Annotated in this window: 50 protein-coding genes (1 of these 50 running past the window's edge); 10 read left to right on the top strand and 40 right to left on the bottom strand. The window is 52.6% G+C overall.

What is annotated here, in order from left to right; all coding sequences use genetic code 11:
• The 4 genes from AC3RCL_RS03885 to AC3RCL_RS03870 all read right to left on the bottom strand — a co-directional run.
• Positions 1–1,292 carry the 5' portion of an ABC transporter substrate-binding protein gene (locus AC3RCL_RS03885; protein WP_096777053.1) on the bottom strand. The gene continues 22 nt to the left of window position 1, outside the view, so the window shows 1,292 of its 1,314 coding nt (coding positions 1–1,292); it begins with the start codon at positions 1,290–1,292; its stop codon lies off the left edge, out of view.
• Positions 1,293–1,353: 61 nt separating this feature from the next.
• Positions 1,354–2,187: a carbohydrate ABC transporter permease gene (locus AC3RCL_RS03880; RefSeq protein WP_096777054.1), complete on the bottom strand. Its 834-nt coding sequence runs from the start codon at positions 2,185–2,187 to the stop codon at positions 1,354–1,356.
• 38 nt (positions 2,188–2,225) lie between these two features.
• Positions 2,226–3,104, bottom strand: coding sequence for a carbohydrate ABC transporter permease (locus tag AC3RCL_RS03875; protein ID WP_096777055.1), 879 nt, complete (start codon positions 3,102–3,104; stop codon positions 2,226–2,228).
• The gene (locus AC3RCL_RS03870) at positions 3,097–4,152 is read right to left on the bottom strand and encodes an ABC transporter ATP-binding protein (RefSeq protein WP_375121850.1); all 1,056 of its coding nucleotides are present in this window, start codon (positions 4,150–4,152) and stop codon (positions 3,097–3,099) included. The genes AC3RCL_RS03875 and AC3RCL_RS03870 overlap by 8 nt, the downstream gene beginning before the upstream one ends.
• A 361-nt stretch (positions 4,153–4,513) precedes the next feature.
• On the opposite strand from AC3RCL_RS03870, the gene AC3RCL_RS03865 reads away from it, so the two are divergent.
• Positions 4,514–5,275, top strand: coding sequence for a DeoR/GlpR family DNA-binding transcription regulator (locus AC3RCL_RS03865; RefSeq protein WP_090912648.1), 762 nt, complete (start codon positions 4,514–4,516; stop codon positions 5,273–5,275).
• Positions 5,276–6,276: 1,001 nt separating this feature from the next.
• Here AC3RCL_RS03865 and AC3RCL_RS03860 read toward each other — a convergent pair.
• Both AC3RCL_RS03860 and AC3RCL_RS03855 read right to left on the bottom strand, forming a co-directional pair.
• Positions 6,277–7,311, bottom strand: coding sequence for a lytic polysaccharide monooxygenase (locus AC3RCL_RS03860; RefSeq protein WP_096777058.1), 1,035 nt, complete (start codon positions 7,309–7,311; stop codon positions 6,277–6,279).
• 379 nt (positions 7,312–7,690) lie between these two features.
• Positions 7,691–7,990 (bottom strand): hypothetical protein, encoded by a 300-nt coding sequence (locus AC3RCL_RS03855; RefSeq protein WP_096777059.1) that lies wholly within the window; start codon positions 7,988–7,990, stop codon positions 7,691–7,693.
• Positions 7,991–8,195: 205 nt separating this feature from the next.
• Between AC3RCL_RS03855 and AC3RCL_RS03850 the strand changes: the two genes are divergently transcribed.
• The 3 genes from AC3RCL_RS03850 to AC3RCL_RS03840 all read left to right on the top strand — a co-directional run bounded on the left by AC3RCL_RS03850 (position 8,196) and on the right by AC3RCL_RS03840 (position 10,805).
• Complete coding sequence (locus AC3RCL_RS03850; RefSeq protein WP_090912644.1) at positions 8,196–9,611, top strand: NAD-dependent malic enzyme; 1,416 nt, start codon at positions 8,196–8,198, stop codon at positions 9,609–9,611.
• On the top strand, positions 9,604–10,209 hold the full coding sequence (locus AC3RCL_RS03845; RefSeq protein WP_492534603.1) for a class I SAM-dependent methyltransferase: 606 nt from the start codon (positions 9,604–9,606) through the stop codon (positions 10,207–10,209). Before AC3RCL_RS03850 ends, AC3RCL_RS03845 begins: the two co-directional genes overlap by 8 nt.
• Before the next feature lie 80 nt (positions 10,210–10,289).
• A complete protein-coding gene (locus tag AC3RCL_RS03840; protein WP_096777061.1) occupies positions 10,290–10,805 on the top strand; it encodes a DinB family protein in 516 nt (171 codons plus the stop codon).
• A gap of 220 nt (positions 10,806–11,025) precedes the next feature.
• Here AC3RCL_RS03840 and AC3RCL_RS03835 read toward each other — a convergent pair whose 3' ends face one another.
• From AC3RCL_RS03835 to AC3RCL_RS03800, 8 genes are all read right to left on the bottom strand, one after another.
• Entirely contained in the window at positions 11,026–12,000 is a 975-nt protein-coding gene (locus AC3RCL_RS03835; RefSeq protein ID WP_492534602.1) for an anti sigma factor C-terminal domain-containing protein, read from the bottom strand.
• A gap of 115 nt (positions 12,001–12,115) precedes the next feature.
• Positions 12,116–13,549, bottom strand: coding sequence for an alanine/glycine:cation symporter family protein (locus AC3RCL_RS03830; RefSeq protein ID WP_492534601.1), 1,434 nt, complete (start codon positions 13,547–13,549; stop codon positions 12,116–12,118).
• A gap of 230 nt (positions 13,550–13,779) precedes the next feature.
• The gene (locus AC3RCL_RS03825; RefSeq protein WP_213580178.1) at positions 13,780–14,553 is read right to left on the bottom strand and encodes a MerR family transcriptional regulator; all 774 of its coding nucleotides are present in this window, start codon (positions 14,551–14,553) and stop codon (positions 13,780–13,782) included.
• 163 nt (positions 14,554–14,716) lie between these two features.
• Positions 14,717–15,490: a hypothetical protein gene (locus AC3RCL_RS03820; RefSeq protein ID WP_492534600.1), complete on the bottom strand. Its 774-nt coding sequence runs from the start codon at positions 15,488–15,490 to the stop codon at positions 14,717–14,719.
• 274 nt (positions 15,491–15,764) lie between these two features.
• Positions 15,765–16,433 carry a hypothetical protein gene (locus tag AC3RCL_RS03815; protein WP_096777065.1) on the bottom strand — a complete coding sequence of 223 codons (669 nt, stop codon included), beginning with the start codon at positions 16,431–16,433 and terminating at the stop codon, positions 15,765–15,767.
• A 270-nt stretch (positions 16,434–16,703) separates the two neighbouring features.
• A complete protein-coding gene (locus AC3RCL_RS03810; RefSeq protein WP_492534599.1) occupies positions 16,704–17,906 on the bottom strand; it encodes an acyl-CoA dehydrogenase family protein in 1,203 nt (400 codons plus the stop codon).
• A gap of 97 nt (positions 17,907–18,003) precedes the next feature.
• Positions 18,004–18,783, bottom strand: a complete 780-nt coding sequence (locus AC3RCL_RS03805; protein WP_492534598.1) for an alpha/beta fold hydrolase — start codon at positions 18,781–18,783, stop codon at positions 18,004–18,006.
• A gap of 31 nt (positions 18,784–18,814) precedes the next feature.
• Positions 18,815–19,408, bottom strand: coding sequence for a TetR/AcrR family transcriptional regulator (locus AC3RCL_RS03800; RefSeq protein ID WP_096777068.1), 594 nt, complete (start codon positions 19,406–19,408; stop codon positions 18,815–18,817).
• A 279-nt stretch (positions 19,409–19,687) separates the two neighbouring features.
• Here AC3RCL_RS03800 and lacZ point away from each other — a divergent pair, with 279 nt between their 5' ends.
• Positions 19,688–22,804, top strand: a complete 3,117-nt coding sequence (gene lacZ / locus AC3RCL_RS03795) for a beta-galactosidase, LacZ type (protein ID WP_492534597.1) — start codon at positions 19,688–19,690, stop codon at positions 22,802–22,804.
• Positions 22,805–22,966: 162 nt separating this feature from the next.
• Here the strand turns inward: lacZ and AC3RCL_RS03790 are convergent, their stop codons facing one another.
• From AC3RCL_RS03790 to AC3RCL_RS03745, 10 genes are all read right to left on the bottom strand, one after another.
• Positions 22,967–24,034 carry a hemolysin family protein gene (locus AC3RCL_RS03790; RefSeq protein WP_009590516.1) on the bottom strand — a complete coding sequence of 356 codons (1,068 nt, stop codon included), beginning with the start codon at positions 24,032–24,034 and terminating at the stop codon, positions 22,967–22,969.
• 76 nt (positions 24,035–24,110) lie between these two features.
• Positions 24,111–25,409 (bottom strand): hemolysin family protein, encoded by a 1,299-nt coding sequence (locus tag AC3RCL_RS03785; RefSeq protein ID WP_096777070.1) that lies wholly within the window; start codon positions 25,407–25,409, stop codon positions 24,111–24,113.
• Positions 25,410–25,917: 508 nt separating this feature from the next.
• Positions 25,918–26,412 (bottom strand): pyridoxamine 5'-phosphate oxidase family protein, encoded by a 495-nt coding sequence (locus AC3RCL_RS03780; protein ID WP_213580173.1) that lies wholly within the window; start codon positions 26,410–26,412, stop codon positions 25,918–25,920.
• Positions 26,413–26,629: 217 nt separating this feature from the next.
• The gene (locus AC3RCL_RS03775) at positions 26,630–28,645 is read right to left on the bottom strand and encodes an alpha-L-arabinofuranosidase family protein (protein ID WP_375121841.1); all 2,016 of its coding nucleotides are present in this window, start codon (positions 28,643–28,645) and stop codon (positions 26,630–26,632) included.
• A gap of 51 nt (positions 28,646–28,696) precedes the next feature.
• On the bottom strand, positions 28,697–29,590 hold the full coding sequence (locus AC3RCL_RS03770) for a carbohydrate ABC transporter permease (RefSeq protein ID WP_096777073.1): 894 nt from the start codon (positions 29,588–29,590) through the stop codon (positions 28,697–28,699).
• A gap of 14 nt (positions 29,591–29,604) precedes the next feature.
• Positions 29,605–30,567 carry an ABC transporter permease gene (locus AC3RCL_RS03765; protein WP_192569786.1) on the bottom strand — a complete coding sequence of 321 codons (963 nt, stop codon included), beginning with the start codon at positions 30,565–30,567 and terminating at the stop codon, positions 29,605–29,607.
• A gap of 33 nt (positions 30,568–30,600) precedes the next feature.
• Entirely contained in the window at positions 30,601–32,172 is a 1,572-nt protein-coding gene (locus AC3RCL_RS03760; protein WP_096777075.1) for an extracellular solute-binding protein, read from the bottom strand.
• 197 nt (positions 32,173–32,369) lie between these two features.
• A complete protein-coding gene (locus AC3RCL_RS03755) occupies positions 32,370–34,013 on the bottom strand; it encodes a response regulator (protein ID WP_096777076.1) in 1,644 nt (547 codons plus the stop codon).
• Positions 34,014–34,017: 4 nt separating this feature from the next.
• Complete coding sequence (locus AC3RCL_RS03750) at positions 34,018–35,817, bottom strand: sensor histidine kinase (protein WP_213580169.1); 1,800 nt, start codon at positions 35,815–35,817, stop codon at positions 34,018–34,020.
• Positions 35,818–35,892: 75 nt separating this feature from the next.
• Complete coding sequence (locus AC3RCL_RS03745; protein ID WP_277747798.1) at positions 35,893–36,747, bottom strand: AraC family transcriptional regulator; 855 nt, start codon at positions 36,745–36,747, stop codon at positions 35,893–35,895.
• 123 nt (positions 36,748–36,870) lie between these two features.
• On the opposite strand from AC3RCL_RS03745, the gene AC3RCL_RS03740 reads away from it, so the two are divergent.
• From AC3RCL_RS03740 to AC3RCL_RS03730, 3 genes are read left to right on the top strand one after another with little or no spacing between them, the layout of a single operon-like run.
• Positions 36,871–38,409 (top strand): sulfatase family protein, encoded by a 1,539-nt coding sequence (locus AC3RCL_RS03740; protein ID WP_096777079.1) that lies wholly within the window; start codon positions 36,871–36,873, stop codon positions 38,407–38,409.
• Positions 38,409–39,056: a chromate transporter gene (locus AC3RCL_RS03735; RefSeq protein WP_375121840.1), complete on the top strand. Its 648-nt coding sequence runs from the start codon at positions 38,409–38,411 to the stop codon at positions 39,054–39,056. The genes AC3RCL_RS03740 and AC3RCL_RS03735 overlap by 1 nt, the downstream gene beginning before the upstream one ends.
• A gap of 24 nt (positions 39,057–39,080) precedes the next feature.
• A complete protein-coding gene (locus tag AC3RCL_RS03730) occupies positions 39,081–39,611 on the top strand; it encodes a chromate transporter (RefSeq protein WP_096777081.1) in 531 nt (176 codons plus the stop codon).
• A gap of 228 nt (positions 39,612–39,839) precedes the next feature.
• On the opposite strand, the gene AC3RCL_RS03725 is transcribed toward AC3RCL_RS03730, so the two are convergent.
• The 4 genes from AC3RCL_RS03725 to AC3RCL_RS03710 form a co-directional block, all read right to left on the bottom strand.
• A complete protein-coding gene (locus AC3RCL_RS03725; protein ID WP_375121839.1) occupies positions 39,840–40,643 on the bottom strand; it encodes a sugar phosphate isomerase/epimerase family protein in 804 nt (267 codons plus the stop codon).
• Between the two features lie 20 nt (positions 40,644–40,663).
• A complete protein-coding gene (locus tag AC3RCL_RS03720) occupies positions 40,664–41,410 on the bottom strand; it encodes a phytanoyl-CoA dioxygenase family protein (RefSeq protein ID WP_012818926.1) in 747 nt (248 codons plus the stop codon).
• 77 nt (positions 41,411–41,487) lie between these two features.
• The gene (locus tag AC3RCL_RS03715) at positions 41,488–42,366 is read right to left on the bottom strand and encodes a helix-turn-helix transcriptional regulator (RefSeq protein ID WP_375121838.1); all 879 of its coding nucleotides are present in this window, start codon (positions 42,364–42,366) and stop codon (positions 41,488–41,490) included.
• Between the two features lie 69 nt (positions 42,367–42,435).
• Entirely contained in the window at positions 42,436–43,344 is a 909-nt protein-coding gene (locus AC3RCL_RS03710; protein WP_375121837.1) for a LysR family transcriptional regulator, read from the bottom strand.
• Positions 43,345–43,474: 130 nt separating this feature from the next.
• Here AC3RCL_RS03710 and AC3RCL_RS03705 point away from each other — a divergent pair, with 130 nt between their 5' ends.
• A complete protein-coding gene (locus tag AC3RCL_RS03705) occupies positions 43,475–44,947 on the top strand; it encodes a carboxylesterase/lipase family protein (RefSeq protein ID WP_375121898.1) in 1,473 nt (490 codons plus the stop codon).
• The gene (locus tag AC3RCL_RS03700; protein ID WP_492534596.1) at positions 44,947–45,714 is read left to right on the top strand and encodes a sulfite exporter TauE/SafE family protein; all 768 of its coding nucleotides are present in this window, start codon (positions 44,947–44,949) and stop codon (positions 45,712–45,714) included. Before AC3RCL_RS03705 ends, AC3RCL_RS03700 begins: the two co-directional genes overlap by 1 nt.
• Before the next feature lie 144 nt (positions 45,715–45,858).
• On the opposite strand, the gene AC3RCL_RS03695 is transcribed toward AC3RCL_RS03700, so the two are convergent.
• The 12 genes from AC3RCL_RS03695 to coxB all read right to left on the bottom strand — a co-directional run bounded on the left by AC3RCL_RS03695 (position 45,859) and on the right by coxB (position 57,498).
• Entirely contained in the window at positions 45,859–47,073 is a 1,215-nt protein-coding gene (locus AC3RCL_RS03695; RefSeq protein WP_096777085.1) for a TraB/GumN family protein, read from the bottom strand.
• Between the two features lie 162 nt (positions 47,074–47,235).
• Positions 47,236–48,540, bottom strand: coding sequence for an ABC transporter permease (locus tag AC3RCL_RS03690; protein WP_492534595.1), 1,305 nt, complete (start codon positions 48,538–48,540; stop codon positions 47,236–47,238).
• Positions 48,533–49,435, bottom strand: a complete 903-nt coding sequence (locus AC3RCL_RS03685) for an ABC transporter ATP-binding protein (protein ID WP_041621923.1) — start codon at positions 49,433–49,435, stop codon at positions 48,533–48,535. The genes AC3RCL_RS03690 and AC3RCL_RS03685 overlap by 8 nt, the downstream gene beginning before the upstream one ends.
• 22 nt (positions 49,436–49,457) lie before the next feature.
• Positions 49,458–50,360: an ABC transporter ATP-binding protein gene (locus AC3RCL_RS03680; RefSeq protein WP_012818918.1), complete on the bottom strand. Its 903-nt coding sequence runs from the start codon at positions 50,358–50,360 to the stop codon at positions 49,458–49,460.
• A 6-nt stretch (positions 50,361–50,366) separates the two neighbouring features.
• On the bottom strand, positions 50,367–50,768 hold the full coding sequence (locus AC3RCL_RS03675) for a GntR family transcriptional regulator (RefSeq protein ID WP_036664513.1): 402 nt from the start codon (positions 50,766–50,768) through the stop codon (positions 50,367–50,369).
• Between the two features lie 74 nt (positions 50,769–50,842).
• A complete protein-coding gene (locus AC3RCL_RS03670; RefSeq protein WP_096777087.1) occupies positions 50,843–51,568 on the bottom strand; it encodes a hypothetical protein in 726 nt (241 codons plus the stop codon).
• 507 nt (positions 51,569–52,075) lie between these two features.
• A complete protein-coding gene (locus AC3RCL_RS03665; RefSeq protein ID WP_096777089.1) occupies positions 52,076–52,540 on the bottom strand; it encodes a DUF420 domain-containing protein in 465 nt (154 codons plus the stop codon).
• Between the two features lie 24 nt (positions 52,541–52,564).
• Positions 52,565–53,473, bottom strand: a complete 909-nt coding sequence (ctaG, locus tag AC3RCL_RS03660; protein WP_012818914.1) for a cytochrome c oxidase assembly factor CtaG — start codon at positions 53,471–53,473, stop codon at positions 52,565–52,567.
• Between the two features lie 100 nt (positions 53,474–53,573).
• Positions 53,574–53,897, bottom strand: a complete 324-nt coding sequence (locus tag AC3RCL_RS03655) for a cytochrome C oxidase subunit IV family protein (RefSeq protein WP_012818913.1) — start codon at positions 53,895–53,897, stop codon at positions 53,574–53,576.
• Between the two features lie 3 nt (positions 53,898–53,900).
• Complete coding sequence (locus tag AC3RCL_RS03650) at positions 53,901–54,521, bottom strand: cytochrome (ubi)quinol oxidase subunit III (RefSeq protein WP_009590523.1); 621 nt, start codon at positions 54,519–54,521, stop codon at positions 53,901–53,903.
• Positions 54,518–56,365 carry a cytochrome c oxidase subunit I gene (ctaD, locus tag AC3RCL_RS03645; protein ID WP_374705894.1) on the bottom strand — a complete coding sequence of 616 codons (1,848 nt, stop codon included), beginning with the start codon at positions 56,363–56,365 and terminating at the stop codon, positions 54,518–54,520. Before ctaD ends, AC3RCL_RS03650 begins: the two co-directional genes overlap by 4 nt.
• A gap of 83 nt (positions 56,366–56,448) precedes the next feature.
• Positions 56,449–57,498: a cytochrome c oxidase subunit II gene (gene coxB, locus AC3RCL_RS03640; RefSeq protein ID WP_009590534.1), complete on the bottom strand. Its 1,050-nt coding sequence runs from the start codon at positions 57,496–57,498 to the stop codon at positions 56,449–56,451.
• Between the last annotated feature and the right edge of the window lie 173 nt (positions 57,499–57,671).

Below are 57,671 nucleotides of genomic sequence, written 5' to 3'. Positions count from 1 at the left end.
GTCTCTTTCTTGAAGGTATCCAGCGTCGCCGGGATATCCTTGCTGTCATACATGATCGCTTCCATGGCCGAGAAGAACTCATGCATAATCTCAGGCCATGCCACATCCTTATTGGTATCCGTAGCGAATTCCAGCTGATCATAGGCGACTTTGCGGTTCGGTTCTTTGGCCCACAGTTCTTGGATCTTCTCCGACTCCACCATCTTCTTCGTGAAAGGCAGGTAACCGGATTGCAAAATAAATTCAAGAGCGCCTTCCTCTTCCATCTCCATCCACCGAATGAACTCCCATGCCGCTTCCTTGTTCTTGGAAGAAGACAGCATCGTGACGTTCGCGCCTCCGGTCGGATTCGCATATACTTCGTCCTTAGGCAGGAATGCCGTCACGTAATCGAAATCCACCGCGCTGGACAATCCGCCGATCGATCCCGTGGATTGGTACATCATCCCGACTTTGCCTTCCACAAACATGCTGTTTACGATGTTGCCGGAATCCTGAGCAGGCGGATAATACAAAGCGCCCGTGCTTTGCAGGTCTTTCAGGTAAGTGAACATTTTGGCTCCGGCACCGTTATCCGAAAAGCCGATCGACGTATTGTCGTCATTGAAGAACGTGCCGCCGGCTTGCGAAATCATGGCAATCGGATACCATGTGTCGTAGGGCATCGTGACGCCGTATCGCTTATACTCGCTGCCTTCCTTGACGACCAGCGCGTTCGCGACCTCCTTCATTTCCTCCCATGTCGTCGGGATTTGAAGCCCGAGCTCATCCAGCAAGGTCTTGTTCACGTGCAGGATCGGGGTGGAACGGTTCAGCGGCAGCGACACCAATTGATCATTGAAGGTGGAGTGTCCCATTAAACCGGCAGTGAAGTCGTCTGGGCTGATGCCGGAGCCTTCAAGAAAAGGCGTCAGATCCTCAAGGACCTCCGAATCGGCGAACATCTGGATGTAGGCTCGCTCGAGCATGCTGACATCCGGGCCGGTGCCGGATGCAATCGCCTGCTGCAGCTTGGTTACCGTTTCGTCGTAGCTGCCCTGGAAGGTGCCTACGACTTCGATATCCTCATGGGATGCATTAAAGCGCTGAATGAGCGCATCCATGTATTCCCCGTTCTTGCCTCCCAGCGAGTGCCAGAACTGCACCGTGGTTTTCCCCTTGTCTCCGGACGGGGCTTCGGTTCCCCCGCTTCCCGGTGCTTCGCCGGGCTCGGCCGAACCTCCTCCACCGCATGCGGCAAGCAAACTGAACAGCAGGATGACGGATAGGCGTGTATACCATTTGGATTTCATGTGATTCATTCCTCCATTAATTATTCGATTATGAATGGCTGAAACCTGTCATTTCCTGTAATTATTTAATGCCTGAATAAACAAAAGCCTTCACGATGTGCTTCGAACAGAACAAATATACGAGCAGGATGGGCACCACCAGAATCACGTTGCCGGCCATGATGATATGCCAGTTGCTGATGCCCTCGGTCTCCCGCAGCATGGCGATCCCCAAGGTCAGCGGCCGGACGGCTGCCGAATCGGTCATGACAAGCGGCCAGAAATAGTCGTTCCAATGACTGACGAAGCTGAACAGCGCAATGGTGGCGAGTGCCGGCTTCGACATGGGGATCATGATCTTCCGGATGATTTTGAACTCGCTGGCGTTATCCAGACGGGCCGCTTCGATGATTTCCTCCGGAATCTGCATGAAGTATTGCCGCAGCAGGAAGATGCCGAAGGCATTCGAAACGAACGGAATGATCTGCGGGAGCAGGGTTTTGACCAATCCCCAATCCGCCATCATCAGATAAACCGGAATGAACGTAACCTGCCCCGGGATCATGAAGGCCAGCAGGATCATGCCGAACAGCAGCGTTTTTCCCGGGAATTTATACTTGGCAAAAGCATACGCCGCCGGAATCATAATCAGGAACTGCAGTACGATGATGGAACCGGTGACGACAACAGAGTTCCTGAAATAGGTCAGGAAAGGCCCCGCATTCATCGCTTCCGCGAAATTCCCCCACTGCGGCGAAGCCGGAACCCACGTCGGCGGAAACGTCATCGTCTCCCGGAATGTCTGGAGCGATGTGGAGATCATCCACAGGAACGGAAAGATGAAAATCATGAGCACTGCAGCCTTCAGCAAATAGCCCAGCGCCGTCCATACGATTTTTAAGTCAAAGGTCTTCAAACCGTGCCTCCTTTCTTCGTGGCCAAAGCCTTATAGCCTTATTGATAGTGGACCTTCTTGGATAACAGCCGGAAATAGATGAACGTGAGCAATCCGATAATGGCCATGAGCACAACGCCTGTCGCCGCCGAATAACCGATATTGGTCGTTCGGAATCCGTATATGTAATACACAAGCGTCGTCGTTGCATTGTTTGGTCCTCCGCCTGTCATCACCTGAACGGTATCGAATACCTTGAAGGAGCCGATCGTCATGATGATGAGAATAAAAAACAGCTGCGGCGAGATCATCGGCAGTGTGATTTTGTAAAACACCTTGAACTTGCTCGCATTATCCAGCGCGGCCGCTTCATAAATGCTCGGCGATATGCTCTGCAAGGCTGCCACGATAATCAGGGTATAATAGCCGATGGCCTGCCAGACCGACACGATAATGACCGATATCAACGCGGTCTTGGAGCTTTGAAGCCATGCCGACGGCGGGAGTCCAACCAGCTTGAGCAGATAATTGAGCAGTCCTTGATTCGGCTCCATCAGCCACAGCCAGACCAGCGAGATCGATACGATGGATACGACGTGCGGCGTGAAAATCCCGGCCTGGACGATCGAATTGAAACGGCCTTTCTTGTTCAGCCATACGGCGATCAGCAGGGACAGCAGCATGGTCAAAATGACGACCCCGGCCGTATAGACGGAGGTGTTCCAGAGTGCTTTGTAGAAATCCCCGCGCCCCAGAATCTGCGTGAAATTGTCCAATCCGACAAATTTGCTCTTGTCTTTATTCATCAGGTTGTATTTGAACAAGCTTAAGTAAATCAAATAACCTACCGGATACATCACGAACAGCAGGATACCCGCCATGGCTGGCGCGATCAGCACATAGGGCCTGATCCCTTCCCAGATCCTCCTCTTATCCATGGGCCAGCCCTCTCAGCCGCTCCATGAACTCCCTGTGGCGGTTGTCCTTCTCGTCCACCCGGTTCTCATCCGGACCGAAGAAAAACAATTGGTCGGCCGGCACGCCGAGACAGACCTGCTGATCGACATGGTATCTGTCATCCGGACATTTCACCATGAATGCATGACCATCGGTCGTCTTCACCTGATAAATCGTCTCGGAGCCCAGCATTTCTCGCGTGATGATCTCGCCCTTGGCCGTGTAGTGAAACGATTCCGGTTCCGTGCCGATCACAACGCTTTCCGGACGGAACCCGAACGTCGCGCGATCCTCCCCCAGCGGCGCAATGTTCATGGGAGGAACCCCGATGAACTGGGCCGCAAACAGATTGCTGGGCTTGCGGTACACCACTTCGGGCGGCGCCTCCTGCTGAATGACCCCTTTGTTCATCAGCACGATGGTATCCGCCATCGACATGGCCTCGATTTGGTCATGGGTCACGTAAACAAAGGTCGTCCCGAGCTTCTTGTGCAGCTCGATCAGCTCGATCCGCATCTGAACCCTCAGCTTGGCGTCCAGATTGGACAACGGTTCATCCATCAGGAAGACGGACGGATCCTTAACCATGGCCCGGGCTAAAGCCACCCGCTGCCGTTGTCCGCCGGACAAGGTGGAGGGCTTGCGGTCTAAATAATCGTTCAGTCCCACGGTTGCCCCTATGGTTTCCACCAGTCGCTTACGCTCGGCTTTGGGAACCTTATTGTTCACGAGGCCGAATTCGATATTCTCGCGGACCGACATCGTCGGGTAAATGGCGTAGTTCTGAAACACCATGGCCACGCCGCGCTTCCCCGGTGCAATGCGCGTGACATCCTTGCCGTCGATCAGAACGGAACCGGAGGTTTGAGGGTCTATGCCCGCAATCATCCTTAGGAGCGTTGTTTTCCCGCACCCTGAAGGGCCGACCAGCACGGTGAATTTTCCGTCCTCGATGGTAAGATCCAAGTCCTGTATGACGGTTTGACGATCAAACGACTTGCTCACTTTCACAAATTCAATGGATGCCAAGAGCGATCCCCCTCACCAATGTGTAATGATGCTGTCATGACAAGCGAAAAAATGAACGATTCCATAACATGAAATCCCTTACATGCACCTGATAATAAGTACGCATCAAATGCACATGTAATGATCACTTTTGTTCATTTTTATTTAATTCGATTGTAGATCTGCAATATTAGGAGAGTGTTAGGCCTTCGTACGGATTGTGTAAATTCGCTTCGCAGCAAGGGATTTAACATGGCATTAACATAACGGGAGTACACTAGATAGATATGGAGCCCATAAGCATAAAAAAGCAAAAGTGCGCATTGTATGTACAAACGCACTCTGCTGCTCATTGTCCAATTAGGAAGGGAGAAATTATCGATTGCTGGCACACGAACGAAAGAAAAGGATCATTGATTACGTAAGGCAATACCGTACGGCAACGGTTGCCGCCCTGGCATCCGAATTCGGCGTCCACACGGCCACCATTCGCCGCGATCTGGCGGAGATTGAGCAGGAAGGCGCTTTGAAGCGCACGCATGGCGGGGTCATCATGGAGCAATGGACGCATAACGAGCCATCCTTTAATGAACGGACGAACTTTCATCGGGACGAAAAAATACGCATCGGCCAGCTCGCGGCTTCACTCGTGGAAGACGGGGAAAATATCATCATCGATTCGGGGACAACCACCCTTCATATTGCTACGCATCTTGTGCACCGCTCGGACATTACCGTCATAACCAACGATATGAACGTTGCCGTCGAACTTCGCGATGCTCCGGGCATCAAAGTCATCCTGACCGGCGGGGAGCTGTACCCCTCGAGCTATATGCTAAACGGCATGTTTACCGACCATGTGCTGAAATCCCTGCATGTTGAGAAAGCGTTCATCGGCACCCCTGCCCTGCATCCCCAGCATGGCCTCATGCATCCGGAGGCGCTGCTCGTCCCTGCCAAGCAGAACATGATTCAGGCCGCCGGCGAAATTGTCGTAGTCACCGACCACAGCAAGATCGGCAAGCTGTCCCTGCATACGGTCGCTCCCAACAGCGCCATTCATACTCTCGTTACCGGCAGCGAGGCTTCCGACTCGGATGTCAAGCCTTTTCAGGAACGTGGCATCACCGTTTACAGGGTTTGAGGCTAGCAAACTTTGCATACCTTTGCGGACCGTGGCACCTTTGCGTACCTTGGCGGACCTTGGCGGACCTTGGCATGCCTTTGCATACCTTCGTACCTTTGCGTACCTTGGCGTACCGGCATATTTTTGCATACCTTCGTACCTTTGCATACCTTGGCATGCCTGAACATACTTCTTGTAGAAAGCACAAAAGGCACCCCGGGGGTGCCTTTTTCAAGCTGCTGCTCGCCAGCGGCTTGCTTATTTATATTCCACTGCTATGTTTACCATCCATACTCGCTTTTTTTCGCGATCACCGGCTTAGACCAAAAGAGCAAACAGCAGAAATTCACTGAACGTCTATAGACACAATCGCCATGTCATTCAATATGTCCAAAACTCAACGGTCGACAGCCAATCCAAGCATGCCCCGGACCACACACCGTGCACGCAGGGTGCACAGGGTGCACAGGGAGCAGTGCGCACGATGTACTTGTTCTTTGGTATAAGGACTTCCTAACGGACTCAGAATACCTTATTTCATCGAAAACAACCCTTTTAGTAACTTTAGCGGACCCAGCGGACCTTATTTGCTGTTTTAATCGGTATTTGCCCCCTTATTTCTCATAATAGCGGATCTGGAGTCCGGTACATTGTGAAAAATCGGGTTATGATCTTGAATAACGGAACTAGGGTCCGTTTAAGTTGGCAAAAGCCATGAAATCATACAGAAGGAAGAACATCGACAGTCAGTGAACCCACAATATTTCTTTAGGTAAATCCAAGCTATCAGGGTCAATGCGCAGCCGACGGAAGCTATCTTCTCTACGCTTATTAGAAGCTATCTCCTCTGTACTTATTAGTGGAGGTGAAAAAAAGGAAATATACCACCGCCCACTCTCTCATTCCCTCCATCCGCATAGCGGGTGGTTCTTTGTTTCGCGCGGTTCACGCACGCAACTGGCTAAAGCCTAAGAAAAATCCGGCAGTCATTAGACGCCGGATCCGGTCAAACGATCGATTTAAGGGATAACCTTCCAAACTTCGGCAGATCCAGGTGTTTCGCCTTGAGTCCACCATTTTGCTTCATAGTTCACGCCATTGTGGCTGACTTTGCTGCCGCCTAAATAAACGGCTGTTGCGCTCCATGCCGGATAGGTCGTGGAGCTTCCGGATGTTGAAACCGTAAGCGGAGCCGATGCGGATGATTTACTGCCTGAGCTGCTGACGGCTACCACAGTGTACGTATAGGACGTTCCTGCGGTTAGCCCCGTGTTGGTATAAGAGGTTGAAGTCGATGTACCCACAAGGGATCCGTTACGGTAGATTTCATAACTGGAAGCCCCGGTGGAAGCTGTCCATGCCAAGGATACGCTGCTGCTTGTTTGGGATGGGGAAGTAAGTCCCGTCGGTGCAGGAACGCCTGGGTTCGGAGTTCCGCCACCGCCGAAGTCTACATCGATGACGTTATAGAAAGCGTTAGCCGTGTCAGCTACTTCCCATACCGCCAGAATGACATGGTAACCGGACTTGGCAGGAACGTTACATGTGGATGCATAGTTTGTCGGAGGTTTTACGCCGCCGTAGTTAATGGAGCAGAAAGGCGTCAGATCGAACGAAGCTCTGCTCAGCGGAGCATTTTGATCCCAGCCGTCTTTCGTAATGTAGTATTTCCAGCTTGCCGTCGCATGGTTGGCCGTCAAATGCCATTGGAACGTCGTGGTTCCCGGGGAAATGCTTACTTTGCTCCAGCGAGTTGCGGACTGCTCATCGAGTTTAGGGAACGCGCCGCCTGCACTCGCGATTTTGCCATCGGCGGGACCTGCGTTCGGCCAGCCTTTAGGAGCTTCCAAGCTTTGCGGCTCATACACGATGGCGCCGCAATCGGTGTTTTGCCCCTGCTTACACAGAATGGCGCGGCTTCCTGGAGAATCGACATATCCGTGGGCAGAAGCTTTATCCGCAAATAAAACCATGAACAAGGTCATCAACAACATCGTGGAACCAGCAATGATCAAATTCTTGAGCCAAGCTTTGTTCGGCAAACTTAAAGTCATACAATTAATCCTCCTTTAATATAAAAGATAATAAATAAAGCGTTTACACAACCTCCGGCTGCTCAGGCCACCTCCCCTTCTTTGATACAGTAGTTGCCCTCTTAACTTACAGATAACTTGACTGAACTTGGAAATCTTCCGCAATCATCGTCCAAGCTTTACCAGTACTATCATTATTTTAAAGCATCTGGAAGTCGTATCCCATAACACTAATCAACGATTTGTTACACATTTCAATGAAATTGGATAAATATGTAACCTGAAATGTTATGAAAACACACGGAACTTGCAGAAAAAAATTGCAAAAAAAAGCATGCCTCCCCTGGGGGAATCATGCTTTCATCCATGCTGTTCGATCCGTTCAGACCGCGCAGCAGCTCTATTCCACGCCGTCCCTAAAATGCTTCTGGTAATGTTTATCCCCTTTATGCTCCAAATCCTCGATCGTTAGCTCCAGGGTATGAATAATCTGTTCCTTGACCTGATTCAACGTGTCAAAATACACGTTCTCCTCCGCTCCAACGATGCGTGTGCCACTAAGTGCCTGAACGGCCTGGTAAACCCGGTGCTGTTCGGCCAAATCGTCGACGGCCTGCAGCGTATGTTTCATTTGAAGGAACAGATCCTTATGATGCTGGGTGGTCAAACGTTTTTCAAGCTCCTCGATTCTGGCATTCATGGCAGCTCTCTCCTTCGCAATAAGATGCTTTCGATTATACTTCCTTGGAATCCCCTTTTCCAATAAATTCTTCTTATATATATCACGGTTTCTTTACGGTGAAACAGGAAATTGACCACTGCTCAGCGAACTATGATAACGTTAACATTTTGCATAACTACATACACTGAGAATGACGAAATCGATCAAACATTTGGAGGTAACAATGGAAAACAACGGACTCGGAGGAAAGAGCATTATCCTCAGACTAGAAATGAATACTCAAGAGATCAAATTCGGTGAAGTTGCATCCGCCATATTTGAAGCCGGGGGAGACATGGTTGCCATCGACGTCATTCAAGCCAGCGGCCACATTACCGTACGCGATATTACCATTACGGTCACCGACAGCGTCGATATCGAAAAAATTACAAATACAGTAAAACATTTAAAAGGCGTTCGGCTCGTCAATGTTTCGGACCGCACCTTCCTGCTGCATCTCGGCGGCAAGATCGAAACCCAGCCCAAAATCCCCATCCAAAACCGCGATGACCTATCTCGCGTCTATACGCCTGATGTCGCCCGCGTATGCTCGGCCATTCAGGAGGATCCGAAAAAAGCCTACACGCTCACGATTAAAAGAAATACGGTGGCCGTTATTTCGGACGGAAGCGCCGTGCTCGGTTTGGGCAATATCGGCCCATATGCGGCCATGCCGGTCATGGAAGGGAAGTCGATGCTCTTCAAACAGCTGGCCGGCGTAGACTCCTTCCCGATTTGCCTTGACACCCAGGACACGGAAGAGATTATAGCCTGCATCAAAGCGATGGCGCCGGCATTTGGCGGCATTAACCTGGAGGACATTTCCTCTCCGCGCTGCTTCGAGATTGAACAGAGACTGCGCGACGAGCTGGACATCCCTGTATTCCACGATGATCAGCACGGTACGGCGGTCGTTCTGTATGCGGCGCTGATCAATGCCCTTAAAATCGTCGGAAAATCCATCGATAACGTTCGGGTCGTTGTGTGCGGAATCGGGGCTGCCGGGGTGGCATGCAGTAAAATCCTCCTGTCGGCCGGCGTTAAGGACATCATTGGCGTCGACCGCGAAGGTGCGCTGGTTGCTGGAAAAGAATACAGCAATAGTATGTGGCAATGGTACGCAGAGCATACGAACCCGAACAAAGTCGAAGGTTCCCTGCGCCAAGTGATCCAAGGTGCCGACGTGTTCATCGGTCTTTCCGCAGGCGGCCTGCTTCGCCGCGAAGACGTACAAGCCATGGCTGATCAACCGATCGTATTCGCAATGGCCAACCCTACGCCGGAGATCAGACCCGAAGAGGTCGAAGATATTGTAGGCGTTATTGCGACCGGACGTTCGGATTATCCGAACCAGATCAATAACGTCCTCTGCTTCCCGGGTATTTTCCGTGCAGCCCTGGACTGCAGAGCAACTACGATTAATGAGGAAATGAAGCTGGCCGCAGCCGAAGCCATTGCATCCGCCGTATCGGACGAGGAACGCAACCCGTCGTATATCATTCCGAGCGTGTTCAACCAGAACGTCGTAAAGGCCATTCGTGAGCTTGTCGTGAAAGCAGCGGTCAAGACAGGGGTTGCCCGGAGAATTCCGCGTGAATAAGAATTCCCTCATCCGAAAGTTCAATAAACAAGCTCCTATACATGAAAGGAACACCAGACAGCGCAGACTCGGAGAATGGAGACAGCGGCTGCTTCATGGAGTGGAGGGCAAAGTGCTCGAGGTAGCTGTCGGCGCCGGCGCCAACTTCCCCTTCTATCATCCTGATAAGGTGGACGTAACGGCAGTCGATTTCAGTCCCGAGATGTTAACCCGGGCGCGCCAAATGGCATCCGAGCTTGGCATTCGGGCCACTTTCCTGGAACGGGACATCGAGACCCTGGAGCTGCCGGAACGTTCCTACGACTGCGTGGTTTCCACCCTGTCGCTATGCGGCTATGAAGATCCGGTAAAGGCATTGAACAACATCATCCGCTGGGCCAAACCCGGCGGCCGCATTTATTTGCTGGAGCACGGCATGAGCACGAACCGGCTGCTCGGCGCCGTGCAGCATCTCGTCAACCCCGCGGCACGGCGGATATCCGGGTGCCATTATAACCGGGACATGATCGATATCGTGAATGCCTCGGAACTGAACATCGTCAAGACGGAACGCTATTGGAACGGCATCATCCATCTGATCTGGGCCCAAGCAACCTGACCGTTCATACATACATTCATTTGGACCTGGCGGCATAATTTTAATATGAGCTCTTAATCATGGATATGGAGGAACTTGTTATGAACACAAGGCCTAATGCTAACGAATATTTGCCCCTCGGCGAAAAATACGTATCGCTTGTCCCTGAAGGCCATATTGCCGAGATCTTGCAGCGGCAGCATGACGAGACGTTAAGATCGCTGAGCGATCTGACGGAAGAGCAAGCTAATTTCCGCTATGCGGAAGGAAAATGGAGTCTCAAGCAGGTGATCGGCCATATCGCCGATGTAGAGCGTTTATGGAGCTATCGCATTCTCTACATTTCGCGCGGGGATGCCCGTGAATTTTCAGGGTACGACCGGGAGATTTTTGTCCAGAATTCTCCCTTCGGCCAGCTTCCTCTGCGGGAAGCCCTTAAAGATTACGCTGCCGTCAGGCAGTCCACCATTACGCTGGTTGGAAGCTTGACGGAGGAAGCGCTGCTGCGTCAGGGCACGTTCAACAACTACCCGCTCTCCGCCCGGGCGGCCGCCTATGTCATTGCAGGGCATGAGCTTCATCATATGAATATTTTGCGGGATAAATATTTAACGTAATATAGATAAGCTGCTTAGCGGCATGGACAAGTATTACTTATTCTTAAACAAAAGGGGGGCCCCAAAAGATCTTAGATCTGACGGGAACCCCTTTTTCTGTTAGGAGACGCTCCGTGTACGAATCGTTCCTCCCATTGCTGTTGCCCCCCAATTTCTCGAAATGGTTCAAAGCATGGAAGAAATCCGGGGACATATGCAGAGGATGACAGCTCAAGCTGGCTTAGCTCCAATTCCACACCTCGATGCGGCCCAAACGGAATCCCCAGAATTCCGACTCCTCCTTCAGCTTCTCCAGCTCCCGCACAGGTCCCGTGACGGTTGCTCCATAAACTTGAACTCCATTTTTCTTCAAGTAGGCCAGCCGTTGTTTGTCATCATCTACACCGTTGTATTTGATATTGTTGGTCATCCATTCAACGTCGACGATCAGCTGCTGCACATCGTCCGATTTTCCTGCCTCCAATGAGAAAAAAGTATGCCATGCAGAAAGGAAATGGTTATCGTCAAACATAATTCTGGGCCTCAATGTAAGATGGGGGATCGTGTGACCAGCGCCGCTAGAGCTATAAGTACCCAGTTTGATTTCCCTCAGTTCACCAGCATAAACAGCCATATTGGTCGCTCTAACATCATAATCCGACAGGAGCTCCAAAACATGCTCCGGTGACTTCAACGTTCGAAGCGAGAAGAATAATTCCGCTACGTTGCCGTCCTCCAGTTTCTCTAACTGGTTCATTGCACCATTCGGATGAGAGGAGTCTGTAATCTTCCCACCATCCAGAAGCGCAGAATGCAGAACAAAAGGGTCCCTTTCTTCGCGGTTCAGGTAAGGCCCCTGTTCTTCAACGGAATAGGTCAGTTCTCCCCATAACCTCTTCTTCGCGTGAAGCTCTCCGACAATCAACTGCCTTTCCCCCACATCCTTATACACTTTCAGCGATTTCTTCTGTGTGAGGAAGGGCGTCACTTCTACCAGAGACAAGCCGCGTTTATCTACCATAAGTCCACTCTCATGCAATTCAACCGTCGTCATGACAGACCTTATAAATTTATCGTTCAGGCCATTTTTTTCATAATAAATTTGGACGGCTATATAATACATGACATAAGTAAGAAACACGGCCAACGCAGCTAATAAAGCATTGAAGAGCAGCCTTGCCCTTGTCCGCCAGGTCATCCGATTAACATGCAGCATTCGTATTTTCTCCCCCTTCTCACTTAGACAACGGTTTGATTCCGCAAAGGTTACGGTAAAATCAAAAATCGCTACAGCAGCTAGAACAACAGCTACCGTAGCGATTCCGTCCACGTTATTCGATTATGGCGCTTTTCGTGGTTGGGCCGTCATGTCCATCCCAGCACTCCACATCCTGAAGCCCCTTGATGCTGTCTTTAGTGAAGACCGGATCGAGGCCTGCCCGCTTCTGCTTCAAGTAGTCATTCAGTGCGGCAAAGGCCGTTCGGGATAGCAGCGCGATGGCAATGAGATTCACGATTACCATCAATCCCATGAAGAGGTCGGCCAAATCCCACACCAGCTTCACGCTGGTCACCGAGCCGAAGATGACCATGGCCAGCACGGAAACCCGATAGATCCATACCCAAACCCGATTCGACTTCAAAAATTCGATGTTGGTTTCCCCGTAGTAATAGTTACCGATCAAGGTACTGAACGCAAACAGGAAAATCATGACCGCCAGGAAGTCGGATGCCCACGCGCCCATCTCCATGGCCAGGGCAGCCTGCGTCAGGGCGATTCCATCAAGTCCGGTCTGCTGGTATGCGCCGGTAAACAGAATAATGAATGCCGTGCTTGTACATATGACCAGCGTATCGATCAGGACGCCCAGCGCCTGAACTAGTCCCTGCTTCGCCGGATGGCTTGTCGTTGCGGTCGCCGCTGCGTTCGGTGCGCTCCCCATGCCGGCTTCGTTGGAGAACAAGCCTCTTTTGATCCCGTTCATGAGCGCGGCACCGATCGATCCGCCGACCACCTGCTCATAACCGAACGCGCTTTTGACGATTAGCGCAAAAACCTCCGGCAGCTTGGTGATGTTCGCCAATACGATAAACAACGCGGCACCGACATACAGCACAGCCAGAATCACGACGATCAGCTCCGACATTTTGGCAATTCGCTTCACTCCGCCAAAGATGATGGCCGCAAAAACAACCGCCATGATGATTCCGAGGGTTAAACGATCCGTGCCGAAGGAATTCTGGAAAGCAATCGTAATCGTGTTGGATTGAACCGCGTTAAACACAAGACCGAAGGACAAGGTGATCAGGATCGCAAACAGCACGCCCATCCACCGCTTTTTTAAACCTTGCTGCATGTAATAGGCGGGACCTCCGCGAAATCCGCCCGCTCCATCCTTTACCTTATAAATCTGCGCCAATGTGCTCTCAATAAAGCTGGAGGCCGATCCGATGATCGCAATGATCCACATCCAAAATACGGCCCCCGGCCCCCCAAGCGAGATAGCCAGGGCAACGCCGGTAATGTTCCCGGTCCCGACGCGGGCCGCCATGCTGATGGCAAACGCCTGAAACGGGGAAATGCTGCCCTTCGTTTTGCTCTTGGGTTCGCGGATGACCCGGAACATCTCGCCGATCAGGCGAAACTGCAGGAACTTGGTGCCCACCGTAAAATACAGGCCAAACGCTATCAGCAATACGATAAGCAGTTTAGACCATAGAAAATCGTTAAAGATAGTAACTACCTGCTGTACAATTTGATCCATTCTCTACCCTCACTATATAAATGTCATCACCCATGGTGTAGGTTTGTGAAAAATAGCCCATGTTACATCTAACCATTACTCCCCACGTGGAGACAAGAGGTTAATTGTGGAAGGGGAGGCAGGGTGAACAGATCCAGCTCCTTCAATGGATCCCCTATAAAAAAAGACCCTCTCCTCGCGGGTGAGCGCAGGAAAGGGTCTTATCCGTAAGGCTGCTTGCCTCAGCTTGCTTACAATGATGCAGGATTCGTGCCCGTGTAAATCAGAATCGCATCGCGGAGGAACTTGGCGGTTCCAGGCTGCTTCTCGTCATAATGGGCGGTAAACCGCTCATCGTCAACATACATCTGGGCAAGGCCGGCATGGGCTTCTTTGCTGTAATCATTCCAATAATAGGTGAGCCAACGCTTGTGCAGATCGGCTGCCTTCTGGGCGAGCTCGCCGGCAGGATCGCCCTGCTTAAACGCTTCGGCCAGCGTTTCGTACAGCTCCTCCGCCAGACGCGTTACTTCATCATGCTGCGCTTGCGTCATATTTTTCAGCTTGGCATTGGATTGATTTACAGTTTCGTCGCCATACTTCTCGCGAATTTCCTTACCGTATTTCTTCTCATTATCATCAATCAGCTTCTGCTTGAATCCTTCGAATTTCTCTTGGTCACTCATCGTTTTTCTCCCTTCGGCGGAGGCTATCGTGTTCTCCACATTGGTAATCAGCAAATCCAGTTGCCTTCTCTTGTCTAGGAGCTGCGCATGGTGTTCCTGGAGCGCCTTGGTCCGATTGAAGGATGGTGAGGTCATAATCGCTTTGATACCGTCCAATTGCAGCCCAAGCTCCCGGTAAAACAAGATCTGCTGCAATTGGTCAACCTCCTCCTGCCCGTAAATCCGATACCCCGACGAGTTGATTCTGGCCGGCTTCAGAATCCCGATCTCATCGTAATAACGGAGGGTTCGCGTGCTTATTCCCGCCAACTTCCCAAGCTTCTGCACCGTGTATTCCATGGTTTCACCTCCTGACAAACTCAATGTACACCTTTACGTAACGTTAAGGTCAACACTTTGTGAGAAAAAAATGTTGAATTTCTTATATATAAAAAAAGAAACTGAATGTATTCTTAATAGAATACCATCCAGTCTCTTCAGCAATCCAATCTCGATTCAATCGTTATTCCGTATCCTCATCCGTTTCTCCCGCAGCCGCAGTCGACTTATCAGCGTCCGTATGCTTCTCGTTCACCCATTGCTTCAAGGGCTCGGTCATTTGATCTTTCAGCTTCTGAATCAGTTGATCCTCCGTCACTCCCTTCGCCGCCGCGATCTCGGCCAACGATTGTCCTTCTTCCATTCCGGCCTTCAGCTCGTCCTCCGACACTCCGAGCAATGCCGCGATTTCCTCCGGATTGCCGAATTTGCCGAACCCTCGTCCTCCTTTGCCATGACCTTTCCACAAACCGGCGTCGCTGCTCTCTACGATTTGGGTAAGACGGTCGCTCAGACCCTCTTTCCACTCGGCTGCTTCGGTTTCCGTAATGCCGCCATCGCTCAGACGCTCATCGATCTTGGCGGTTTCCAGCTCGATCAGCTTCTGAACGAACGCGGATTGGGCCATTCCCTTGCCTTCGGCAATTTCGGCAAACGTGCTGCCCGCTTCAAGCGCCGTCCGGATATCGGCCTCCGTCAGCCCAAGGATTTCGGCCGTTTCCTTCACGATGCTGCCGCCCCGAGGTCCGCCCGCCTTATGACCCATCCACTTCCCTTCCCGGTTCTTCGCTGCATCCGAAGCCGTTGTGTCCGTTCCCGTCTGACCGTCCTGAGCTGCCGAGGCTGCCGTATTCGTGCTCGCCGCGGCAAAGGTTTTGTTCTGAAGATACCCGGCTCCCCCCAGCACGATCGCTGCCGCCATACTGCTTACTAATACTTTTTTGCTTATCGGATTCATCGTCATCTCTCCTTCTAGAATCATGGTTTGTCTTGCTATTTGAAGTATAGGGACGGAATCTGAAAGCAGTCTTAGGGGAAGGTTATGCCAGGCTTAGGCTAAGCTGAAGGTTTGCTGAATGTGGCGCTATGCCAATCGGCTTACGTACATCATGAAGCTGCGGGGTACATCCAGACGCTAGTCGGAAATGGGTGCGGGAGCTAACAAGCGAAAGAAGGCGGGACATGCCAAAAAACCGCGCACATCTGGATGGCGAGCGCGGTGTCAGCAGGAACTAGCGAAAAGACAACGTACGGGAGGAGGCCAGCTTGCGTACCGTCAGCCACAAGGACAAGAGGAGCAGCAGCTCGAATACGTTTGTGGCAGCCGAGCTTTCGATCGGGATCGGTATGGCGCTCCCGGCAGCCATCAGCACCGTGCCGATGAACAGCAGCGGCGTCTTTTTTCTCCGCCATACGATAATGCCTGCCGTCAGCAGCGGGATCAAAATCAGGATCACCATGAGCGGCGGCCCCCCGGATTCGGACGAAACGTAACGCAGCGCTCCGTACTCCATGGATGGTTGGAGCTTGAGCGGCAAGGTCTCCGTCACCACCTCGAGCACGATCAGCGCTGCGGTGAAAAGCCAGGCCCCCCATGCGGCGGCCGGCCTGCTGGTCCAAGGGCTCCCGGCCTTGCGTATCAGGTCGAACGACACGAGCACAAGCAGCGGCGTGGCCAACGCATGCACCCAGAAACGCGCAACGTTAAGCCCCTCCAGCAGATCTCCTTCCCCCATGTATTTTCCGATGCCGATCACGCCGTTATCCCAGACCAATCCGGCCGTTACGATCAGCAGCAAGTACCGAAGCCCCGGTGACGCATCCCGCCTCATCAGCACGCACCCATACAGAAACAGCACGGCATATATAGCGGCCAAGCCCAAATACAGCACAGAATCCATGGTTACATACCTCCTGTCATCCTAATTCCTCATGAGCGGATTTCGATCGACTCGTATAGTACGTACTGATAGGTTTTATACCCGTTAGCCCGCCATCCTAACCTAAGTGTATGTATATGAAGCAGAGGCTGCAGAAGATGCCGCGATTATGTAATGGAGCCGCAAAAAGGAATGTCCGGCGCGCGAAGCGCAAAAAACCGCCGGAGCCAGCTCTCCCGCGGTTTCTAGCCTTATTTCCTGCTAAGTGGCCTATTCTCTCGTCCGATCAGATCAAGGCTCCTGATTTTCCTTCTCCTCCGCTTCCGAAAGGGCCCGTTTGCCCAAATTCGTCAGCACGACATCATCCATCGGCGGATTATGAAGACCTGCCCGGACATCCCGGTACATACGCTCCAACGGGAGCTTCCGGGAGAGACTCAATCCCCCAACGATCCGCATGGCCTGATCGACAATCCGGACCGCCGCATTGGTCACGACGTACTTGGCAAGCCCAAGCTCGGGTTTGAGCGCGGCGCGGTTCTCCGCTTCCTTGTCCCAGCGGTCGGCGGTTTGGTACAGGTAACTGCGGGCCGTCAGCAGGTCCACTTCGATTTGGGCGATCTGCCTTTGGACATTCGGCAATTCGGCAATGGGCACCGTCAAGGAGTTCGGTTGATGACGACGGGCAAAATCGATGGCAAAATTCCGCGCGGCATAAGCAATCCCCATATAACATGCCGGGATATGGAGCAGAATGCCTTCCGTAGGCACGGGAAACTCAGGCTTCTCATAATCGGGTCCCCGAATGACTTCCGTGTCCGGCACGAATACGTCCTCCAGAATCACGTCATGGCTTCCCGTTGCCCGCATGCCCATCGTATTCCAGGTCTCTTCAACCTTGACCCCGGGCCCGCTGCGAACGAGGAACGCGCCGACCTTCTCGCTATGCTCGATTCCGGCCGTAACCACGAATTGCTTCAAGATCGGGCTTAACGTGCTGAAGGTTTTGCGTCCGGTGATGCGCCAGCCGCCCGACATCCGCCGTGCCGTCGTCTCCGGCCTTCCGCCCCGGCTGGGGCTCCCCGTCGCAGGCTCGCTCGCCAGTTCATTAATGACCGTGCCTTCTGCTACAACGTCTCTGCACAATCTCTCAAATAACGGCTCCGGCCAAGCCCCGGAAAGGCGCAGCTGCAGTATCTGCCCGATATGCCAGCCTACGGCCAGCGCCGTAGACCCGTCTCCTCGGGCGAGCCGTTCCTGGGCAAGCACCATTTCGTATACGGAGCCTTCTTCTCCTCCAAAGGCTGCCGGAACGGTCAGCTTCAAATAACCGGACTCCTTCAAATCATCGAAATTCTCGAACGGAAACGATCCCTCCAGATCGTGCTGAGGTGCTCTTTCCGCGAATATCGCTCCCAGCTTGTCGGCCCGGGCCGCGATCACCGCTTCGCGTTCATTACGTATGAATGGATCTGTGGAACCGAATCGATTCAAGTTCGTCCCCTCCTTGATAACCCTTCTATTCCGATGGATATATGCTAAAATTGTAGCAACCCTGTTTTGGGGTGTCAATGAAAGAGCTCAGATACCGCTAGATCGCGTACTCCGACAGAAATGAAGCGATCGCCTCGTTCACCTCGTCGGGGTTATCCAAATTCGTTGCGTGATGAGCGTTTCGAATGATTTTCAACTGCGCGTTCGCGATTTGTTCCTGCATGTATGCCTGCTGCCTTCGGATCATCGTGTCGCTTTCGCCTTGAAGCAGCAATACCGGACACTGGATTTTGTGCAGATCATGCGTGCTGTCCATTCGGGTCACCGCATCCCATATCCGAATCCAATCGGAATGAGCAATGGAGCCAAAAGCTTGCTCAATATAGGCTTGATTGCTCTTATTAAATTTGGATAACATCCTGCCTTGTATTTTTCCGGATAAGGACATCGGCATCAGATAACTTGTTAAACGGTTTACCGGCACGAACATGCGCTCGAACCAATTAAACGCATTCGTGAACGGCGTGCCGATCAGTACCAGGGCCGCAACCTTCTCCGGATAGCGAACGGCAGTCTGCAGCGAAATATGACCGCCCAGGGACAGCCCGCAAAGCGTCGCTTGTTCAATGCCGAGTTCGCTTAGCAAATCCGCCAAATCCCTGCTGAAATCCTCCGAATCCACCTTGCCATTCGGCAAGGAAGAGAAGCCATGCCCCCGGATATCCCACACCACGGTTTGATACCGACGGGAGAAGGCATCGACTTGAGGCTGCCACTGTTTATGATTCCAGGAAGCTCCGTGCGTAAATACCAGCGGCTTCCCTTCTCCCTTCACTTCATAATACAATTCGACTTCCCTTCCTTTGTAAACCGGCATAGCCCTCCACCTCTCCATAATAAAATGGGCATTATTCCGTACCGCCTTGAACAAGCGAGGCGAATATGACCTGAAAGCACTCGTCAAACAGTTCGTCCAAGCTTCGGTCCGACTCTTTGACCCAGATCAGCATGGCGCCGCTGATCGCGGCTTGCAGCACCCGGCTGACCCGTGCCACGTCACATGGTACGATCTCTTTGTTCGTGATCGCCTGATCCAGCATCTTTCGGGTAAACTCATCGATCAGCTGCAGCCGGTACCGGGTCTTCTCCAGCAAATCCGGATCATTCGTCCCTTCCAGATAGAAGGAGGTATGGTTGGCCAATTCCACAGGATCCTTCATATGCGAGACGGCATCCCTGAACACCGTTTTAAGCGCCTCGATTCTGGATTGGCCGGACAAGTCCGCATCGTGGAAGGCTTGTTTGGTTAATTCAATGACATAATCGCTGTAAGCCAGGAGCAGATTCTTCTTCGACCCGAATCGCTTCATTAAGGCTGCCGGCGAGATGTTCATTTCATGCGTGATGTCGGTTAAGGCCAACTGGCCGTACCCTTTTTTGCATAGTGCCCGGTAGACGCCGTGGAAGATCACCTCGTCTTGAAATTCGCGAGGCCTTACCATGCGCGTTCCTCCCATCGTTAGTGAATGATTATTTACTAACCATTATTTCATAAACATTATTCCATGTAAATGTAATATTGGTCAGGTTGAAGGCGCTGGACATAACCAACGGCTTCCCTGGCAGCAAGATATGCAAATGACCTTCTAAGTGATCGAAATATCGCTGTTTTGTTGATCGTTTGATAGAAATAGCGCAACTTCCTTATACTCTTGGGCGGAATTAACCTCTATACTGTCAGTAGAAGGAAGGAAACCATAATCTAGGAGGAGCTGAGCACATTGCGTACCAAATTCATTTACCAGGCACCTGCAAACGGTTATCCCGAATGGAATAATAATCCGAATATTTTTCAGTTGAACCGTCACAGAGCCCATGCTTACATGATGAATTTCCCGACGGAGTCCGAGGCGCTGAGCCTTGACCACGCCATGTCCCCCTGGTACCAGTCATTAAACGGGACCTGGAAATTCGCTTTCGCCAAAACGCCTGAAGAGCGCATCCAGAATTTCTACGAGGCCGATTACGATTCCGGGAGCTGGGCCGATCTTCCCGTCCCTTCCCATTGGCAGCTTCAAGGCTATGACTATCCTCAATATACGAATGTAAGATACCCCTGGGCCGAATCGGAGCCTGAATTGAAAGCCCCCTTCGCACCGACCCGATACAATCCCGTGGGCTCCTACATCCGTGAATTCACGGTACCTGAAGCATGGAAGGAACAGCCCGTTTATATTAGCTTCCAAGGTGTTGAATCCGCTTTCTATGTATGGGTGAACGGCGAGATGGTCGGGTATAGCGAGGATACGTTTACGCCGGCCGAGTTCGACCTTACCCCCTATCTGATTGAGGGCAAGAACAAATTAGCCGTTGAGGTATACCGATGGTGCGATGCGAGCTGGCTTGAGGATCAGGATTTTTGGAGGCTTAGCGGAATCTTCCGCGAGGTCTATCTCTATTCGGTCCCTGCCGTCCATATCTCCGATTTCTTCGTGCGCCCGGTTCTTGATGACGAGTACCGGCATGCCGAGCTGCAAATCGATGCAGCCGTCACGAATTATTATAACGAGACCATCGACAAGGACACGCTCCAGCTGGAGGCGCTTCTCTACGATCAGGACCGGCAGCTGGTCCAGAAACAAACGCTCACCATTGCGGATTACATCATTGACGAGGGCAGCTTTACCCTGAGCATGAACGTCCCCGAACCCGAGAAATGGAGCGCGGAATCGCCTTATTTGTACACCGTTGTCCTGGCATTGAAGAATACGGACGGAGCTTGCCGCGGAGCCGTAAGCTGCCGCACGGGATTCCGCCGCTTCGAGCTGAAGGACGGGCTTATGCGAATCAACGGTCAGCGCATTCTGTTCAAAGGCGTGAACCGGCATGAATTCTCCCCGGATACCGGGCGGGCCCTCAGCCGTGAAGACATGATCACCGATATTGAGCTGATGAAGACACATAACATTAATGCGGTACGGACTTCCCATTACCCGAATCAATCCGCATGGTATGACCTCTGCGATGAATACGGGTTATATGTCATCGATGAAACGAACTTGGAGACGCACGGAACCTGGACGTATGGGCAGCAGGAGCTGGAAGAAACGGTGCCCGGCAGCAAGCTGGAGTGGCGCGACAACGTATTGGACCGCTGCAATTCGATGTTCCAACGCGACAAGAATCACCCCTCGGTCATCATCTGGTCGCTTGGCAACGAATCGTTCGGAGGCGACAACTTCATTGCGATGCACGATTTTCTGAAGGAAGCCGACCCGTCCCGGCTGGTTCATTACGAGGGAATCTTTCATTACAGGGCGTCCGAAGCGGCCAGCGACATGGAATCCACCATGTATGCAAGGCCGCAGGATGTGGAGAAGTATGCCAACAGCAATCCGGACAAGCCTTATATCATTTGCGAGTACAGTCACGCGATGGGCAATTCCTGCGGCGGCCTTCACCTGTATTGGGAGTTGTTTGAGAAGTACGACATTTTGCAGGGGGCTTTTATATGGGATTGGATCGATCAAGCAATCCGCACCCAAACGGCGGACGGAATACCATATTTGGCGTACGGCGGGGACTTCAACGAAACGCCGCATGACGGCAACTTCAGCGGGAACGGCCTGATCTTCGCGGACCGAACCAAAACCCCTAAGCTGGACGAAGTGAAAAAATGCTACCAGAACGTCAAGTTCGAAAGCCTGGATCCTGCCGCAAGCCGGATTCGGGTCAGCAACCGCTTCTTGTTTACCAGCCTCGATTCGTATCTTGTACAATGGGACGTAACGCTAAACGGCAAAGTCAGCCAATCCGGCACGCTCGAGCTCTCGCTTCAGCCTGGTGAGCAAACGGAAATCCATGTTCCGTACTCCCCCGTGGAGGACGAAGGAAAAGAAGCGATTCTCACCGTCTCCCTCGTTCGGAAGGAGAGCACCAAGTGGGCGCCTGCGGGACATGAGGAGGCTTGGGAGCAGTTTGTGCTGACGCCGTATATTGCCGAGCAGCCCGAAACGGACGCTCTTGCAAGCGTGCAGGCTCTGGAAGCTGCCGAGTCGGATGAAGAGCTTATCATCAGGGGTTCTGCCGTCTCGTTGCGTTTCCATCTTGGCACCGGCGATCTGACATCCTACGCACTGTCCGGCAGGGAATGCCTGCTGGCGCCGGCAAGACCGAATTTCTGGCGGGCCGTCACCGACAACGATCTGGGCAACCGGCTCCCTGAACGCAGCGGCGTGTGGAGAACGGCCCATGATCGGCGAAAGCTGCTGACTTTGCGCTGGCATGCGGAAGGCCCTGCCGTCGTGGTATCCAGCCACTATCGGATAGAGACCAATCCCGTATCCAGCCTGACGCTGGAATATCGAATCTATCCGGACGGCACTGTCCGCGTGCATGAAACCTTGATCCCTGGCGCCGGTCTGCCCGATATTCCGGAAGTCGGCATGCTGTTCTTGCTTGATGATGGACTCGATACGCTCAGCTGGTATGGGCGGGGACCGCATGATAATTATTGGGACCGGAAGACAGGAGCCAAAATCGGCCGATACGAGGGCAAGGTCGCCGATCAGTTCGTCCCTTATCTAAGGCCTCAAGAGTGCGGGAATAAAACGGATGTGCGCTTCGCACTGCTAACCGGGGAGAATGGAGGGGACGGACTGAAATTCGAAAGTTCCTCCCTCATGGAGGTATGCGCACTGCCGTGGACGCCGGAGGAACTGGAGGGCAGCGACCATGCGTACAAGCTCCCGCCAAGCGATAAAACCGTCCTGCGCATCAATTACAAGCAAATGGGCGTCGGCGGCGACGACAGCTGGGGAGCGCCGATCCATGAAGAATTCACGCTGCCTTCCAACCGCACGTACAGCTTCGGCTTTACGATGGGGGCAGCACGCTAGCACGCTGACCTACTCGATAGGACACATGCAAAAAGAGCAGCTTCGTGTAGAAGCTGCTCTTTTTATGTTTTCGGCAATTCCATGCCCTCTCACCACGGAGGAGTGGGCACAAGGACGTTTAGCCCTATTCCTGAATCGTGCCCGATGCTAGTTCGCCATCGCTTAGGCGTGCGCCCCCTGCAGCTCGCGGCGATCCGATTCGTCCCGAATGTCGCCCACGATCTCCTCCAGAATGTCCTCCATCGTCACCAGCCCGATCGCCGTGCCGGATTCGTCCGTCACGACGGCCATATGCACGCGGATTTGCTGCATCTTGATCAGGACGTCCTTGATCGAAGACGACTCCGGAAAACGCGGCATGTCGTGAATAAAGTCATTCACGCTGCAGTTTCTACCCGCCGCTATGCCCGTCAGCATCTCCTTCGTATGGATAAACCCGATAAAATCCTCCGCGCGTCCCGATTCCGTCACCGGGTAACGGGTATAGTCGTACTCGCCCAGAACCTCCAGGATATTGGCAAGCGGCCACCCTCGTTCTACCGTAACGATCCGATCTCTCGGGACCATGATTTCGCGCAAGGTGCGCTCTTCAAAAGCAAATATATTGGTCAAATATCCCATCTCGGTCTGGTTTATTTCGCCGCTCTCGTAGCTCTGGTCCACGATCCACTTCAGTTCCTCCTCCGAATGGACCGTTTCATGCCCTGCCGGCTTTACGCCGAATACTCGAAGCAGGAGACGCGAAGCTCCATTCAATGCATAGATGAACGGATACATGATCTTCCCGAACCAATACAAGGGAGACGCCAGCAGCAGCGTCATTTTCTCGGCAAATTGGATCGCCAATGTTTTAGGCGCCAGTTCCCCGATGACGACATGCAGGAACGTGATGATCCCGAGGGCAATGGCATAAGAGAGTACCGTTGCCACCGCCGCCGGCACGTCGAATCGTTCAAACAGCGGATGCAGCATCCTTTCGACGGTCGGTTCGCCCAGCGCGCCCAGCACGAGAGCCGTAATAGTGATTCCAAGCTGGCAGGCTGACAAATAGTAATCCAGTTCATGGGCTACCTTCCTGGCCGTGACCGCCCGTTTATTCCCTTCGGCGATCAATTGATCGATCCGGGACAGCCGCACCTTCAAGATGGCGAATTCGGCTCCTACGAAAAATGCAGTCAGTCCGATGAACACAGCTACCAAAAATAAATTCAACGCGATTATTCCGTCCAATGATTTCCCTCTTGCGAGGGATTCACCTCCAAAAAAGTTATGGTCTGAATGTACACGGGATCATGCCATGCCTAGATCATCCGTGTCTGAGAATGACGTGTTTGATCTGAAAATTATCCGTTTCCGCTACGGCCCATATATGCTCGCCATGCTGGATCTCATCGCCGTCTTGAGCCGTCGTGCCTTTCTGGTACTGTATCCAGCCGCCGATCGTATCCATCTCCTCGTTATCCTCGAATACCAAGCCGAAGCGCTTCTCAAGCTCCTCCAAGAGAACCCGTCCGCTTATCAGGTATTCGCGTTCCCCGATCTTCCGGATATCCGCTACTTCATCTTCATCGAATTCGTCTCGAATTTCCCCTACGATCTCTTCCAAAATATCCTCCAGGGTCAGGATCCCCGCCGTACCGCCGTATTCATCAATCACCAAAGCCATATGCATCTGCTCCTGCTGCATCTTCAGCATGGCATCCTGGATCGGCGTAATTTCAAGCACGACCGGGAGGTCCCGAACGAATTCTTCCAGCTTGCGGTCTCGTCCGGCCACGATGTGGGGCAGCATCTTCTTGACGTTGACGACGCCAACCACCCGATCCTTGCTGCCGTCCTCGATGACAGGGTACCGCGTATAGTTGTGCTCATCCAGGATACGGACGATGTCCGGGTATTCCATGCTTTTATCCAGGGTGATCAGATCCGTTCTCGGTACCATGATGTCTTTGGCCACGCGCTCATCAAACGAAAACACGTTTTCCATGTAAGCCAGCTTGGTCCCATTGATCTCGCCGCCCTGAAAGCTCTGCGCCATGACGATGCGCAGTTCCTCCTCCGTATAAGCCTGCTCATGCGGCGCAGGTTTTACGCCGAATGCACGAAGCAGCACGCGCGAGGCTCCATTCAACGCCCAAATGAACGGATACATCAGCTTGCCGAACCAATACAGCGGGGCTGCAAGGAGCAGCGTCGTCTTTTCCGAGAATTGAATAGCCAAGGTCTTGGGCGCCATCTCTCCCACCACGACATGCAAAAAGGTTACGAGAATGAACGCTATGGCGTAAGAGGCAATCGAGGCCGTCGAAGCCGATACGTCAAACCAATCGAATACCGGGTACATGAAACGCTCAACGGCCGGCTTGCCGATGGCCCCGAGCCCCAGCGCCGTCACCGTAATGCCGAGCTGGCAGGCCGAGAGATAGTAATCGAGATCGCCGGCTACCTTTTTGGCAACAACCGCCTTCTTGTTTCCTTCCGTTATCAATTGATCGATCCGCGACATGCGGATTTTAACGACGGCAAACTCGGACGCCACGAAAAAAGCGGTCAACGCAATCAGTATGGCAAGTATGATTAAATTAGTGATGGTAATAATGTCCAATGATTTCCCTCTTCAGAGGGATTCACCTCCAGATTGAATTAAAGGCCATGTGCTTTTGCATCTGAACAGGTCATTCTATATACGATATTTCCATGAAAAAGAGGTAGTTCGCAGAAGAGAATATTACAACCTAATTCCGCAATTTGATCCATTTGCAATAACGCCTTCCCAATGTACTACCTCCTCTCCTGGAATCTATTTTTCATATTTATGAAAAAAATTATATCATGACTGTAATCAAACCATCCAGTTGCACGTTATGGTTTGTAGGCGAATTCCAGCACGAATTCACATAATTCTCACTTGTTTGATGAGGTATATTCCTTCTTAGTGCTAAATATGCCCTGTTATGCATTAAAGTGCCCACCCCATCCGGTGCTCATCCATTCATAACCAACACGGGATCGGTCTTGAAGGATATGCGCGCGGGTTCGGCTAACATAAAAAACCGCAGGATCGTGATGCTGGATCCTGCGGTTCTGCCACTGCTAATGAACGAATCTCGTTATCAATGGAGATCTACGGTTTTGTTTATTTCCGAGTCGCCCCTAGGCTCTTGGCCCACCATTTTCTTGAAGAAGGCTTTCACCGTTTTCGTTTTGTTTCCGGTTTCCCAATACTCCGCGGTGTCCGTGTCCACCTTGATCAGAATAATGTTGGGATCGTCGTAGGACGTCTGCAGAAATTTTTCGTACGCCGCATTCCAGAGCGACTTCTTCTTCTCCAGATCATCCACGACTTCGGCTTTGCCTCGGATCGATACGTAGGATTTGCCCACATAAGCGACATTCACGTTGGGATTCGCCAGGATTTCTTCGTATTTGCTGGTATCCCGCTTCGTTAAGAACCACAAGTCGCCGTCGAATTCGATATCCTGCGTCTGCATCGGTCTGGCATTGATCCCGCCCTCCGATATCGTGGAGAACATGGCCGTTTCGATATCCTTGATAATCTCCTTCACGGTTTCGACCGCTTCCTGGTTTACAACGGTTCCGTTTGCCATCTCAATCACCCCATCCTTGTATTTAGTCTCTAATTACACTTCCCATAAATAAGTTAAACGATGAATCATGTAACATTTCGTGTCCATTCGTACGATCTTCCTGTATGGATTCAGGCCGAAACGGAACCGTTCCCTGCGCAAAAAAAAGCCGGAACTGCAAGCGCAGTCCGACTTTTTCGCACGAAAACATTCATTTTAAAAGGACAGCTTCATATCATCACACCTGCACTCTGAATTCCAGCGCGTAAACGGATGTAGGCCGTAAGTTGTAGCCTTGGCTCCATGCCTCTGCCGGAACCCTGCTTTCCTTGCACATAATACGTTCCGGCTGGAAAACGGAGTTAATGTCATCGTAAGAATCGCCGGTGATTTCGTAAAGGGTCGTTTCCCCGGAAGCCTCGAAGGCCTTCAAATCCAGCACGGCCCTAACCGCCTCCAGGCTTCGATTTACGATCAACACGGTGACGATGCTGCCGTCGTCATTCGTCCCCGCCACGATGTCCAGGTCTGGAAGCGCGTCAAGTGCCATAGACGTCTCCTTCCTCGAAGCCACGGAGAAGGTTCCGCATTCCGCTTGGACGGGAAGGACGCGCCGAACGTCCCGATTGGCGTAAAGCTTCAGCACTTCATAGGTTGGCGTCCCGTAGATCGTAAGGGGATGCCCGCTCCAGCCGGGCTGCTTGCCGCAGTATTGGTCCGCATAATAGTCCCCGACGCGTATGCAGCCGCCCAGCCAGCCATTCACCAGGTCAGAGAAGCTGCCGATGTGCACCATGTCGCTGCAGCGCATCATTTCATTCAGGTTGGCGGCATTGGCCACTGCGGCTCCCAGCGTGTGCTCGTTCGGCAGCCCTTTTCGCACCGTATTCGGATAATACATCGTGTTGTATTCGGTGATCGCCAGCTTGACATGGCTGTGCTCCGGGCGGGACCGGATCAGCTCCGTCGTCTGCCGGACATGGTGCCGGGTCCACTCGGGATAAGAGGCAATCGCCTTATAGCGTTCCTCCGCCGGCGTATCCCGGTTCATGCCGAAAGGGCCGTAGCCGTGATACAAATGCAGCGTCAAATAATCGATGCTCTCGCCGGCCAGGTCCAGCACGGCCTTATTCCAGTTCTGCTCGTAATGACCGCAGGCCAGCAGCACGATGGAGGGGTCCGCCTCCTTCATGGCCTTGGCAAACGATATCGTCCGCTCCGCAAACCGCTCTGCCGTGCAAGTTCCGACCTGCCATTGGCCCCACACTTCGTTGCCGATCTCCCAGTACTTGACGTTATACGGCTCAGGGAAGCCGTTCCGGGCACGTAAAGCCCCCATCGGCGTATCCGCGCTCCCGTTGCAGTATTCGATCCACTGCGCGGCTTCTTCAGGGGTGCCCGATCCGTCGTTCACGCAAATCAGGGGCTCCACCTCCAGCTCTCGGCAAAAGCGGATGAATTCGTCCGTTCCGAAATATTTGCTGGTCCACCCTCCCCAGGCCTCATTGTACATGACCGGCCTTTCCAGGACGGGACCGACGCCATGCTCCCAATGGTAAGCACTGATGTAATTGCCTGCGAGTCTCATCATGCCCGCATTCAAATCTTTAGTCATCTCGACCACTTCGCGTTTGACCAAGGCAATGCTGTCGACGGGCAGCAAGGAGACGTGATCGATCCAGAGCATGCCGGTGGACACGTGATCGACCCACCTTGGATGTTCTGCAGGAACATATACCCGGATCTCGGCATCAGTGCATTCGCGCGATATGGACAGCTGCTCTTCGTAGTGCTGCCAGTTATGGCTGCCAAGCTCCATGCGAAGCTGGCCAAGCGTCTCTTCCGTGCGCCGGTCGACAGCTTCCACCATCACGTATTGAAGCTCAATGGAGGCGCGGGCGACAAGCCGGACCGTATAGTTCATCGGCCCCTTTAATGCCGCCTTCTGCGTTATGCCGGCATAAGCTTCGTCATCGCTCAGGATGCGGATGCGCTGGGCTCTTCCCGAATGCCGGGGCGCCGGTGCTTCCATCGCGTACTGGGTGTTGCGTCCGTTCGTATACGCGCGCCAGCTTCCCGATACCGGCGTCATCGTTTCTGCCTCGCTCTCAAAATCCATGTCCTTCAGCGGAAACGCGAGCATCGCCTCCATATGGTCCCGGATATCCTCCACAAAATGACCGAACAGATACGGATTAATCTCATGCTCGCTCTTGCGGCTGCAATCAATGGTAATCGTTGCGTTCGTATTCAAGAATATAACCTCCAATGGAATTTTAGGGTGAGCCGTGCGATCATACCGGCGTTACCCCTTGATCGAGCCGATCATGACGCCTTTCACGAAATGCCGCTGCACCAAAGGATACATCAGCAGTACAGGCAAACTGGATACGATAATGACCGCGTATTTGATGCTTTCGGCCAGCAGGATGCTTTTTTCCAATCCCACGCTGCCATCCACGGCATCCGATTGGCTGATCAGCAAAATTTCGCGCAGCACCAGCTGAAGCGGGTGCAGATCTTCGTTTCGGATGTATATGAGTGCGTTAAAGAACGAATTCCAGTGGCCGACCGCATAAAACAACACCATGACCGCCAGGATCGGCTTCGATAAGGGCAGGATGATGCTAAACAGCAGCCTCCAATTGGAGCACCCGTCGATATGGGCCGCCTCCTGCAGCTCCCAGGGAATGCTCGATTGGAAATACGTCCTCATTACGATCAGATTGTACGTCGCGATTGCGCCGGGAATGATCAGCGCCCACATCGTGTCGACCATCCCCAGATCCTTGACCAACAGATACGTCGGAATCAGCCCGCCGTTGAAGAACATGGTCAGCGTGATCAGTACCATGATCCCGTTGCGTCCGGGAAGATCGGGTCTCGACAGCGGATATGCTGCCAAAATCGTCATGATGATATTGATCGCCGTGCCGACGGTCGTATAAAGGATGGTATTGCGATATCCCGTCCAAATCTTGTCGTTGTGCAAAATATTCTCATAGGCATCCAGCGTCACGCCCTTCGGCAGCAGCCAAACTTCGCCGTTCAATACCCGTGCCGGATCGCTGAACGAAGCGCTGACGATAAACAACAGCGGGTACAGCACGATGACGATAATGATAGCGGCGATCGCGTAGATCAGGATGTCGAATAGCCGTTCACTCGAGGCTTCCTTTACTGTCGATGGCTTGGACATGTCGGTCCCCCCCTTTACCATAAGCTCGTCTCCGACGTCTTGCGCGCAATGCGGTTCACAAGCAGGAGCAGCACCAGATTGATGACGGAATTAAACAGCCCGATCGCGGCCGTATAACTGTATTCCCCTTTTAAAATGCCCGTCGTGTAGACAAACGTGGAGATGACGTCGCTTGATTCCAGATTCAAGTTGTTCTGCATCAATAATATTTTCTCGAAGCCCACGTTCATGAAATGGCCGATATCCAAAATAAGCAAAATAATGATGACTGGCGCGATGCCCGGCAAGGAAATATGCCAAATGCGCCGCAGCCTTGAAGCCCCGTCCATCTTCGCCGCCTCGTACAGCTGCGGGTTCACCCCGCTCAGCGCCGCAATGTAGATAATGGACTGCCACCCCATGCTCTGCCATATGTTAGAGCCGATAAAGATGGTCTTGAACCAGCCCGCTTCCTCCAGAAAGCGGATCGGCGTGCCGCCGAGTGCCTCGATCAACAGATTGATGGGACCGCTGGTCGGCGACAGGAACACATTCAGGATGCCGACGATTACAACTACCGATATAAAATGCGGTATGTACGTAATGTTCTGCAGCCATTTGCTGAAGGTCTTGCTGCGTATTTCGCTGATGATTAAGGCCAGCAGGATCGGAATCGGAAAGGCAATCAAGAGCGAGAACAAATTGATGGACAGCGTATTCCACAGCAGCCGCCAGAAATAATACGAGTCGAAGAAGCGTTCGAAGTGTCCGAAGCCCTCCCAGCTGCTGCCGAGAATGCCTTTGGCCGGATTGAAATTTTTAAAGGCAATCTGCAGCCCGTACAACGGACCGTAGTGAAACACCAAATACCAGACGATGGGCAGTAGCAGCATGAGATACAGATCATACCGCTTGGCCATTTGCTTTAAGAGGCGGGGGCCCCGCCTCGAATCGCTTCGAGGCAGAACCATCGCTTTATCGGCGTTGGCGCTCTTCATGGGCATCCACTCCTTCACGATGATGTGGCAGCTTTATTTCTCCATCTTGTCATAAGCATCCTGATACAATTTCTCCAGTTCGCCGATCTTCATCTTTTGGAGCGTGGATTGGAATTCCCCCCACTTGTCGAAGCTAAGCGCGCCCGCAATGAATTTCGTGCTTTGCTCTTCGTAGTATTTGTCGATGTCGTTGCGCAGAATGTTGACCTGCTGCGCGGTTTGCTCGTCAAACATCGGGGCGGCGTAACGAACCTTCGGCATGAACGGATCCAGCTGCTGCTGCGCCTCCTGCACCTGCGGCGGGTTGATGAACGAAGCAACCTGTTCGCTGATGATGTGAGGGGCCCCTCCTCCCGCATAAGGCGTGATTTTGGCCTGATTGGTAATATCCTTCAGGAAATCCTCTGTATAGTACGGGATCCCATCCTTGAGTTCGTAATGCTCTCCTTCTCTGCCGAAGCGCAGAAGAGTAGATCCTTCATCGCTGTAAAAATAATCGATCCAGCGCATCGTGACTTCCGGGTACTTGTTGATGGACGTAATGGCAAAGGCTCCAAAGTCCCGCGCAATCGGCAAGGCCTGGCTTTGCATCCGGTCTCCGTTCGGGCCTGCCGGCGGCGCGATTCCGGTATACTGATCCTGGATCGACAAGAAGTTATTGTTGGTCTGGTCAAAGAAGAATCCCGTATTTCCCGACCCTTGCTTGGCCAAATACTGAGCTTCCGTGTGGGAGAATATCTCAGGGTCCAAAAGCTTTTCCTTGTATAGCTTGTTTAAATACATCAACATCTCTTTATTTTTGTCGCTGCCCATCCAGATGCTCACTTTGTCATTTTCAATATTGATGTTATACCCGAGCTGCGTATCCAGTCCGAATGATCCGCTCATCGCGGCCACGATCGACAATCCGACACGTGCCGTCATCGGAAGCTCATCCTGCTTCCCGTTGCCGTTCGGGTCTCCGTCGCGGAAGGCCAGCAGCACCTCATACAGTTCGTCCGTCGTCTCCGGCACCTTCAGATTCAGCTTCTCCAGCCACATCTGGTTGATCCATTTCTTATCCGTACGCGCCGCGCCCAGCGTCACAATGCCGGGAATCGCATAGATGTGCCCCTCCGGCGTCGTGATGCCCGAACGGATTTCGGGATATTCCTCCATCAATTTCTTCAGGTTCGGCGCGTATTCGTCGATAAGGCCTTCCAGCGGAATCAATTGGCCTGCCGATCCGTAGCGAACGGCTTCAAGCGGCGAGAGCCCGGAACGGAACAAGGCGTCAGGCAGCTCGTTGGAAGCGAACAGCAGGTTTTTCTTCTCCTGGAAGCCGTCCGTCGGCGCCTCGATGAATTCAACCTTCACATTGCTCAATTTCTCGTAATCCTGGAATACCGGCATCTCCTTGAACGGACCGTTCACGGGTGCAATCCGGGTGAACATTTTCAGTTCCACCGCTTGATCCACGATCGGAAACCCCGTGGTATGTACGACATTCTCCGCACCTTCGGGTGCGGCTTCCTTCTTCGATCCTCCATCGGAACTGCATCCGGCCAGCATCAAGCTGGAAACGATCATGGAGATGACCGCGTTTCTTCCCCAGCGTCTACGCATGTATCAGCTACCCCCATATTTTCTTATTCACCAACCTTATTTGTAAGCGTTTACCGTTGGTGTGTGTGATTATTATAATTCAGCCGCCTTGACGGTCCGTTACAAAAATTTGACCATTTACTCCACATATTTTACGGTTTAGAACAAGGCGGCTTTCGAGTTTGTTTACCTGCCGATCCGAATACTTGGTTTTATCCTTATCCTCTACCCAGGCGGTTCAAATACTCCTGCGGGGTCAGGCCCGTCATTTCCTTGAATACTTTGAAAAAATAATTATGGGTCGTAAACCCCACTTGTCCGCTGATTTCCTTGATCGAGTATTTGCCGCTTTCCAGCAGCTTGCGCCCCGCATCGATCCGAACCCGATTCAGATACTCCGAGAACGTCCGCTGCGTCTCTTCCTTGAATATTCGGCTCAAATAGGAGGAATTCAGGCCGATGGCGCCCGCGGCAAGCTCCAGCGTCACGTAACCCGGGTACCGCTCCAGAATAAAGTGTATGGCCTGCGTGACATGCCGGGAATACGGCCCTCCCGCCCGGTGCTGCTTCAGCAGTCCGAGCAAGCCTGCATAGAAGGATTGCAGCCACTGCACCAGCTCCCCGACGCTGCCGATCCTTCCGAGCTCGCTTCGGGAAGGGAGCTTTTCCTTGGCGTCTTCCGTCCCTGGCAGCCAGGTTTTCAGTGCCTTGTCCCCGGTTTGCATGAGCTCGCTGACCATCATCTGGACCGTATGCGAATGGATCGGCAGGTGGTGGATGGAAGCAAAAACAGAGTCGATTAAACCGTGCACGCCTTCGATGTCCAGTCGTTCAATCGAAAGCAGCAGCTGTTTGTGTTCCTCGATCGTTAGAGACACGCGTTGGTGGTATTCATCGGCAAGCCCGCCGGCCCGGCCCGGCATCCTGGGGGCCGCGCTGCTGCCGGACGGCTCCGAGCGGGAAGCATCGAGTAACCGTTCGGCGGAGCCGTAGCTTGTTCCGAGTTGGGTCAGGCTGGTGCACACATGTCCGACGGCGCTTACGCATTTTAAATTGAGGAACAGCTCAAGCGCATGCTGAAGCTTCCTCATCTGTCCGTCGATTTCGCTCTTTATGGCATGCTCGCTCCGTTCCTTAAACGCAAACACGATCATGAACCGTCCATCCTCCACATAAGCTGCCGTCCGCTCCCGGATATCGCCGAGGCTCTGCTGCATCATATCGACTACCTGCTGAACCAGCCGATTCGTCTGCACGTCGCTGTATGACTCCGTCAGCAGTAGGAACGGAACAATCTGCAGGGCCGCGGCCGCATAGCTTGACGCACCGCTGTACAGGCTGTTTTCTCGCGAAAATGCCTCAACCTCCAGGGTTGCCTCCTTCCGTCCCCTGACCAGATGCGCGATGTAGTCGCGGATCTGCACGGGATTTATCCGCTCGGTCTTAACCTTGCGGGCCTCGCTCTCTTCCAGCAGCCGATCCGCCCGGCGCAATTCAAGGACCGCTTTGTTAAGCAAGGCAGCAAGCGTCGCACCGTCCAGCCGATGCTTCAATAAATAATCGATGGAGCCGTTCTTCAGGCACTCCCGCACGTAGTCATAATCATCAAAGCTGCTGAGCATGATCGTCTGAATGGACGGAAACCGCGCCTTAATCGCCCGATTGAGCTCCACGCCGTTCATTTCCGGCATATTCACGTCAATAATCGCGATATGTGGAGGAGACTGCTCGATCATCGCGAGCGCCATGATACCGTTATGGGCTTGGCCGCATAATTCGAATCCGTGCTCATTCCAGTCCAATAGCGTTCGCAGATCATGCCGTACCAGCGGTTCGTCGTCAACAAGCAGCACTTGAAACATGGCTTTATATCACCTCTTGTCGGGATTTATCCTTATTCTCCACTATGTTCGGAAGCCGGATCTCGGCCTTCGTGTATAAACCCGGCTCACTGTACAATTTGACGCCGTAGCCATCTCCGTACATGTGAACGATCCGCTCATGCACATTGCGTACCCCCATGCCGCTGAAACGGGATGTATTTCCGTTCTTGCCCGTCTCCCCCAGAAGCTGCGCCTGCTGCCCCGCCGTCATCCCCTTGCCATTGTCGATCACTTCAATCTTGAGGTCGCCTCCCTCTTCACATACGCGGATCAGCACGAGTCCCTCCTGCTCCAGCGGTCCGATGCCATGAATGATGGCATTTTCCACAAGGGGCTGCAGCATCAGCTTCAGGACCCGGCATTCCAGCAAAGTTTCGTCCTCCACCTGGGTGACCATCCGGATCGGCTCCATATACCTGTACTTCACGATGGAGATATAGCGTTCCACATAATCCAGTTCCTCCCGCACCGTCAAAAATTCGCTCGAATTGCCCAAAACGCCGCGCATGAGCTCGATCAACGATCCGGACACCTCTTCGATATTCGGCACGCCGTTCATCTTGGCCAAATACTTGATGGTATTCAGCGAATTGTATAAAAAATGAGGATGAATCTGCGCCTGAAGCGCCGTTAATTCGGCCTCCCGCTTCTCTTTCTCGCTGACCCGGATCCCTTCCAGCAGCCGCTTCAAATCCTCCACCATGCTGATGAAGACACGGTACAGCTGTCCGGTCTCGTCCTCGCTTTTGATTTCCTTTTTCGGGAACGTCAGATTCCCTTCCTTCACGAACATCATCAGGGATTTCAATCGCCGGATGTTGAGGGTGATTCGGGAAGATACCTGCAGCGAAGCGATCAGGACAACGATAAACACGATGATGGATACCTCCGCCAACAGTTTGCGGAGCCTTGCCGATTCGCTCAGCAGCGAGTCCATTGGTATCAGAGCCAGGGTGCTCCATCCCGTATACCCGGATTGACGGCTCACGACGATATAATCTCTGCCGTCTATGCTTTGCTTGATAGCATCCCCATTTCCTGCAAGGTCCTGATGGATGCGGAGAATCTTATCGAACGAAGGGGCAAAGGCTGGCGCCGATTCGGCTTCATAGACGAAACCACCCTGCTTGTCGAGCACATAAATCATGCTATCGGTGGTCGGCTTCACGCCGTATGTTTTTTGGATAAAATCATAATTCAAATCCACCATGACCACTCCGATCGTTTCGCGGTTATATCGAATCTCCCGGCCGATCGTGATGGCATCCGATACGCCCGACTGCTTGAAATACGCATGGCGCGATCCGTTGTGGAGCATGTAATCCATCATGGGGCTGCCCAAGACCGTCTTGTCCAGCCACGGACCGCCCGAGAAATACACCTTCCCGTTCAAACCGACCACCGCAATCCGCGAAATATAGGGCTTGTAATCGATCAGGACGGAGAGAAACTCGTCGATCCGCTTCTGTTCCTGAAACCATTCATAACTAATCTCTTCATGGGGGCTCAGCAGCGTGTCGATCACCGTGTTTTTGTTGGTCACCACGACGGTGTTCAGCCGGTCGATTTCCTCCAGCATCATATTCAGCGATTCATCCGCCTGCCGGATGCTGTCCGAAACCGAGGTGACGGCATTTTGCATGATCGTCTCGCGCATGCTCATATACACGATGACCGTAATGGAGACGATGGACAGGAGCGTCACCGCACTGAACGCAATGAATATTTTCCCTTGAATGCTTCGTCTGGGCGATAGCCATCTTTGAATCGTAGAGAGCTTCATGGCGAGTGTCTCCTTTTTTAGGTTCAGTAGAACCGGCCCGTAACCGTTTTCAAAAGTATATAATGCTTCCTGGAATCAGCATGGATTTTCACGCATCGTTATGGGAGGGACCTTGAAATAAATCTTGAACGCCCGGGTGAATGAATACAAATTGGGATAACCCAGGGACAGGGCAATCTCGGTAATCGTGGCGTCCGTTTCCGTTAGTAACCGTTTGGCCTTGTCCATTCGGATGCGCTGAAGATATTTCAGCGGGGGCATTCCTACCTGGCTCGTGAACATATTGGAGAAGTACGAGCGGTGCACACCCGCGAATTCGGCAACCTGCTGAACGGATATCCCCTCGGTAGCATGCAATTCCATGTAATCCAAACACTCGTGAATCCATCCCGCAAGCTCCGTCGGCTCTGCGGAAGCCGTGTCGGGAACCATGCCGGCGAGCAGACCATAAACCAAACCGTGCAGCTCGAGCGATACCGACGGCTTCCAGCGCTCGACGCCGGCCAAGGCATCAATCACGCATTCGGCGGACTTTTCGACCCGGGAGGAGATCATTTGTCTGCCAAACGGGCTTTCCGGCACCAAGCCGGCCAGCTCGAGCAGCGGCCTTACCCTGTTTCCGTCCAATGCCAGCCAGCTCATCCGAAGCGGTGCATCCGAGGGAATCAGGTGATAGTAATAAGTCCGGCCCGGAAACAGGCAGAACAGATCATTCTTCTGCAGATCCACTCGTTTGCCGTCGAACTCCAGCCGCACCGTTCCCTCATGCACGAAGTGCAGACTGTAACACTCGATCCGTTTCGGCCCGACCCTGTAATTGGGCTTGGCTAAACTTCGCCCCGCCCGGACGGGCCAGATCTGTGCCTCTTTATCCAAATATCCCGGCGTATAGTAGATAAACTCGGCATACTCGTATTCGTACTCCTGCAACTCGACTTCCCCTCTTCCCTTCATTTTTTCATCAAGAATAACAAAATGACAACAAAAATATAACACGGTGCTATTTTGATAACCTCTATTTTTCAATATCATCATACTAGGAGGGGATTACACTTGTCGAGAAGACCTAACATTTTGCTAATCACTAGCGATCAGCAGCATTGGAATACGATCGGCGCGTTTCAGCCTGAAATCTCTACGCCGAACCTGGACCGCCTCGCGCGCCAAGGGACGACGTTCGATCGGGCATACTGTCCCAATCCGACCTGCACGCCGAGCCGGGCTTCCATCATTACGGGGCAGTATCCGAGTCAGCACGGAGCCTGGACCTTGGGGACCAAGCTGCTGGAAGACCGCCATACCGTCGGCGAAAGCTTCCAAGAAGCCGGATACCGGACCGCGCTGGTGGGAAAGGCACATTTTCAGCCGTTAACATCCACGGAAGACTACCCGTCCGTCGAAGCTTACCCGATCCTTCAGGATTTGGCGTATTGGCGAAATTTTCACGGTCCTTTTTACGGCTTCGATCACGTCGAGCTGGCGCGCAACCATACGAACGAGGCCCATGTCGGACAACATTATGCCCTATGGCTGGAGGAGCAAGGATGCGCCAATTGGCGCGATTACTTCCTGCCGCCTACGGGAACCATGGACCCTACCCAAACGTACACATGGCCCATCCAGGAAAAATACCACTACAATACCTGGATCGCCGAGCGGACCCATTCGCTTTTGGACCAATACAAGAAGGCGGAAGAGCCATTCTTCTTGTGGGCAAGCTTCTTCGACCCGCACCCGGAATATTTGGTGCCCGAGCCTTGGGATTCGATGTATGATCCGGAGAAACTCACGATCCCGTCCCTGACGCCCGGAGAGCATGACCGCAATCCGCCGCATTTCGGATTGACGCAGGAAGAGGAGCCCGATTTTTCGCATCTCGCTGAGACCGGGTTCGGCATTCACGGTTACCGTTCCCATCACTATTACGAATACGGCTCGAAATCCAGGTTAACGGAATACGACAAGAAAAAGCTGGTCGCCGTGTATTACGGCATGATCAGCATGATGGATAAATATATCGGCAAAATACTCGATAGACTGGACGAACTGGGACTGTCGGAGGATACGATCGTTGTCTTCACCACCGATCACGGACATTTCTTCGGCCAGCACGGCCTTCAAGCCAAGGGCGGGTTCCATTACGAGGATTTGATCAAGCTTCCGTTCATTGTGCGTTATCCGGGACGGGTGCCCGCCGGGAAAAGGTCGAATGCGATACAGTCTCTGGTCGATCTGGCCCCGACCTTCCTATCCTTCTGCGGCATACCCGTCCCGCACGCGATGACGGGCATCGACCAAAAGGACGTGTGGCTCGGGGCTGTCGATACCGCCAGGCAGCACGCCCTCTGCGAATTCCGGCATGAACCCTCAACGATTCATCAAAAAACGTACATCGAGCAGCGTTATAAAATCACCGTTTATTACAATCAAACCTACGGCGAATTGTTTGACCTTGAAGCAGATCCCGGAGAACTGCACAATTTGTGGGACGAACCGGGATATGAGCAGCTGAAGGCGGAGCTGCTGCTTAAATATATCTGGGCCGAGCTTGGCAAGGAGCCGATGCCGATGCCGAGAATCCATCACGCCTAATGGAAAAGCTAAACGCGTACTTGAGCCGGGCGAAGGAACGGTTCATGCTGCTTACCCGGCTATTCTGGACCTTCTTTCGCATCGGGCCTTCCACCTTCGGAGGCGGATACGCGATGCTGCCCATGATTGAGCGCGAAGTGGTGAGCAAGCAAAAATGGGTGAGCGAGGAGGAAATCGGCGAGCTGATCTCGCTTGCCGGTTCCGCTCCCGGCGGCGTCGGCGTGAATGCCGCCGCCATGATCGGGCACCGCCAAGCCGGCATGGCCGGGGCTGTTTCGGCCGTGCTGGGCGTGACATGTCCCACATTTATCATCGTGCTCCTGATCAGCACGGCTGCGGTGTTTTTCCGGGATCAGCCCAAGGTTGAAGCGGCTTTAAAGGGGATGCACGGCGCCATCATCGCGCTGATCGCGGTGGCTGCTTACCGGATGGCCAAATATGCCGTCTTTGATGCCACCACAACGATCACCGCCCTTGCCACCGTATCCGTGATGCTGTTCACCGGCGTCCATCCCCTCTATCTGATTGCGCTTAGCCTGCTCGGCGGCATGGCCGTCATCCAGATCAAGATACGGCTGGGACTTCGAGCGGATACAGAGAAGAAGGCTGCGGCCGACAGCTGCCCGGAATTGGAATATTACATTTGAGCGAAACGAATCGGGGCGAAGGAAATGTATTGGGACTTGTTCATGATATTCATTGGTGTAGGCCTTGTGTCTTTTGGCGGCGGATATGCGGTGATCCCGGTCATTCAGAAGGAGATCACGGAAAAAGGGCTGCTGACCGCAGCGGAATTCCAGCAAACCGTGGCGCTGGCCGGCATGGCGCCCGGGTCGATCGCCACCAATGCCGCCACGCTGATCGGCTATCAGACCGCCGGCTATGCCGGGGCCGTCGTCTCGACCGTCGGCATCATCCTGCCGTCGCTGGTCGTCATCGTGATGCTCTCTGCCTTCTTCTACCGCATGCGGGGGAATCCATGGGTGAAATCTTCGTTATACGGCTTGCGTCCGGTTACGACCGGACTCATCGTCTATGCGGCCATTCATTTTGGTTATCCCGATGAGGGCGACGGGGCTTTAAGAGGACTCATTCCCACGCTGCTGATTTGCGGGGCTTGTTTATTTCTCCTGCTCAAATACAAACTCCACCCGTTGCTGATTCTCCTTGTGGCCGGCGCTGCCGGCATCGTTTTATTCTAACGCTTGACGGTGAAGCGGGAAGCTTCAGATGGTGCTCCAACGGCATCCCAGTATGGTTCTCTTGTGCATCGTGCGCACGGGTCCCTCCATTCGGGCCTGGTGCGTGCTGGGGCATGCTTGGATGGCTGGCTGCGGGTGTATGAGTGATTCGACAGGGATGGCTTTCCCAAAGAAACGAATAACAAGCCGGAACCCCTTTATATGGTCCGGCTTGTTCTCGTTTCTTATTTATGGCGCCAACCGTTCCGAAATGCGTTTGGCCATCCACTCGTTTACGTCCCAGAGATCCGCGACGGGAGCCCCTGTGAAAGGGAGGGTGTGCATGTACCCGGGCGGACCAAATTCAGGCGTTATGCTGGTGTGACTGAGCCCTTGCTCTCTTCGGTATTGGACAATGCGTGACCACCAGGCTTCAAAGACTGTCAGCTCCCGGCTGTATTCAGGCGCTCCGGGATGGGGAACCTGCGGGCCCTGAGCGTAGCCTACGCGCGCGTGAATATGGACGGTACGCCGTATGGCGGCTTCCATGTCTTCCGCATAGTCCTCCAGCAAGGACTCGGTCACGCAGCACCAGTGGCTGAAATCGGCCGTAATGCTCAGCTCCGGGAACTCCTCCAGCAAGGTGCGCGTCGTCCACGGCGTGAACATCGCCCGCGACCGGTGGGTTTCGTGCGCGATGGTGATGCCGACCTCCTGCTCGATCATCAGCGCTGCCTCGAAAAAACGCAATTGCTCCTCGATCTTCATGCCATCCCGGGCGCTATGGGACACGATCAGCTTCGGACCGAAGGCTGCGGCCCGGCGCGCCTGCTCGGCAAAGGTTTCTTGATGGGGGACGGATGTAGTCACTTGGGCAATGTAATGGAGCTGAAATTCCTCCAGCAAATCCTTAAATTCGGCTTCCCGATTCGCTGCCGGCAGCGGAGCTTCAATCCCGGCGTAACCGGCTTGTGCAGCCCTCGTCAATTGCTCCCTGCAGCTTCCCTCCATGCCCCACAGAGCCTTATACAGCTGAATGTTCAATTCATGCACGCTCCTTTATCCCCTCCGGGTTATTCGTTGACGAATTTCGTTCCGGCGATGTTCTTTCCGCGGGCCAGCCACACCTTAAAACCGGGATTCTTATCCGGATAAACCAGCGCGTCCGTCGAGAAATACCGCATGGTGTACCCGCAGCGCCGGTACGGGCTTGTATTCGGCGCCGCGCCATGAATGATGCGCGAATCGTGAAGCGAGCATTCCCCTGGCTCTAGTTCGAAATAAACCGCCCGGGACTCATCAACCGAGCCGCTCTTGATTTGGGTGTCGAACAAATTCTTTGTCCCGTCCACCTCCTCATAGTCCGAGAACCCGCTATGATGCGTGCCCGGAATGACGCGCATGCATCCATTCTCCTTCCAGCTGCGGTCGATCGCCAGCCATACGGTGATAATCTTATCGAAGCTGCTTAATCTTCCGTTCCAGTACGCCGAATCCTCATGCCAAGGCGTTGCGCGTCCGACATGCGGATCTTTGCAGATAAAATGGCTCGACCACAGCCCGATATTCGGCCCGATGATCGGTTCGACCAGATCAAGCACCTCATCGGCCAATAGGAAATCCAGCAGCCTTTCGTCACGGAAATGCGGCGTATCCAGTTCGTCCGATAGCTTGCTGCCCTTCTCCTCCAGCTGTTCTTCAAAGATTGAGGTCAGTACCTGCATTTTTTCGGCGCTAAAGAGCGGTTTCCGGTATAGGTAATACCCGTTCTCCTTATAAAACTCGACTTCCTGCTTCGAAAGCGCTTGCGTTGTCATCATCATAACCTCCAGTCAAGTAAGGATTTCACGAACTGAGGCCATTATATCCCGGACGGTGACACTATACTGCGCATTCGTTAGGAAAAATACTGCATATCTTCGGCTATCCCTGCATGATGGCGGTACTGCCTGGGGGACATCCCTTTTCGCTGACGAAACACCCTCTCAAAATGCCCTAACGTATTGAAGCCGGAGGCGTAACAAATTTCGGTGACGGGCAGCGAGGATGCCCGAAGCAGCGATTCGGCAAATTGCATTCTGACATTTTGCAGGTAACGCTGAAAGGACTGTCCCACGGACTTCGAGAAACACTCGCTGAAATACGTTGCCGAGTATTGGGCCTGTGCGGCGGCATCATCCAATCTCAAATCTTCCCGGAAGTGGTGGTGAATGTAGATCAAGGCCCTTTGCAGGTTTACGTTAAGCTGCCGATTCCCGGGCCCGTTCGTGGGCAACGCGCGGTTTGCGGTACTGCCCCGATGCAGATCCACCAACAGCCGCTGAAGCGTAGCCCGAATCGCGATCTCGCTGCCTTCGCGCCAAGCTCCGGTTTCTTCCCTCATCCGTTCATAATCGGCGAATATCTGCCGGTGCTGCATCTCCTCGAGCTGTGCATGCAGCACCAGCTTGCCTCCGAACAACCAGTGATACAGGTTATCGTCCATCATGGCCTCGGTAAAAATGACATTGTATATTTCAAGAGGCTTGTCTTCCACGGACACCAGCTCATGGAAGTCGGCCGGCGTCAGCAGGAAGAGGATTCCGGAAGACAGCGGATACGCGGAGCCGTTGAGCCTATGCTCGCCTTCTCCCCCAACTACATAACTCAGCTCGTAAAATTCATGCCAATGCAGCGGAATCGTCCCCGGATGAATGCCGTGAAATACTTGAACAGGCGCGCGAGGCTGCAATCGGTAATCCTCATTGGTTAGCCTGGGAGGCTGTTTGGTTTCCACTTGCGACGCTCCTTTTCGCTTTTCGAATTCACTAAACTCTCACGCCGGAGACGGTCAGGTCGGTACCGGCTAGAGCTCTCCCCGAGCCATGTTCTGCCGGTGCGATTCGGCCAGCCGAGCAAAGTACCGAATGGCGAAATCCCGGAACAGCACCGCCGTCTGCATCAGGTATCGGTCCTTGGGCCAAGACAAGGAAATCGAGCGCTTGCACCAGCTTTCTTCGAGCCTCAGCTGGACGACATCGGGCCCGGTTGATCCGCCCCATGTCACGACCGGCAGGAAGGCGACGCCCTGACCCGCTCGAATGAGACCGCGGACGGTGGCGGGGTCGTCGCTCTCGAATCGGATGCGGGGGGTAAAGCCGGCAAGACGGCAGAACGCATCGGTCGTTTCGCGCAGCGATTTGCCCGGAGGCAGCGTAATGAAGCTCTCTTCCTTAAGCTCCCGCAAGCTGACCCGATCTCGATCCGCAAGCGGATGGTCGGCGGGTACCGCAACCACGATCTCCTCTTCGAGCAAGCACACCGAGGTCGTTCCCTTCGGCGGCTCTGCGCCATCGGACAGGCATAAATCGAAGCTCGGCATCCCTACGGATGACAAAACGTGCTGCTGCAATTGGAACTCGGCATTCGGGCATTCTTTGCGAAAATCGGCCAATAGATCCGGCAGCAAATGCGAGGAGACTCGCACATCGAGCGTGATGGCGGCGGAGGTGCTGCCTCTGGCATCCTGCAGCTGCAGCTTTCCGTCCTCCAGCGCCTGCAGCGCAATATCCACTTGATGGAGAAACAGCTTGCCATGCTCGTTCAGACGTATGGATTTGCGTTCCCGCTCGAACAGCTTGGTTCCCAGCTCGGTTTCTAGCGATGCGATCATTTTGCTTAATGCCGGCTGCGATATATGAAGGCTATGGGCTGCTTTCGTCATGTGCTGCATTCGGGCAGCAGTCTGAAAATATTTTAATTGCAACAGTTCCATCTCATTCCAACTTTCTTTGATACATAACTCATCAGTTATCATTTATATAATCTAATATATATTAGGGCTCATCATAGAAACAAGATATAATAATCTCATCTTGTAAGGATAGGAGACGGTCAACTTGATCGTGCAAACATTATCAGGCACAGTGGAAGGCGCCGATTTAAACGGCGTGCATGTATTCCGGGGCATCCCCTATGCTGCCGCACCTGTAGGCAATCGCAGATTCAAGCCTCCGGCCCCTCCGCTCGCTTGGATGGGCGTAAGGCCGTGCAAGCAATTCGGGCCGATCGCCCCCCAGCAGCATCAGCCGAACGGGAACGTGCCCGGGCTTGCACAGTCCGAGGATTGCCTAAACTTAAATGTGTGGACAACGGGCGTCAGTGAGAAATTAAAACCGGTCATGGTTTATATCCATGGCGGCGGGTTCGTGTCGGGGAACGGAGCGGAGTGCGATGGATCCCGTTACGCAGCAGAGGATGGGATCGTCTACGTATCGATCAATTATCGGCTGGGCACGTTAGGTTTTTTGTATTTGGGAGACCTGCTCGGCAACGGGTATGAAACCTCCGGAAACCATGGCATGCTTGATATCGCGGCTGCCCTCCGGTGGGTTCGGTTGAATATTGCCGCTTTTGGCGGCGACCCGTCGCGGGTAACCGTCATCGGCAATTCTGCCGGGGCCAAATGTACCGCCACCCTCTACGTGATGGAAGCGGCACAGGGCTTATTTCACCGGGCCATTGCCCAAAGCGGCGCAACGCAGTCGATACGGGATTGCCAAACCGCCAATGTCACGACTCTTAGGCTGCTTGAAGAGCTGGGGTTACCGCAAGCACAGGCGCATCAGCTGCTTGAACTTCCTGCGGAGAGAATCATCGAAGCGCAGTCGGCGATCGGCTCCGACACCTCGCGCAGCCTGCATATGTTCGGCCCGGTTGCCGACGGCCATGTCATTCCGTTGGATCCACTGGCGAGTCTGGCCGGGAACACCGGCCTCCCGCCGCTGCTGATCGGCACGAATGAGAATGAAGCGGCTATTTTTATCCATAACGATCCGGCGCTTCAGTGCCCGGCTTTCGAGACGCTCGTACGTTTCTTCGGAGAGAATGCCGCTGTGGCGTGGAATGCTTATGCTTGTTATGAGCAATCGATGGCTTCGGGTGAAGCGTGGAGCAAAACATTGACCGAACATCTCTATACGATCGGAGCGATGCAGTTTGCAGAAGCCGTGGCATCGTCAGGAACTCCTGTATGGATGTATCGGCTCCAATGCGGCGGCTCGCTCGGCGCGATACACGGGTATGAAGGCAGTCTCATCGGCGCAGCATTCAACCGAAATGTGATGCCCGCTGAATGGCACTCCAATGAGGATCCCTATTCCGTAGCCGCCGAGAGCTATGCGCTGGCACGCGCCATGCGGGAAGCATGGGTCGCATTCGTACAAAGCGGAGAGCCGAATATTCGTGCGTTGCCGGCTTGGCCCGTCTATGGGAGCGGGCACCCCACCATGGTACTGGACCAAAACAGCTGCGTTCGAGAGGACCTGCCAGTTCCCGCCGGAATCGGCGTGCCCCATCAGGTTTGGAGGATGGCCTGATGTTGTTGATCCAGATCGCCCTCGTTATGGTGCTGCTCGGACTACTCCTCGGTTTCGTGGGCGCAGGCGGATCGGGTTTTATCATCTCCATCCTGACGGTTGTATTCGGTTATCCCATCCATACCGCGCTGGGTACCGCACTGGCGGCGATGTTCTTCTCGTCGCTTTCCGGTTCGGTCAGCCATTATCGGGAAGGGAATATGGTGCTGAGAACGGGTGCCGTCGTCGGCTTAGCCGGTGCGGCAGGGGCGTGGGTCAGCTCAGGCTGGTCCTCGCTGATTCCCGAGGATCAACTGGGCTTTATGACATCCGGGATGCTCTTCGCCTCCGGACTGGCCTTATGGTTCAGGATGATGTACGTCTCACGGCGGTCCAAGGCTTCCGAGGTCTCGGCTCCACCGGTTGTCCAGGGTTTCCGATACTGGCTGCAGGCGCTGCTCATCGGACTGATCACCGGTGCCTTATCGGGTTTGTTCGGAATCGGCTCCACTCCGTTCATCCAGATCGGGCTCATGCTTGTCCTCGGCATGTCGATGCGCTTTGCCGCCGGCACGACCATGCTGGTCATCATGCCGATTGCGCTGGCCGGAGGCGCCGGATACTTCTCGATCGGATACTTGGATGTTCAACTGCTCGCCGCCGTTGTGGTCGGGACGATGTCCGGCTCGTACGTCGGAGCAAAATTTACGAAGCGCGTACCCGTTGTCTGGCTGAAAACCTGCATGATCCTTACCCCGATGATCGGCGCTGCCATATTGCTGCTGTAAGGGCTGTTCGAACAGCTTCTAGTTATTTAATAATAAAATACGGAAACAACAAAAAACCTTCCAATGATCGTCATTCGATCATTGGAAGGTTTTCGCTTTTTGAATGTTAGAATCGAGTCATAATTCGCAAGCGATGGCTTTTATCTATTTACGAACGACGGTATAGCCTTTATCCTCAAGCAGCTTCACGATGCCATGCTCACCCAGATAGTGGGCTGCGCCAACCACGATGAAGTACTCTTCTTTTTTGCCGTTCTTCAGGTATCCGTCGATTTTCTCGGCCATGCCGATGTTGCGGTCAATCAGCATCGCTTTGTTGTATTCCTCATCAACGGCCATGCTGTTGGTGAACTCCAGCAGCGCCTCATCATTACCCGTCTTCCACATTTCAGCCAATTGCTCCACACCGTCATCCAGCACGTCGAAATTATCCAAGGCGATGTTGAGATTCTTTTCTTGCAGCTCTTTGGAGAAGCCATTAAACATGCCGAGCTGCAATTCATAGGATTCTAGCTCGATTACCGGAATTTTGCGCTCGATCGCTTTCTGGACGAAATACAGATCGATTCCAGCAGCGGCTTCGTAGCCAGCCTTCACCGCTTTCAAGCTGCTGATCGTGGTTTCCACTACCCATGGCTTGAATGCATCCAAGGCATTCGGCTTCATGCCGCTCTCCGTCAAGATTTTGCCTAGCTTGGCGTACGTCTCGCCGGACACATGATCCTTGAGCGCTGTTCCATCCTTATACATGCCCATATCCATGATCAGCTGCTGCTGCGCTTCGTCAGCTGCTTTGCTGACATCAACCTCGACGCCGAGATAATCTGCTTCGGCAAAGGCTTCCTCAAATTCCGGACGCAGCGGGTAGAAGCTGTCATCCGCGATATGCATGGAGCCCACCAGATACACAGTATTCCCATTGCTCTCTACTTCCCACATAAACCCGCGGCCGCCGGTCTGTGCGGTTTCCGTCGCCTTGGAAACCAGCAGAACGGTACGGGTTGCTGCATTCCATTTGACCTCATAGCCGGCTGCGTCCCCGACAACCCGAATGGGTGCATAGGTTACGCCATTGATTCGTTTCAGTTTGCCTTTCAGGGTAATGGTCTTACCGTCCACCGCCGCAGTAATGGTGTCATCTGCAGCTCCCGTCAGTTTCACGTCCAAAGCCTGGAGCGTGCTTCTAAGCGGAACAAGCGTCGTGCCTTTTTCTATAACCGGTGTGCCAAGCGAATATTCGACAACTTGGTTATTCACTTTCACAGCCGGCTGCTGCGGCGCTGCCATGGCAGGCACTGACGTGGCGAGCAATCCCGCCGAAATCGTGAGAGACAAGAGCATGCGTTTCCAATTTTTCATGTATGTAAGCTCCTTTATGTTGGTGTGGTCTTATGCGGCAAAGAATAACCGTGCTGTACTCTACTTATTTTATGGGGTTATGTCCGCCATACCGATGTCGGTATGGCGCCCCCCTTTAACTCTACTTTTTGTTCCGGCAGCCCTAACACTACTTCCACCGCTTTACATCTTATAAGCCTTCATTGCTTTTCTGAGCTCTTTGAACGTAGGGCGTTTACCGTACATCAGGACACCGGTGCGATAGATTTTCGCAGCCAGCCAGCCGAAGACGAGAATGGCCGCGATCAGGATCGCCAGCGAGAGAAGAATCTCCCATACGGTAATGTCGCCTAGTCCGATCCGTACCAGAATCGTGGTCGGCGAGATGAACGGAATGTACGAGGACACCTTCATCAGCATCGAGTTTGGAGCGCTCAGGCTAAAAATCGCGATATAGAACGCCACCAGCGACAGCATCGTAATCGGCATGACCGCCTGCCCTAAATCCTCGGTACGGCTGACGATCGAACCAATGGCCGCATAAAGCATCGCATACAAGAAATAGCCAAGGATGTAGAAGATTAAACCGAACACCAGCAGCATCGGGTCGATCGCGCTCAGGTCGAGATTCATGTCCTTCAATGTATCCAGGTTGTGCGGAAGCATCAGGTTCACGGCGGCCACGATGCCGAATGCGGCGATCTGCGACAGACCCAACAGGAACATGCCGATGACCTTGCCAAACATTTGGCTCAGCGGAGATACGCTTGTAATCAAGATCTCCATAATACGGGAGCTCTTCTCTGTCGTCACTTCGGAGGCGATCATGTTCCCCGTACCCATCAAGGTGAAGAAGAACAGAATAATCAGAGCGTACACCACAATGTAGTTAATAACTTCGGAAGCCCCTTCCTTCTCATCCGAAGCCCCGTCTGCATTGCCAGACGGATTCGTGCTTATGCTGCGTGCGTCAATCTGAACCGGCATATTCAGTTCATTGATCTGGGCATCGGACAAATTGAGTCCTTCTACGATGCTGCGCGTCTTCGCCACCTGCAGCGCTGCTTGCAGATTGGATTGCAGTTCCGGGCTCATGGCCTCGTCTTCGGAGCTGTAGACCACGGTTGGGAACGTATTGCCATCTTGTGCTTCAAATTTCAAATAGCCTTCGATTACGCCGTCTTTAATGTCTTGATTCAGGGCAGCTTCATCTGCCGTTTCGTATTTGACGAATTCGTAGGAATTGGCCGGTAAGCTGCTCCAAGTGGTCTCCAATTGTTCGGCAAGCGTTTGTTCTTGTCCATATACCAGCCCGATGCGGGTGGTCTCTTCGGATCCCGCCTTATCCCCCGTAAACATTTGGATCAGAAAAGGAAGATTGATCCCGATCGTAATAATGAGTGCAAATATCAAGGTAGAAACGAGAAACGACTTCGTTCTTACTTTATTCATGAACGTAAATCGGATAACGGTCCACATATTATTCATTGGATTCACCTACCGCCTTTATGAAGATTTGATTGAGTGTCGGTTCCTTCACTTCAAACCGATGGATCGTGCTTTGCGACATGGCCGTATTCAAAATGTTCTGCGCTGCATCAACCTGACTGATTCGGATGGAGTAACCGTCCTCTGTCCGCTCCACCGCCGTTACGCCAGGCAGGGCTTCAAGACCCCGAACTTCACCGGACGTACCGAGCACCACCTCTTCACGAGGATACTTGGATTTGATATCCTTCAAATTCCCTTTTACCACCGTATTGGAGCGATGGAGAATCGTAATGTTTTTGCACAGTTCCTCAACGTGTTCCATCCGGTGAGTGGAGAACAGAATGCTCGTTCCTTTGTCTCGGAGTTCTTTTACCGTTGATTTCAGAAGTTCGACGTTAACCGGATCCAGTCCGCTGAAGGCTTCGTCGAGAATGAGAATCTGCGGGTCATGGACAACCGCTGCGATAAAGCCCATTTTTTGCTGATTGCCCTTGGACAGCTCTTCGATCTTCTTGTCGTAATAGTCGGGAACTTCAAACCGTTCCAGCCAGTATTTCAAACTCTTATCCGCGTCTTTCGCGGACATGCCCCGCAGCTGAGCCAAGTAGGAAATTTGCTCGCTGACCTTCACTTTCGGGTATAACCCGCGCTCTTCCGGCAAGTAACCCATAATGTGACGCAGTTCCTTGTTGTACGGCTTTCCGTTGTACAGGATCGTTCCGTCATCCGGGTAGATCAGTCCAAGCACCATCCGCATGGTGGTTGTTTTGCCGGCGCCGTTCGCCCCGAGCAGCCCGTAGATTTCACCTTCCTCAACCTGAAGCGAAATCCGGTTTACTGCCGTTTTGTCTGCATAAATCTTAACTACATTGTCTAATTGCAATCGTTGCATCTCCTAAAAACCCCTCTCTATCCTAGTTCTGCACATTGGCAGGCATGTTTCCGTCAATCCATAATCGAAGAACTTCATCCAGCTCCAAGGAACGGGTCTGAATAAATGGGATGCCTGCAGACTGCAGGATCTTCTCCACTTCCAAGCATTCCGTCGTTATAAAAGATATCGTGCTCGCTGTCTCTTGCTTGAAGCTCAGAATACCCGGCAGCTCCTTTACAATGGAGGCATCTCCCTGAATCCAGCATTCCCTCCAGTTGTCCAGCAGTGAATCCTTCTCCACCATGCCGAGCATCTTCCCGTGATGGATGAGAATGACATAGTCCGCCAGACGCCGGATTTCATCCACCACATGGGTGGAGAGCACGATGGTCGTATCCATGGACTTCATCACTTTGTGCAGCTGATCGATCATCAGCTTCCAAGCGAATGGATCCAGGCCCGAGGAAGGTTCATCCAGCAGCAGGAACTTGGGCCTTGGCGCCAGCGCAGCGGCGATCTCGAACTTGCGGCGTTCCCCCTTGGACATCTTGCGCAGTTTGACGCCCCGCGGGACATCGAACCGGGATAAAAGCTCATCAAAAAAATAACCGTCCCAATCGTCATACCAGGATGCGCGGAAGCTGGCCGCTTCATCCACCGTCATATGCTGTTCTTCTATGCTTAGCTGTTCAGGAACGAAGCCCATCTGTTTACGGATCGAGACCGGAAGCTCTCCCCGGTAAGACTCGCCGAACCAGGTGATTTCGCCTTCGTCCGGAAACACGGTCTGCATCATCATGTTCAGCAGCGTGCTTTTTCCCGAGCCGTTAGGTCCCACCAGGGCAACGATATATCCTTGGGGAATCGATAATTGGATCGGGCCGATGGTTTTCGTTCTTCGCCGTTTAATGACATTACGAAACTCAATAACATGCGGTTCCATGGAATGTTAGCGACCTCCTTTGGCGTCATATTTTTCCCGGACAACTTCCATGAACATCTCTTTCATCTCATCTTCATTGAATTGAACGGCAAGCCCTTTATCTACGGCATCCCTTAATGCCTCAATGACCGCATCGCGTTTATATTGTTCTCGGGCTTGGTCGCCGACGCCGGCAACAAAGGTTCCCGTGCCTTGCCTCGTTCGCAGCAATCCTTCATTCTCAAGATCCTGATACACCCTGCGCACCGTAATGACGCTACACTTCAGATCTCCGGCAAATTCCCTAATGGATGGCAATAACGTTCCCTCCTCGATTTGACCGCTAATAATGAGCGAGCGCAGCTGTGTTTCAATCTGGTGATATAAAGGCTCTGCGCTATTTTCATTGATCTGTATCAGAAGTCGCACCTTTTACCACCTCGCTTTTCTTTTGTGCATAAGCCCGTGCCAATGCATACCGTACGGATTCATCTTTAGGTCCTTCATGATAAATCCCTGGTCTGCTGCCGCGTGTAGGTTAACTTGCTCATAAGCAGCATGGACGCCAATCCCGCAATCAGCGAACCCCACATCACCGGAGATAACAGGCTCCATTTCATGGCGGCGTTCGCTGCGAATTCGAATATGCTGTAACCCAGCAGGCTCAGTACAGCGATCAATCCCGAAAGGAGCAGACTCATAAGAACGGTATTCCTTAGATACACCTTGCCGCTGCACATATTTTCCCAGTAGATATAAGGTCCCGTTAATAAAAATCCAACCCCGACCCATGTCAGCATAAAGGCGATATAGCTTGGAATATCCATCACGCCTCTAAGGTGATTCCCGATAGCATAGATGATTCCGTAAAACACGATGCTGTTGATGGCAAAAGCGATCAGGGAATTAATGATCCGACTAACAAAAATCGCGGAAGCCGGCACCGGTATGCTCCGGTAGAAGTACAGCATTCGGGTGTATGAATCCTCGTTCAAATATTTGAAGGACTTCCGGTTAAATAAAAATCCTACAAAAGGAGCAAAAAGCACCATGATAAAATCGACAAACGGGTTATTGTATTCGTCTAGATGCTCGAACTGAACGTTTATGACGACGCTCGTGGCGAACCCCATGTACAGCATGAACAGTATGTTCCATATGATTTGGAGCTTATCGCTTGCGAAGTCTTTCTTTACGATCTTCATCGCATTATGGATAACCTGTTGCAATGCGTCTCACCCTTTCATTCCTTCATGTATTCATTTCGTTTTATTATCGCAGTCTGATCTCACTGTGCTTAGTGTGATTACTGTGCTCACTGTGTATATCTTTATACACAGTATATAGTGTGTATATAAACAGTGTCAATAGAATTTGTAAAATTTTATGATTATCCTGGTTTCAACAGCGACCGGAACGAGTTTACTCCCCCATCCCCGCCCTCACACTCTCTAAACAGCTGTCAGAGGTTTTCTGTCGGGTGTCACCATCCCTGTGCCGGCGATTAATTCAAGGACTTCCCTGCACCAGGGGAGTGTAGCCGTGGAGGAGACCTGGCGTTCGCCTTTGAAACCGGGAAACCACCTTTTCATCTCATCCCAGTTTCCTGGTTTCAACAGCGGCCGGAACGGATACACTCCCCCACCCCCCGCCTTCAAATTGCTCTTGAATAATGAACCGCCCTGCCCAAAACAAAAAACACCCGCCAGATTTCTCTGACGGGTGTTCTCCTCCAATTACATTCCAAATATGACTTTCCATACAGGCTGGGTATGCCCGCCCGGGTACAACAGGTACAACAAGGTATACACGGCAACGCCGGTGATGGCCGTAAAGAACCAGATGATCGACGTAACCTTGCCCCACTTGCGGTGCTTGGAGAACTTCTCCTTGAAGCCGAGGACCAGCGTCGTGATCCCGAACACAGCGGCTACGGTAGCCAGTACAATGTGGAAGATCAGGAATACCTGGTAATACGGCTTCAGGTCATCAGGTCCGCCCCATGACGTGTTGCCGATGAATACGGTCCGCGAGGAATAGATGATAAAGAAGATGACGGCTGCGATGGCCGCCCAGATCATCACTTTCTTGTGGGCCTCGCGCTTCCCTTTAATGATAAGTCCCCAGCCAATCGCCACCAGCACGGCGCTGATGACGATGAAAGTTGTACTGACCGTGGGAAATATAAAAAACCAATCCATATGGATCCCCCTTCAATAATCCTGTTACGCCTGATTGAGTTTACCTGGAGGAATCTCGCCAGGCAAAGGATCGTCTTCCTGATTTTCTCGTTTGTACCAGTGAAAGAACACATAGGCCAGCATCGAGGCAAAAATGATTTCCTGGAAAAACTTCATGATGATCCCGCCCACTCGCTGGTCAATCGCGGGCTCCAGGTAGCCGAAGAACTCCGGCCCGCCGAACTGGCTGAGCAACGCGGAGGTATCGCCGGCAACGCAATAGCCCATCGCCTTCGCCCATACCACTGGATCGCTATAAGTTGCGTACATCGGTTCGCTTGAGAAAATAATGAGCCCGCATGCCGGTGTCAGCAAGACCATGTTCAGAAAGATGTATCCCATCTTCATAAGCCCTGACGACTTGTCCTTCTCCGGAATCGGTTTAATGATGGCCCACCACATCAGCAGCGAGGCGATAAACAGGATCAAGTAATACAGACGGTGCACCCAGAAGTTTAACATGACAAAGTCATGGATGACCGGGATGTGATAAAACGAAAACAAGCCGTTAAACAGAACCGCGGCAACAATCGGACGCGCAAGGAAACCGAGCTTCTTAAACGGATTGACCTTGTCGAAGGCGCGCCACATCCAAACAGGAATACCCAGAATCAAGAGCGGCACTGCCATTAGATAGGACATGGCCATACTGACCATATGAAACGAGAACATTGTATGCCCGAGCAGTTCAATAGGTCCACCTTGTGCGAGATAGAACGTTAGCATACCGCCTACAAACAGTGTTTTCCTTCCTGCGGAAACCGGAGCACTCCCTTCAAAGCGACTGCTTAGCGGCCCGGTCAACAGGAAGTAGCCTGCCGTAACGAGCAGCATAAATGCCAGGAACAAGGGACTCCATTTATCTGCAAAACTAAAATATTCTAAGCCCAGCATGCAAAAACCTCCCCTAAACGGGTTAAATTCTGTCGAAATTGTGACACCTTCCTACGACTTAAAAAAAGAGGGGGCTGAAGTAGCCCACCTCTTTTTCATTTTACCACCAAACCCAGAACAGTGCCATGACAATACAGGTACTAGCTACGAAGAAGCCGCCAATCATGAACAGGATTGGCATCAGATGCCCTTTGTCCTTCAAGTGCATCCAGTAACCCATTTGCACGAACACCTGCAACACAGCCATAACCAGCAAAAGGATGATCGTAAATGCTGTGTTGATGCCTCCGGCTGCGACAGCCGCAAAAGCAATCGCAGTCAAGACGATGGAGAAAATAAAGACGACAATGTGTTTCTCAGGACCTTCCACACGATGGCGGTGTTTCACTGTAGGCCCCTCATTGGATTGTTGATTCGCAGTCATTCCTTAGCCCACCTTTCCAAGAAGGTATACGACCGAGAAGATGAACACCCATACAACGTCGATAAAGTGCCAGTACATAGCAGACACATAAACCTTAGGTGCTGTAACCACGGTTAACCCTTTTCTGTACAGCTGAGCAATCAACAGGCTGATCCACACGACCCCGAAAGCAACGTGGGCGCCGTGGAAGCCAACCAGCGTATAGAATGCAGACGAGAATGCACTCGTCTTCATGTTAAACGATTCATGCACAACATATTCATAGAATTCATAAATCTCAAGGCCAAGGAATCCAAGACCCAGGACAACGGTCACGATCAGCCACAGCTTCAGCTTCTCGATATTATGACGGTGCAGCGCCTGAATGGCGAACACGCTGGTCAAGGAACTGACAAGCAATATCAGCGTTGCTGCTGCCGTGATCGGCAGTGAGAACAGCTCAGCAGCAGTTGGACCTTCGTTGTTCTGGCCGCGAAGCGCCAGGAACGTTGCAAACAACGTACCGAAGAGCACGGCCTCTCCACCGAGGAAGAGCCAGAAACCAAGAACCTTATTACGGCCTTCGAGTGTTGCCTTCTCGGGCTCGTGAGGAAGTTCGCCGTTTACATGTTCAGCGTGACTCATGCTTTACCCTCCCCTTCCAGTTCTTCAACTTCGATGTGATATCCATGATCATCGTACAGGGAACGAGCGATCATTGCCGCGAACGTAATCAGAAGACCAACAATCAGAACGATATATTTATTGAAGATTAAGCTCATGAACGAATTCGAGAAGTCTTCCGTGCTAAACATGAAACCAAGACCCGCGATGAACAGACCCAGTGACATCACAAACGGAAGGATGCTTGGCGAAGGCATATGGATCGGACCAACCGGCTCGGATGGTGTCATCTCTTTATTGCCTGCCATCTTCTCTTTCCAGTAAGCGTCAATGCCGCGAACGAGCGGAATTTGCTTAAAGTTGTACTCTGGCGGTGGAGAAGGAATGCTCCACTCGAGCGTGCGTCCATCTTCCCATGGATCCGCTGCAACGCCAACCGGTTTTCTTGTAGTGACGGCAATGTTAGCCAAGAAGAGCAATACGCCGATCCCCATCAAGATTGCACCGATGGTACTGATGAAGTTAAGTTCGTCGAAATTCTGGTTCGGCAAGTACGAGACAATCCGCCGCTGCATACCTAGCAATCCAAGGAAATGCTGTACGAAGAATGTCATGTGGAAGCCGATGGCAAACAACCAGAACGTCCATTTGCCCAACGTTTCGTTCAGCATACGGCCGAACATTTTTGGCCACCAGTAGTGAAGGCCGGCAAACAGACCGAATACCAGACCACCAACGATAACGTAGTGGAAGTGAGCTACAACGAAGTACGTGTCATGGAACTGGAAGTCTGCAGGAGCAGAAGCCAGCATGACGCCGGTAACCCCACCCATTACGAAGGTCGGTACGAAACCGATCGCAAACAGGTTTGCGCTGGTGAAGCGGATTTGGCCGCCCCACATCGTGAAGAGCCAGTTAAAGATTTTGATACCGGTAGGAACGGCGATCAGCATCGTTGCGATGGAGAAGAGCGCATTCGCTACAGGTCCAAGACCTGTCGTAAACATATGGTGAGCCCAAACCATGAAGCCCAAGAAGGCGATCAGGATGGTTGCAAATACCATGGAGCTGTATCCGAACAAACGTTTACGGGAGAATGTAGGGATAACTTCTGAGATAATACCGAACGCCGGCAAAATCAGAATGTAAACTTCAGGGTGACCGAAAATCCAGAAAATATGCTGCCACAATACAGGGCTTCCGCCTGCCGCAACATCAAAGAAATTGGCACCGAGCAAACGGTCAAAGCTGAGCAATACGAGACCTACCGTAATGGCAGGGAATGCGAACAGAATCATGGCCGAAGTGATGAACGCCGTCCATGTAAACATCGGCATTCTCATGAAGGACATGCCAGGCGCACGCATCGTAATGATGGTAGCCAGGAAGTTGATACCACCGATCAACGTACCGAGACCTGCAATCTGAAGTCCTATCGTGTAAAAGTCTACGCCGTGCGTGGACGAATAGTCGTTGGTGGAGAGCGGCGTATAGGACGTCCAGCCCGCATCAGGCGCGCCGCCCATAATCCAGCTCAGGTTAAGCAAAAGTCCACCGAACAAGAACGTCCAAAATCCGAGCGAGTTCAGAAACGGAAACGCGACGTCGCGCGCGCCGATCTGAAGCGGGATGACCGCGTTCATCAAGGCGAAGATAACTGGCATTACGCCAAGGAAGATCATCGTCGTTCCGTGCATTGTAATCAATTCGTTAAATACTTGAGCCGATACCAGATCGTTCATCGGCTTGATCAGCTGCAAGCGAATCAGAATCGCTTCGATACCGCCTATCCCGAAGAAGAAACCACCCGCGATCAGGTATAATATACCGATTTTCTTGTGGTCGACGGTTGTCAGCCAATCCATGATCCCCGTGTAGCGTTTGACGCTATGGCTAGAAGCATGAGCGTGAGCCAAGGTTTGTACCCCCTTTTAAAGTTCTTGCTGTATTAATAATCCAACTTATAATTGGCCAAGTAATCGGCAATCTGCTCGATTTCTTCGTCACTGAAGCCGAGATCCTTCGGATTAGGCATCGTGTTGCCAGGTTTTACAGCCTGAGGCTCCATCAGCCATTCCACCAGGTTGTCTTTCGTCGGCTTAGTGCCTGGTTTGCCGCTTATGTCGTTCAGCAAGATACTCGCAATCGTCTCACGGGATCCAATGCCGGTCAGGTTAGGACCCATCGCTCCGCCTTGGTCGCCCACAGCGTGGCAGGAAAGACAGTTGGTCTTGAATTTCTCGGCGAGTGCCGCATCCGCAGGAAGCACGGCTGGCTCTTTGAATGCCGCCACCCATTTGTCAAATGCCGCATCGTCAACCGCTTTCACCCGGAATTCCATGAAACCGTGGGAAGGACCGCACAACTCCGCGCATTTACCAATGTATGTATCCGCTTTGTCAGCAACCAGAGTCATGTAGTTAACGCTGCCTTCCGTGTTTGTATCCATCTTGCCGCCGAGCGATGGTACCCAGAAGGAGTGAAGCACATCATTCGTTTTTAATTGGAATGCAATCTTCTTGCCTACGGGAACAACCAGCTCTTGAGCCGTTCTTACGCCGTAGTCTGGATAATTGAACTCCCACCAGAACTGGTGAGAAGTAACTTCCACCTTAACTGCATCTGGATTGTTCCAGTCGTTCTCTCCGTAAGCAAATACCTTTTGAATAGTAGGAACTGCAAGCACGAGCACCAAGAGCAGCGGAATCGCCGTCCAAATGATCTCAAGCTTATGGTTACCTTCCACTTGCTCAGGAATTTCATCTTGTCCCTTTTTTCTACGGAATTTAACAAGCACGTATGCGGCAATTCCAAATACCACAACCATTACGACGATCATAATCGAAATGGAGAGCTTAATTAAATCCAGTTGACCTTGTGCTACCGGACCTTGTGGTCTTAAGACCGACAAATCCTCTCGGCCGCAGCCGGATAACACCAAAGCAAACATGGCCATCAAAGGAAGAAGACGCTTTACAGCCTGCCACCGTTTCATCATTGATCTACCCCACTTTTCCGATTTTCGTAGACTACCATCCGGCGCAAACAGCGGTAATCTACCTGCACAATCACGGATGAAGTAATCCTGTCAATTAAAGCAATCACTTATTAAATATAAGTTCATGGGTTGCTTTTGTCAATCATTCACAGGGAGTTCACAAATTGTTCGAA

It is taken from the genome of Paenibacillus sp. MT86 (assembly GCF_058792535.1).
The sequence above is the reverse complement of the archived record's forward strand: the minus strand, read 5'-3'. Positions and strand labels throughout refer to the sequence as shown.

Excerpts from the sequence above, each read along its gene's own strand:
- AC3RCL_RS03875 (WP_096777055.1), bottom strand. The coding sequence starts at position 3,104 with ATGGATAAGAGGAGGATCTGGGAAGGGATCAGGCCCTATGTGCTGATC.
- AC3RCL_RS03860 (WP_096777058.1), bottom strand. The coding sequence starts at position 7,311 with ATGACTTTAAGTTTGCCGAACAAAGCTTGGCTCAAGAATTTGATCATT.
- AC3RCL_RS03855 (WP_096777059.1), bottom strand. The coding sequence starts at position 7,990 with ATGAATGCCAGAATCGAGGAGCTTGAAAAACGTTTGACCACCCAGCAT.
- AC3RCL_RS03850 (WP_090912644.1), top strand. The coding sequence starts at position 8,196 with ATGGAAAACAACGGACTCGGAGGAAAGAGCATTATCCTCAGACTAGAA.
- AC3RCL_RS03840 (WP_096777061.1), top strand. The coding sequence starts at position 10,290 with ATGAACACAAGGCCTAATGCTAACGAATATTTGCCCCTCGGCGAAAAA.
- AC3RCL_RS03835 (WP_492534602.1), bottom strand. The coding sequence starts at position 12,000 with ATGCTGCATGTTAATCGGATGACCTGGCGGACAAGGGCAAGGCTGCTC.
- AC3RCL_RS03830 (WP_492534601.1), bottom strand. The coding sequence starts at position 13,549 with ATGGATCAAATTGTACAGCAGGTAGTTACTATCTTTAACGATTTTCTA.
- AC3RCL_RS03825 (WP_213580178.1), bottom strand. The coding sequence starts at position 14,553 with ATGGAATACACGGTGCAGAAGCTTGGGAAGTTGGCGGGAATAAGCACG.
- AC3RCL_RS03820 (WP_492534600.1), bottom strand. The coding sequence starts at position 15,490 with ATGAATCCGATAAGCAAAAAAGTATTAGTAAGCAGTATGGCGGCAGCG.
- AC3RCL_RS03815 (WP_096777065.1), bottom strand. The coding sequence starts at position 16,433 with ATGGATTCTGTGCTGTATTTGGGCTTGGCCGCTATATATGCCGTGCTG.
- AC3RCL_RS03805 (WP_492534598.1), bottom strand. The coding sequence starts at position 18,783 with ATGCCGGTTTACAAAGGAAGGGAAGTCGAATTGTATTATGAAGTGAAG.
- AC3RCL_RS03800 (WP_096777068.1), bottom strand. The coding sequence starts at position 19,408 with ATGGTAAGGCCTCGCGAATTTCAAGACGAGGTGATCTTCCACGGCGTC.
- AC3RCL_RS03780 (WP_213580173.1), bottom strand. The coding sequence starts at position 26,412 with ATGGCAAACGGAACCGTTGTAAACCAGGAAGCGGTCGAAACCGTGAAG.
- AC3RCL_RS03770 (WP_096777073.1), bottom strand. The coding sequence starts at position 29,590 with ATGTCCAAGCCATCGACAGTAAAGGAAGCCTCGAGTGAACGGCTATTC.
- AC3RCL_RS03765 (WP_192569786.1), bottom strand. The coding sequence starts at position 30,567 with ATGAAGAGCGCCAACGCCGATAAAGCGATGGTTCTGCCTCGAAGCGAT.
- AC3RCL_RS03760 (WP_096777075.1), bottom strand. The coding sequence starts at position 32,172 with ATGCGTAGACGCTGGGGAAGAAACGCGGTCATCTCCATGATCGTTTCC.
- AC3RCL_RS03755 (WP_096777076.1), bottom strand. The coding sequence starts at position 34,013 with ATGTTTCAAGTGCTGCTTGTTGACGACGAACCGCTGGTACGGCATGAT.
- AC3RCL_RS03750 (WP_213580169.1), bottom strand. The coding sequence starts at position 35,817 with ATGAAGCTCTCTACGATTCAAAGATGGCTATCGCCCAGACGAAGCATT.
- AC3RCL_RS03735 (WP_375121840.1), top strand. The coding sequence starts at position 38,409 with ATGGAAAAGCTAAACGCGTACTTGAGCCGGGCGAAGGAACGGTTCATG.
- AC3RCL_RS03730 (WP_096777081.1), top strand. The coding sequence starts at position 39,081 with ATGTATTGGGACTTGTTCATGATATTCATTGGTGTAGGCCTTGTGTCT.
- AC3RCL_RS03720 (WP_012818926.1), bottom strand. The coding sequence starts at position 41,410 with ATGATGACAACGCAAGCGCTTTCGAAGCAGGAAGTCGAGTTTTATAAG.
- AC3RCL_RS03710 (WP_375121837.1), bottom strand. The coding sequence starts at position 43,344 with ATGGAACTGTTGCAATTAAAATATTTTCAGACTGCTGCCCGAATGCAG.
- AC3RCL_RS03700 (WP_492534596.1), top strand. The coding sequence starts at position 44,947 with ATGTTGTTGATCCAGATCGCCCTCGTTATGGTGCTGCTCGGACTACTC.
- AC3RCL_RS03695 (WP_096777085.1), bottom strand. The coding sequence starts at position 47,073 with ATGAAAAATTGGAAACGCATGCTCTTGTCTCTCACGATTTCGGCGGGA.
- AC3RCL_RS03690 (WP_492534595.1), bottom strand. The coding sequence starts at position 48,540 with ATGAATAATATGTGGACCGTTATCCGATTTACGTTCATGAATAAAGTA.
- AC3RCL_RS03685 (WP_041621923.1), bottom strand. The coding sequence starts at position 49,435 with ATGCAACGATTGCAATTAGACAATGTAGTTAAGATTTATGCAGACAAA.
- AC3RCL_RS03680 (WP_012818918.1), bottom strand. The coding sequence starts at position 50,360 with ATGGAACCGCATGTTATTGAGTTTCGTAATGTCATTAAACGGCGAAGA.
- AC3RCL_RS03665 (WP_096777089.1), bottom strand. The coding sequence starts at position 52,540 with ATGGATTGGTTTTTTATATTTCCCACGGTCAGTACAACTTTCATCGTC.
- ctaG (WP_012818914.1), bottom strand. The coding sequence starts at position 53,473 with ATGCTGGGCTTAGAATATTTTAGTTTTGCAGATAAATGGAGTCCCTTG.
- AC3RCL_RS03655 (WP_012818913.1), bottom strand. The coding sequence starts at position 53,897 with ATGACTGCGAATCAACAATCCAATGAGGGGCCTACAGTGAAACACCGC.
- AC3RCL_RS03650 (WP_009590523.1), bottom strand. The coding sequence starts at position 54,521 with ATGAGTCACGCTGAACATGTAAACGGCGAACTTCCTCACGAGCCCGAG.
- ctaD (WP_374705894.1), bottom strand. The coding sequence starts at position 56,365 with ATGGATTGGCTGACAACCGTCGACCACAAGAAAATCGGTATATTATAC.
- coxB (WP_009590534.1), bottom strand. The coding sequence starts at position 57,498 with ATGATGAAACGGTGGCAGGCTGTAAAGCGTCTTCTTCCTTTGATGGCC.